Source organism: Acinetobacter sp. IK31 (genome assembly GCF_035615195.1).
Taxonomy (GTDB): Bacteria; Pseudomonadota; Gammaproteobacteria; order Pseudomonadales; family Moraxellaceae; genus Acinetobacter; species Acinetobacter calcoaceticus_C.
Map to the genome: position 1 here is coordinate 115,344 of NZ_JANBOB010000008.1, position 57,671 is coordinate 173,014.

Sequence of the window (57,671 nt, forward strand, 5' to 3'; positions counted from 1 at the left end):
AGCACACGTTTTGATGAATTTGCACCATTGCAAGGGCAAGTGCATGATGAATAAGCGGGTTGCTATTATTGGTGCAGGCCCAGCAGGTCTTATGGCTGCTGAAGTGTTAAGCCAATATGCTTATGAAATTGATGTATACGAGCAAAAGCCATCTGCTGCGCGTAAGTTTCTGATGGCTGGTAAAACAGGTTTAAACATATCGCATGCTGAACCTTTAGCACAGTTTATTGAGCGTTATGACCATGCTGAATGGTTGAGACCGTTGGTTGAAAAGTGGGATGCAGTCTGGATTCAAGACTGGATGAAAAGTCTTGGAATTGAATCTTACGTTGGCAGCTCTGGTCGTATTTTTCCTGTCGAAATGAAAGCAGCGCCTTTACTGCGTGCTTGGCTAAAACGCTTGGCAGAGCAGCAAGTTAAATTTTTTTATCGTCATCGTTGTATTGATTTACAAGGTACAGCAGTGACTTTGGAAAATCAGAATAATCAAAACACTGAAACTTTTACCCAGCAATACGATGCGGTAATATTGGCCTGTGGTGCTGTGTCGTGGTCACAATTGGGCAGTGATGGTGCTTGGCAGCAATGGATAGATCAATCTGATATTGAGCCCTTCCAGCCAAGTAATGCAGGCGTATTGCACGCTTGGTCTAGTTTTATGGAAAGCAGTTTTGGTGAACCTTTAAAGCGCGTCCACGCATGGGTCGATCCTAACCAGATTACACATGGTGATATTGTGATTACCCACTATGGTTTTGAAAGTGGTGTGATCTATAAACTGGGCCGTGCCTTACGAGCACAACAAAAACAAGGACAAAGCTTAAATCTATTTTTAGATTTATTACCCGATATTGAATTAAGCCAGCTTATAAAAAAATTACAGGCTGGAAAAAAGCAATCTTTGACGAATATCTGGCGAAAGGCAGGATTAGATACAGCTAAAATTAATCTCATTCGTGAAATAGTTGATAAAGCTTTATGGAATCAACCGGAAATAATGGCTGAGCAGATCAAGTCATTAAAAATAACCTTAGATGGTTTTAGACCCATTGAAGAAGCGATTAGCTGTGCTGGGGGTATTAAACAAGAGGCACTATCCGAAAGTTTAAATCTCAAACAGATGTCAGGTATATTTTGCTGCGGTGAAATGCTGGATTGGGATGCACCTACGGGCGGTTATTTACTTACGGCATGCTTTGCCACAGGGCGAGCTGCGGGAGAGGGTGTACATTCATTCTTGGAGCGATAAGCACTTCATTTTGCGCTTTGTTTGATATGTGAAAAGTGTTATTTTTGAGCGATCAATAATAATAGGAGTTGCGATCACATGTCTCAAGCATCACCAGTCTATCAGGGAAGCTGTTTATGCCAAGGTATTCGCTATGAAATTAAAGGCGATATCGGGGATATTATTCAGTGTCACTGCCAACGCTGCCGTAAAGCAAATGGCACTGCCTTTGCGACCAATGCTCCTGTCAAAAGTGAAGACTTTAAAATCATTCAAGGTGAAGACTTAGTCAAAAAATTTGCTGTGGAAGGTGTGTATCGTTGGTTCTGTAGTGAATGTGGTTCACCTTTGATTAGCTCTCGTGATGGACAGCCTGAACTTTATCGTTTAAGAATTGGTACTCTTGATACACTATTAGACCAAAAACCGACAATGCATATTTTTGCTGCTTCAAAAGCAGAGTGGGAATGTATTCAGGACGATTTACCTCAATACGCTGAACGCCCATGAGTTGAAAAGAGTATTTCAATCAACTTTTAGTTGTTTTAAGATACTGATCAAGGGGAGATGGCATTCCTCCCTAGAAAAACCGCCGTATTGGCTAATGATGCCTACGTGATCCTCATATATTTATATTATTGGGTGCGTAGGTTATTGCGTACTCGGCCATTTTGGGAGTACGCGATGTCAGCTTATCCTTCATGCTTTTTTGCTCTTTTAGCGCCTATCTAAAGGGGTAGTCCTATGTATTATTCTCTACTTTCAATTGCTTTAGGTTCTGTTCTAGGGGCATGGCTGCGTTGGTTTTTGGGCTTAAAACTCAACCCGATTTATCCGCAAATTCCACTTGGCACTGTCACTGTTAATTTAGTCGGTGGTTTTATTATTGGTTTTGCGATTGCCTATTTTTCTCAAAGTGATTTAAGTCCAAATTATAAGCTATTTGTGATTACTGGTTTTTGTGGTGCTTTAACCACTTTTTCTACATTCTCAATTGAGATTGTGACTTTATTGCAAAGTGGTAAGTTGGGCATGGCAATGCTGGGAATTTCCATTCATTTGATTGGATCGTTAATTTTTACGTGTTTGGGGTTGGCGACTTATTATTGGGTAGCAGGCAACTGAGTATTTGAATGTTTTAGGACAGAATATACAGCCTCTGTTTTATAATATTCTCCAACACCATTTGTATAGGCATACCTTACTTTTGAAAGATCAAAAGTAAGCAAAAATCTTTTGTTTCGCTGATGCTACATCCTTATAGCACAGCGAAACAGCGGCATCCTTGCCGCTTGTCACGATAGTAAATGACTAATTATTATTTAAATTTTAAAAAGAAAATTATCTGATTTATTCTTTGATTTGATACGCGTTAAAGTCATCAACAGCCTGACTGAAATCAGAGATATATTGTTTTTGCAAAATATTGGATAAGTGCAAACAGATAACAGGTTCTGTTGATGAAAATGGTTTTGCCTACTTTTCCCAAAAGAAAAGTAGGTCGAGCCGAAGGCTAATCTAGGTATAAAATCTAACTGAAAAGACTCTGTTGTGATAATCCTATGATTTGAGGCATTAGCTACTAAAGCTTATTATTTTTCAGCTAAAGCCTGACCTTCAAACCTCACACCATCCCAACCATTTTGCATAAACTGGCGAATATTTTGATGATCAGTCCCCTCTGGTGTAGCCAATACAGATGCATAGTGTTCTGCAAATAAACTCAAAGTTTGTGCTTGGTCTAAACCTTGTAACTTGGCAAAAGAGAAAACTTTTGCACTGCCTTGATTTTCAGTAGCAGCGTTATGCTGTGCGCCATTTTGAAAAGCTGTTGGAGTATGTTGGTAGCGGGCTTCAATATGAGCTAAAACGTCTGAAAATTTTGCTGTGCCTGCTTGTAATTGGGCAAGTAATTCTTGTGCCATTATCTTAAAACTTCCTATCAAATGAGGGTTTAAGCATAGCATCGAATAAAAGCTTTGGAAGCTTGCCGAATACAAAAAATGATGAGTTGTGGGCAAAATAAGAAGAGTTTTTACACAAATTGTGGATAAGTTCTCTTTTATACACAATATAAAAAGGTCGAAAAACGGACATAAAAAAGAAGCCTAAGTGGAGGAGATAGTCTTAGGCTTCCAATGATTTAAGTGTATTGGTCAAATCTTAACGTAAGATTAACTCTTACGATTAAAGCGAGCGAAGCGTTTATTAAAGGTTGCAACACGACCTTCATTGCTGGCTTGGCGTACTTCACCTGTGTAGAAAGGGTGTGATGCACTTGAAATATCAAGGGTGACATAAGGATAGACTTGTCCTTGATATTCTTTAGTTTGCTTCGTCTGAATCGTACTACCAATTACGAAGTACGCATCTGCATTAGTATCATGAAATAACACTTGTTGATAAGCAGGATGAATATCTTTACGCATGAGAGATCTCCTAATTATTTTTGAATATAGGAATGTTATAACATAACATTAGGTAAAGTCAATGCATCTAGTGAGGAGTGCATTGGGAAAAGTTATGGTGTAGGTGGAACGAGTTCTTCGAACAGATCTTTTAGATTGTCGTGTACTTTTAAGTGAATCAAATTCCAGTAATGGCCCGAAATTGTACGATTTACCATGAGCGTATCTGGAGATGGTTTAAAGACATCCCAATATTTTAATGATTTTTTCACGAGTACCATGCCATCATGATGTGATGAGTTTTCAGCAAAATCATAGGTTGTGGTTAAAGGACGTAATAAAATTTCAATCCAGAGCTTATATAAATCACTCGGGAACTTATCTTTTTCAACAATGGAATGTAAGGCTACAAGCTCTGTTTCAAGCAACTCAATATTTTCATGACGCGCTGCATTTACCAGATGTTTAAAGTTTTGCACAATTTCATTTGAAAGTGTTTTAACACTGCCATAGTCATAAATAATGACACTACCATCTTGGCGGAAAGCGAAATTACCAGGGTGTGGGTCACAGTGAAAACGTTTTAAAAAGAACATTTCCTGACCTAAAGCACGAATGAGACGACGTCCAATGGCATTTCGAGTTTCGATAGGCCAAGAGCTCGCAGTTTCAATACTTTCACCTTGTTCGAGGCTGAGTGTCAAAATACGTCTTGAAGAATAATCTTTATAGACTGTTGGAATAATAATTTTGTCGTCTAGTTGGCTATGGAATGTTTTAAAAACTTCAAGGTTTTGAGCTTCAATTTCATAGTTGAGTTCTGCTGAAAGGCTGTCTTGAATTTCTGCAAAAAGCTGATCTTGCAATTTTTTATCAATTTTAAGTACGCCCATTAAACGCAGTGCTAGACGTACTTGTTTTAAATCGCTTTCACAGGCTTCATCAACGCCAGGATATTGGACTTTAACTACGACTTGTTCCCCACTAAGAAGAACTGCTTTATGAACCTGCCCAATAGAAGCTGCGGCAAAAGGTTCACTATCAAAAGATTTAAACGCAACATTAAGTGGCTTTCCAAGTTCTTTTTCGACTTGTTGTTGAATAGCGGCAAAAGGAACTGCTGGGGCTTGGCGTTGTAGTTTTGAAATTGCTTTGGCTACTTCGGGCGGGAAAATGTCTTTATATTGTGAGGCAATTTGCCCAACTTTCATGACCGCGCCTTTCATTTCACCTAAGGTGTCGGCAATTTGCAAACCAATATCTTGAAATAGTTTGCTTTTTGCAGCCAGTTTCTGATCTTCGTCTGCATTAAAGTTTCGGATCGAATTAGAAACGGTTTTTGTTGCAATGCTCGCGGTCATCCCTGCAAGTTTCATAAAACGTTTGCCAGGTGAACTTGCATTCTTTGCCATATCTTCGATACCTCGTTAACTACAACATAATACTGCGTAGTTTTGATCATAGGTGACAAAGCTTAAAAAGCCTATACGAAATTGTTTATCTCATGTAAGAAAATTTTCGAAAAACAAAATGTTATTTTTATAGTAAAAAATATGAAAAGCTTTTGAATATTCATTTCATAAACAAAGCTTTAATAACTATAAGAGGTGTGTTTTTTTGATGCTAAGGTGAATGTCATGTTAGATAAGAATAGAGATAACAAAAGTTATGACAAGTTTAAATTCGGCCCATGGGCGTTCTCAAGCGGTTCCACTGTCTGTGTTTGAGCAATCGAAAGATGCACATATTATTCGTTCTGATGAAGAAGCCATTGAGCTTGCCAGACAACTTGCCCAAGAGTTTGCTCAAGAGGCATCTGCTCGGGATAAAGAGCGCCGTTTACCCTTAAATGAAATTCAACAATTCTCACAAAGTGGCTTGTGGGCGATTACGGTTCCTAAGCAGTTTGGGGGCGCGCAAGTTAAATATCGGACCTTGGCTGAGGTGATTAAAACAATTGCGAGTGTTGACCCATCTCTGGCCCAGCTTCCACAAAATCACTTGGCTTTTATTGAACATTTACGACTTGATGCAGCTCCAGAACAACAACAATTCTTCTTTAATTTAGTGTTAAAAGGCATTCGCTTTGGCAATGCTTTTTCTGAAAAAAATAGCAAAACGGTTGCAGATCTCACTACAACATTACGAAAGACCGAGCACGGTTATGAAATTAATGGCAAGAAATTCTTTGCAACGGGAGCATTACTTGCACATTGGATTCCAATTGTGGCTGTGAATGAAGAAGGGCAACCTTATGCTGCTTTAGTGCCACGTGAAACATCGGGAGTTAATATTATTAATGATTGGTCTGGTTTTGGGCAACGTACCACCGCGAGTGGCACAGTTGAGTTAACCCAAGTGCCAGTACGTGAAGAATATTTAGTTCCGATTTATAAAGCGTTTGAACGGCCAACACCAGCAGGTGCAATTTCTCAGTTTATTCAAGCTGCTGTCGATGCAGGTATTGCGCGTGGTGCAATTGAAGAAACAATTCACTATGTCAAAAATCATAGCCGCCCATGGGTCGACTCAGGTTTGGAAAAAGCGAGTGATGACCCTTACACGATTGCAAATATTGGTGATTTAAAAATAAAACTGCGTGCAGCAGAAGCGGTATTAGATTTGGCAGGAGATGCGATTGACCAAGCGATTGCCGACACGACAGAAGAGCATGTAAATCAGGCCACGCTTTTGGTTGCCGAAGCAAAAGTATTAACCACAGAAGTTGCCATTTTAGCTGCCAATAAGCTTTTTGAGTTATCAGGGACACGTTCCACTTTGTCTGAACTGAATCTGGATCGTCATTGGCGTAATGCTCGTACTCATACTTTGCATGATCCGGTACGTTGGAAATATCACCTTGTAGGGAACTACTATCTCAATGGTATTTATCCACCCCGTCATGCTTGGAGCTAAATTGAAGAAAATAGGATTAGGAGAATAACGATGACAATAATACAAATTGAAGCAGAAGAACTATCTCTAGGGGCCGACTATGAGAAAGTGGTAAGCAGATTTCGGCCGATTTTTGAAAAGATTGCCCAAGGTGCAATTCAACGTGAAAAAGAACGAATCTTACCTTTTGAACCCATTCAGTGGTTAAAAGAGGCGAAATTGGGTGCTGTACGAGTACCGGTTAAATATGGTGGAGATGGGGTGTCATTGCCACAGCTTTTCCAGCTTCTAGCTGAGCTTGCGCAAGCAGACTCAAATATCGTGCAAGCTTTGCGTGGACACTTCGCTTTTGTTGAAGACCGCTTAGTTGCCCATAAAGAGCATTCACAGGAAGTTTGGTTTCAGCGTTTTGTACAAGGTGATTTAGTCGGAAATGCATGGACAGAAGTTGGCAATGTACAAATTGGTGATGTGGTTACACGAGTCACTAAAGATGCTTCGGGTAACTTGGTGGTGAACGGCGAAAAGTATTATTCAACTGGAAGTATTTTTGCGGACTGGATCGACTTATTTGCTTATGATGAAGTGAATGATCGTCATGTGATTGCCGCTATTTACCGTCACGAAACGGGTGTGAGTGTTATTGATGATTGGGATGGTTTTGGGCAAAAAACCACGGGTAGCGGCGCCTTAAAAGTACATCAAGTTCATTTACCAGCTTCGCACCTCATTCCATTTGATCAACGTTTTAAATATCAGACCGCTTTTTATCAGGTCGTACACCTTGCAACCTTAACAGGAATTGCGCAGGCAGCCGTGGAGACGTTTAGTCAGGAAATTCGTGAACGGAAACGTATTTTTAGTCATGGTAATGGAGACTTAGTTCGCCACGACCCGCAAGTTTTACAGGTGGTGGGTAAAGCCTCTGCTCAAGCTTATGCGAGCCAAGCAATTACCGTAAAAACAGCAGAAGCACTACAAAAGGCTTATGAAAGTCACTTTAGTGAGTTAGAAGTGAAAGAGCATCAGTTTAATGTAGATGCTGAGCTTGAGTCCGCGCAAGGGCAGGTGGTGATTTCTAACTTGGTACTGGATTTAACCAGTCAGTTATTTAATGCTTTAGGCGCATCGGCAAGCAGTCAGGTTAAACAGCTAGATCGCTTCTGGCGTAATGCACGAACAGTATCTTCACACAATCCACTCATCTATAAAGAAAAAGTAATTGGAGATTGGGAGGTGAACCGTACAGATTTACCGTTTGTCTGGCAAATTGGAGCAAGCCCAAGAGCCAAATCTGCATAGTAAAAAAAAAGCCGATATTTCATCGGCTTTTTTATTAGGTTTGGCTTAAACGTTTGGTGTTTAAATAGAGCCTTGAAAGTAATAACACACAGGCAATGCTTAAACCAATAATCAAGCCTAGCCATACACCAGCTACGCCCCAATGAGTATAACGCGCTAAATAAAGTCCAATAGGGAAAGCAATCACCCAATATGCCATGAGTGTAATCCACATCGGTGCTTGAGTATCTTGCATACCTCTTAAACAACCTGCGGCACTTACTTGTAATGCATCCATCAATTGATATGCCATTGCAAACCAGAGTAAATACATCGCAACAGGAGCTACGGTTAAGTCTTGAGTATAAATCGAGATAATTTGTTCACGGCATAGAGCAATAAAAGTCATGGTTAATATGGCAAAAAATATTGCTGTGCTGAGACCAATCTTTTGTACCTGATACATTGCAGCCCAGTTCTTTTCACCATAATAAGTACCGACACGGATGGTTAAGGCAATGGCTAGCGAAAGCGGAATCATAAACAGCACAGAGGTAACGGAAATTGCGACTTGGTGTGCAGCAATAAACACTTCACCAAGTGGGCTAAGGACCAATGCACCTGTACTAAAAATACTAATCTCAAAGAACACAGCTAAACCGATTGGTAGACCAAGCTGTAAAATTCTTTTAACTAAAGCCATATTAATTTTATCAAATCGGCCAAAAATAGACGTGTTTCGATAAGCTGAGGCTTTATAAATATAGCCAGCTAAAGTAATCAGCATGAGCCACTGTAAAATGGATGTTGCAAAACCACAGCCCGCGCTACCTAATGCAGGTATTGGTCCTAATCCATGCATAAAAATCATGTTAAGCGGAATCAACACAACTAAAGCTAACATGCTAATAGCTGTGACAGGGCGTGGATGGCCTAAAGCCTCTGAATAGCCACGTAGCGCTGCGTACATGGTCACAGCTGGCATACCTAAGCCAATTGCATGCAAGAATAGGCTTGCTTTAGGTCGTAAGCTCTCTGGTACACCGAACACGTGTAAGAAAAAAGGCATAAGCTGCAAAATGAGCATTGCCAGTACACCTAAAATGACAGCAACCCACAATGACTGACGAACAACGACAGGAATCTGCTCTGTATTTCTTGCGCCTTTTGCTTCGGCTACCAAGGGTGTAGTTGCAATCATAATGCCGCTGAACAGGAGCATGATTGGAACCCATAAACCGACCCCTACAGCAATTGCTGCTAAGTCGGTTGCGGATAAATGGCCTGCCATAATGGTATCAATTAACCCAAAGCCTGCTTGAGCAAACTGGGTAATTAAAATCGGTAGCATTAAGTGGAAGAGTTGTTTTAATTCAGACCGAAAAGACGTGACATTCGACACAAAAGGTACTCTTTATCAATATACAAATGAAGCTACCGTTGCAAAGTGAGTAAAACACCGACAAAAATGATGATCCCACCAAGAAACCGTTGCCATGTAACAGGTGTCTTTTCTGTACCTAACCAGCCAAAGTGGTCAAGCAACATTGAAATAACGATTTGCCCAAAAACGACTAGCCCTGTAAAGGTTAAAAAACCAAGTTTAGGTGCAGTATAAATGCTCATGCTAATTGCATAAACCCCAAGAAATCCTCCAGTCCAAAGAAGCCAAGGAATATTGGATATTTCACTTAAAGTGGGTTTCTCGGCGCTTTGAAAGAAAACCATAATAGCCAAAACAATAGTTCCCACAAAAAATGATAAGAGCGCTGCTTGTAATGGCGAGTGTAATTGTTCTCTGAGCTGTGCATTAATAGCAGTTTGAAAAGCCATGGCAACACCAATTCCCATAGCTAGGGGTAAAAACAGGAAGAGTTGACTAGAGAATTTCATCATTTTTATCAGTATTTAAGTATGTTTAAAATTAGTCTAAAGCAATTAAGGTATGTTTTCATAAGCCCATTGATGCAGTCATGTTAAAATAGAAATATTGTGTAAATTGGGCTTGCTCCTTGGCTGTATTAAATCCTGCTTCTATTCCTTTATCTTTATATATCCACATGCCTTGGTGCGTGCGTAAATGTCCATATTGTGACTTTAACTCGCATGCCGTACCAGATGGAGCACTTTCGTCAGAACTCGAACAAACCTATTTAAAAGCGTTGGTCGCCGATTTTGAAACTCAATTAGAAATGGCACAGGGGCGATCAATTCACAGTGTATTTATTGGTGGTGGTACCCCTTCACTCATTTCTGCACAAGGTTACGTCTGGCTGTTTGAACAGCTTAAGTCGCTGCTCAAATTTGAAGATGGCTGTGAAATTACCTTAGAAGCCAACCCTGGAACAGTAGAGCATGACCCGTTTGCAGGATATTTAGAAGCTGGTATTAACCGCTTGTCTATTGGCGTACAGAGCTTTGATACCAATCATTTGCAAAAGCTGGGTCGTATTCATTCAGCAAATAATGCAATGGATGCGATTCAACAGGCAAAGCAAGCTGGCTTTAAGCGGGTGAACGTCGATTTAATGCATGGTTTGCCTGAGCAAACGCTAGAGCAGGCACTTTATGATTTAAAAGTTGCTGTAGAGAATGGGGCAACTCATATTAGTTGGTATCAACTTACTATTGAGCCTAATACGGTTTTCTTTCGTACCCAGCCCGTTTTGCCGCAAGATGAAATGCTAGAAGACATTCAAGAGCAGGGCGAGGCATATCTTAAGGCAAATGGTTTTATAAACTATGAAGTTTCGGCATGGCGTAAAGAGCTGCCTTCAACACACAACTTAAATTATTGGGAATTTGGCGATTATCTTGCGATTGGTGCAGGTGCACATGGCAAAGTTACACGACCAGATGGAGTGTACCGTTTCCAAAAAACTCGTTTGCCGAAAGACTATTTAGCCAAGGTTCCAGCTGAACATTTGCAAATGAAAAAGATTGAGGCAACAGAGTTACCTTTTGAATTTATGATGAATGCTTTGCGTTTAAATGATGGGGTAAAAGCTGAGTTATATGAACAGCGTACAGGCTTAAGCTTAGATAGCATAAATGACGTACTAACATCGCTGCGAGCTAGAAAACTATTGGTAGATGATATTTCTCGTTTAGCCTGTACAGAGCAGGGGCATATTTTCTTAAACTCAGTGCTTGAAGAATTTTTATAATGAAGCAAAGCAAAAGCCGCATCATAAGATGCGGCTTTTTTATTTTAGCGAGTCGTATAACCGCCGTTTGCAAAAATTGTTTGGCCGGTAATCCACCAACCATCTGTGACCAAGAAACGGATTAAAGGCTCAATATCTTCAATTTTGGTGAGCCCACCTAAAGCTGAAGCTGATTTATGGTAAGCCACCGCCTCGGCAGATTCCTGTCCATAAAAGAAAGGTGTATCCATAGGACCCGGTGCAACAGCAGTCACAGAAATCTGACGGTCTCCAAATTCTTTTGATGCAGCGCGAGTGTAATGCTCAACAGGCGCTTTTAAACCTTCATAGGTTGAATACAGCCCAGTGTAAGCTGCAAGAAGAGAAGTAACGATTGAACAGATTTTTCCGCCATCATTTAAATGACGACCAGCCGACTGAATAAAGAAATAGGCAATTTTTGAGTTGATATCACTCATGCTATCAAACTCTTGTTCGGTGGTTTCCAAGAAGGATTTTTTCAAAACCTTTCCAACCGTATTAATGGCAATATCAATTCCACCAAAATGCTGTTTGGTGTCTATAAAGAGTTTTTCTATATTATCAATATGGGTTAAGTCTGCCTGAATTAAAACGGCATCTGCACCTAATGCTTTTACATCTGCTAAGGTTTGTTCTGCATCGGCCTGAGTTTCCGAACTATTGTAGTGAATTGCGATTTTTGCACCTTGCTCTGCAAATTTACGGCTAATGAGTCCACCTAAGTTTTTTGCACCGCCTGTAATCAATACAACTTTATCTTTGAGAGTATGAGTTGTCATGATGATTGTTCCTATGATGACTTGTTCTAATGTGTTTTTAGTCTAGATTGGCGGTAATTTTTGATCAATTATGCTAGTTTGGTTTAACTATTCAGAAAACACGAACAATTAAATGGATCGGTTGCAGCAATTTTTTATTTTTACAGAAGTCGCTAAACGACAAAGTTTTAGTGAAGTGGCAAATCAGCTTGATTTACCTCGTTCGACAGTGACGAGTGCAATTCAGCAACTTGAAACGCACTATGGTGTTCGGCTATTTCATCGGACCACACGCAAAGTAAGTCTCACTCAAGATGGACAAAGAATACTACCTGAATGTCAAAATCTATTATTTGACTATGAACAGCTCGAACAACTCATACAGACACAAAAGCAGCATTACCGTGGCACGCTAAAAGTCTCTATGCCTAGCCGAATTGTGCATCAAGTCATTATTCCTGAACTTCCCGATTTTTATAGCCGCTATCCAGATATTCATTTACAACTGAATAGCTCTGATGACATCACTGACTTGATCGAGAAAGGGATTGACTGCGTTGTTCGGGTGGGGCAGTTAGATAATAGTAGTTTGATTGCGAAGTTCGTTGGCAACTTGATTATGGTGAACTGTGCAAGTCCCAATTATCTGGAACAGTACGGTATGCCTGAGCAATTAGAAGATCTATCTCAGCACAAACTCGTTAATTACGCAGGAGCCGTAGGGGAAAAACAAGGCGTATTTTTATATCAAGATGGAACAGTAATGATGGATAGTGCTTTGAGTGTAAATAATACAGAAGCTTATGTCGCAGCGGCTTGTGCTGGCTTAGGGATTATTCAACTTCCATACTATGATGTTCAGGATAAAATAGAGCAAGGAACTCTGATTGAAGTGCTAAGTGCACATACGCCTCAATCTTTGCCACTCAATATTTTATATCCGAACCGAAGTTATATTCCTAAACGTTTAGAAATCTTTATGAATTGGGTTAAAGACGTTTTATATAAGAAATGCATCGTCATCTTTTAGTCATGAAATTAAAATAAGATAACAATAAAAAAAGCCTCTCGCAGTGAGAGGCTTTTTAGAATTTGGTGGGTCGTCCGCGATTCGAACGCGGGACCAACGGATTAAAAGTCCGCTGCTCTACCAGCTGAGCTAACGACCCAAATAGGTTCAAAACAGATAAGTGGTGGGTCGTCCGCGATTCGAACGCGGGACCAACGGATTAAAAGTCCGCTGCTCTACCAGCTGAGCTAACGACCCTGAACAAACATTCAAACAATGTTTGAATGTGAAGTGCAAGATAACTAAAAGTTTTCTAACACCACCTTTGTTTTGATGTCGCGTATTTTAGCAAGTTATTCAACTAACACAAGAGGTAAATCAAAAACATTTGCATGATTGCCTATAAAAAGCACGATTTTCTCTTGTTTAGCTAAAAAATGAACTAAAAACGATATTTATATGCCTGAATGTTGTCAAAAATCTCAGTTGTGACATCACAATAGCTGTTCGCACCAGGTAATAAAGCGAGTAAACGTTCAGAAGTTTTGCCTGGATTAAACGAATCTTCCTTCAATTTATTCTTTTGATATTTAAAAGTACCTGTTGTTTCAACTTTAGCTTGCACACGTAAAAACACGGGTACTGCGTAAGCCGGTAGGCATTTTTTAAATATAGTGACCATTTCTGTTAAATCAGACTCATTTAATTCGGCACCATCAGCAAGTGTGATTGCTGCCATACCAGCACGACCATTGGTATTTGGAATTTCTACACCATAGACCACCGCTTCAGCGATCTTGTCATATTCACAAACCATGTTCTCAACTTCAGTCGTAGATACATTTTCGCCTTTCCAACGGAAAGTATCTCCTAAGCGGTCAACAAACTGGGCATGACGGAAACCAATATTACGAACAAGATCACCTGTGTTGAAATATGAGTCACCTTTTTTAAAGATATCTTTCATAATCACAGATTTATTCTTTTCTGGGTCTGTATAGCCGTCAAAAGGCGAACGACTGGTAATTTTACCAACTAGCAAACCGATTTCACCTGCTTTAACTTTTTTACACCAGCCATTTTTATCGCGTACAGGCTCATTCTTTTCTTTATCAAACTGAATGACCGCGTAGGGCATAGGAGAGAAGCCTACGGTGTTATTGAAATTGAAAATATTACTAAATCCGACATTGCCTTCACTTGATGCATAAAGCTCAAGAACTTCTTGAACACCAAAACGTTGTTTGAACTTATCCCAGATGTTTGGACGCATGCCATTGCCGATCATTTTGGTTACACGGTGAGCACGGTCAATTTCTGTAGTAGGAGCGTCCATTAAGTAGCGACAAAGCTCTCCTACATATCCAATTGCAGAGGCATTAAATTTCTGAACATCTTTCCAGAAAGCACTGGTTGAATATTTACGTCGAATTGCAAGGGTAGAACTTCCTGCAATCACTCCACACCAGCAAACGACGACACCCGTTGCATGATACAGCGGTAAAGTTACATACATCACATCATCTGGGCCAAGATTTAAAATGTGGCCATAGGTGCCATATGCGAGCGTCCAGCGACTGTGTTTGAAAATAACAGCCTTTGGTAAGCCAGTAGTGCCTGAGGTATAAATATAAAACAGGCCATCGCTCCCATGAACAGACTGGGTAGTCGATGGGTTAAATTTTGGAAATTGATCAATTTCTATTGCAAGATTGGCATAACCTTGAGGCGCTATTCCCGCATCTTGACGGGTAGCCTGATCTGCAAACCAATGGAAACGGTCTTTAGGAACATTGAGGTCCTGACGAATTTCATCAATTACCGCCCGAACTTCTTCACCTGCAATGACGGCAATTGGTTTGACCAGATTGATACTATGAGCGAGAACCTTACCTACTTGAGAGGTATTAACAAGCGCAATAGTTACCCCAATTTTAGCTAAGCCTACAATAGTAGCAATAAGTTCAGAACGGTTCTCAACCATTACGGCAATCACGTCACCTTTACGTGCGCCAAGAGAGAGATAGTAATGAGAAATCTGGTTAGCCCATTCGTTTAAAGCTTCATATGAGTAACTTTGATCTTCAAATAATAATGCAATACCTTGCGGATTTCGCTTAACAGCTTTTTCAAAAGCTACACCCAATCCCGTTGGGGTATTTGCTGTTCTTAAGTAAGCCTGTTTAAGACCATTCAGGATATGGGGTACCTTGGGGATGAAGCTAGGAAGTCTTGTTGCAACATCACCAAGCGTAATGATATCGGTCTGTGTTGTCTGGCTCATATCAATCCTATTTATTTTTCGATCAATCCAAAAAAGGTTGCGTTGGCAAAAGTACAGTATTTTTCATGGTTCACCATGCTTTTAAAACTTTTCTTCTAGTGCAATCAACCTAATTGGTTAAAAATAACAAAAAAAACCTAGTCATCGAAATGACTAGGTTTGTTTAAATTAGCTGCAATTGAGCAAATGATTTACTCAGCTACAGGATTTGCTTTCTTTGGTGGACGACCACGAGGACGACGAGGAGGACGATTTGGTTTGTCCAGATCAGCCTTAGAATCTTCTGATTCAACCTCTGCATTAGCTTCTACTGGTGCTACAGCTTGTTCAGTGGCTGCTTTGGCTTTTGCTCTCGGTTGTTTCACAGCTGGAGCTTCAACCACAGTTGTCGCTGGTGTTTCTTCTACGCTTGTTTCACTTTGCGCTACTTCAGTTACCTGATCAAGCTCAAGCGGTTGTTGTTTTGACTCAACAGGTGCTTGCGTTTCAGCAACAGGAGCAACAACAGTTTCTTCAACAACCGGAGCTACAGGAGCAGCTTCTTCTGGTGCAGAGTGTTGTTGTTTAACTTGCTCAAAAGCTTGTTCAGCAGCAAGTTTTGCTAAACGACGACGCTCACGTGGATCATTAGCAACACGTGGTGTCGACTCTTTTTGTGGCGTCAATGCAAGTACAGGCGCAGGCTCTGCTTCTTGTGATGGTTTGTTGCCTGGAAGCTCTGCATCACGAGTAACAGGCTTCTTGTCTTCAGCATCAGACGCGACTTCTGTTACTAGAGTACTTGCATACTGTTCTGCAAATTTTAGCAATGCACGATTAAACGTTGGAACTAAACCAAACTGTTCAATCAATACTGTGCAGTCTTCACCATAAACATGACGAATCAAGCTACCAATTGTGTATTGCACCAAAGTTGGAATTTGCGATGGGGCAATAGACGGTACCGCAGCTTTAGCACGTTTTGCGTTGCGTTGTTCACGGCGACGCATGCGAGGGTCATTACTCGCACGTTGAATTTGCGGTTGATTTTTGTTGTCTGCCGAAGGAGGAGTAGTTTCTTTTGCTTCAGCAGTTACTACCTCTTCTACAACAGCAACAGGTGCTGGAGCCGACTCTTGAACGACTTCAACAACAGGTGCTGTTTCAGTACGTTTTTTAACAGGCTGCTCAGGAGTTAAAGCGATAATTTCGCTTTGTGCCTGATCAACATTAATCACTAAGGCTGTATTCATGACTTCATGCTTTGGAGCATCAATCAGATTAACCTTAACTTGTTTCTCATCAACAACTACTGGTGCCGCCGGCGCATTTTGATTTTCATTCAATACGCTTGGATCGCGGTGGCGATTTGGACGGTTCGGACGTTGTTGATTATTACGGTCACGACGCGGCACGACATTTTCAGTTTGTTGTCCATCATTTTGTTGTTGTGGATGTGGCTGATCAGTGTGCGGACGTTTTTGTTGACGTTTTAACTCACGTTGTTCTTGACGTGATAACTGTACAACTTCTTCATGAACCTGTTGTGGTTGTTGCTGCTGTTGTGGCTCTTGAGTATGGTGATGTTGTTCACGTTGCTCTTTGTGCTTACGTTTTTTGTTGTTTGGACGTTGTTGTACTTTCTCGTCTTTTTCAACATTCTCACGAACTTCCTGTTTAGCAGGAGATTGCGAAATATAAGCATTGTTAGATGGCGCCGAAACAACTTCAGCAACTGCCGGTACTACAACTTGTCCAAACTGGCCACGGCTTACAGCGCCAGTATTCACCATTTGTTCAATTGTCGCAGCAGCATTTTGAGCCGAGCGAGATTGGTCAACAGTTTTAGCTTGTTTTTGAACAAAAAGATTCTCTAACCATGCACAAGGGCTTGCTGCTTTTTGAGTGCTTGGTTGAGCAGCAGAAGGTTGAGCTGATGATTGATTTACTTTCTTTTGAGCAGTGGCGTTGTTTGCAGCAGGAGCTGCATGAGCATGGCCATGATCTGCTTCTTCTAAATGCCATTCAGAAGATTCATAACCTAACTCTTTCTCGCTTGAACGAGTTGCTTCAGTACGCTCATAGCTAGATGGTGCAAAGCCATCTGGATTGTACTGAATTTCATAGTGAGGTGTTTCTAAGTGTGGGTGAGGTAAAATCGTCACACGAACACTAGAGGTTTGCTCTAAATAAACAAGGCTATGTCGTTTTTCATTGAGTAAGAACGCTGCAATTTCAACAGGAACTTCTACTTGTACTTCACCATGACGTTCACGAAGTGCAATTTCTTCGACTTTACGCATAATTGAAAGCGAAAGTGAACGTAAGTCACGGACCATACCTGTGCCATGACAGCGTGGGCAAACATATCCGGTTGCTTCTTCAAGTGATGGGCGTAAGCGTTGACGGCTCATTTCCATTAAACCAAAACGAGAGAGTTGGCCAAACTGGATGCGCGCACGGTCGCTTTGTGTTGCTTCACGAAGTTTTGCTTCAACCATGCGTTGGTTGCGTTCTTTAGTCATGTCAATAAAGTCGATCACAACTAAACCGCCAATGTCACGAAGACGAAGTTGGCGAGCAATTTCTTCTGCTGCTTCTAGGTTTGTATTTAGTGCAGTTTCTTCAACGTCATGTCCACGAGTCGATTTCGCAGAGTTAATATCGATTGAAACTAAAGCTTCAGTCTGATCAATTACGATTGAACCACCAGAAGGAAGTTTTACTTCACGCTCGTAAGCAGTTTGAATCTGGCTTTCAATACCAAAATGTGCAAACAATGGCTCATTTAAAGTATAAGTTTTAAGCTTGTCTAATTGACGAGGCATTACTGCTTTAACAAAGTTATAAGCTTCGTTATAGGCCTGTTCACTATCAATTAAAATTTCTGCAACGTCATCACGTAAGTAATCGCGAATAGCACGAGTTACTACACCAGCTTCTTGGTGAACAAGCATTGGAGACGGGCCAGAACTTGCTGTGCCTTGGATTTGTGTCCAAAGATCAAGCAAGTGCTGTAAATCTAGCTGTAACTCTTCTTGAGTACGGCCAATACCTGCGGTACGCACAATAACGCTCATGCCACGAGGTAAATTTAAAGAAGCTAAAATTTCTTTTAATTCTTCACGTACAGAACCTGAAATTTGACGGCTAATACCACCGCCTTTCGGGTTGTTTGGCATAAGAACCAAATAACGTCCTGCAAGTGAAATGAATGTAGAAAGGGCAGCGCCTTTATTACCACGTTCTTCTTTTTCAACCTGAACAAGTAATTCAGTACCTTCAGTGATGAGCTCACGAATGTTTGAAGTTTGTCGCGGGTCTGCCTGGAAATAGCTGTTCGCAATTTCACGCATAGACAAAAAGCCTTGACGGCCTGCGCCATATTCGACAAACACAGCTTCTAAAGAAGGTTCTACGCGGGTTACATGGCCTTTATAGATATTGGATTTTTTCTGTTCTCGGGTACGATTTTCTAAATCAAAATCGTAAAGACGATTACCAGTGATAAGTGCAACGCGGACTTCTTCTGCGTGAGTTGCATTAATCAACATACGTTTCATGGGTGTGACACCTAATAGTGACCCACACAAACATATCGCACAAACTTAAAGGTTCTGAACGAACATCGAACATGACGGATCATTTCCCAGATCTCAAAATATTTGTGGTCTGAGTCATCTGTTACCGGCTACATTTAGCCTGAACTTCGATTCTCGTCTGTGATGTAGGCAATACTGCTTCAACCTTTAAATCGGATTTCCTTAGTGCTTCACTGGCGGGTGAGCGGTACATTGGTTAATGACTTTCACTGTCATTGTGCGCGAAGTGACTTCTTTTTAGAAGTTTGATACGGAATGTTCATCGTATCGGTGCTTTCGGCAGTTCCAATGCATCAACGCTTTAGCCTGAAGGCAACATTAAGGAGCGATTTGTCTGATGTGTATCAGTTTACGTTCCATAACCAACTAGAGTTGGTAACATATTTTTTTGAACAAACTGAATTAAACGCAACAGTTTGTCATTTTGCCGATATAATAAGCCTTCGGCGTCGGCATAATTCTTTAGGACCTATCCGAGCTGATGGTGAAAGCATCATTTTGATTGAGGTTTCAATCAGGGAAATTCCCTATTAGATGTTCACTTACGGCGGTATCCGTGCGCTGACTATATCAAACCTTGCAGCATCTGCCTATGGGCTAAGCTTAGATTTCTTGTGAAAAAACTAAGCTAAACGGTCATTTATTAATCAAATTTAGCAAAATTTCAGGTTTAAATATTAGTATGAATTCTACACAGCAATGGCAAAGTGTCACTTGGTTTGAGGTGGATGAACATCAAGCAGGACAACGAATTGATAATTTCCTGTTCTCGCGCTTAAAAGGTGTACCTAAAAGTCGTATTTATCGTTTGATTCGTGAAAGTCAGGTTCGAGTAAATAAAAAACGTGTTAAAGCTGAGACTAAACTTGAGATTGGCGATCAGATTCGTGTTGCTCCAATTCGTTATGAACAAAAAGATGAAACAGCCGCTCCTGTCAGTGACAATGTAGCACAAAGCTTATTAAGCCGTATTGTTTATGAAGACGAAGGGCTATTAGTTGTCAATAAACCTTCAGGTATTGCTGTCCATGGTGGCAGTGGTATGGCATATGGTTTGATTGAGGCACTACGTGCAGCGACTGGCAAAAAATATTTAGAACTTATTCATCGTATTGACCGTGATACTTCAGGCCTGGTCATGATTAGTAAAAAACGAAGCACATTAAAACAACTACAAGATATGTTGCGTGAGCACAAAATTCGTAAAACCTATGCTGCGATTGTTAAAGGGCAGGTGAGCCTAGATAAACAACTAATTGATGCGCCTTTATTGCGATATGAGTTGGCAAATGGCGAGCGTCGTGTACGTGTGACTAAAGATGGTAAACCAAGTAAAACAGAATGGGTTGTAGCAGAGCGCTTTAAAAATGCAACATTAATCCATGCGTCACCTTTGTCAGGTCGTACTCATCAGATCCGTGTGCATGGTTTAAGCATTGGTCACCCGTTGATTGGTGATGATAAATATGGGCACACTACTGTGTACACTGGCCCTGAAGCCCGCCGTCTATGCTTACATGCGATGCGTTTAGATATTCCGGGTTATCCATCGATTGAAGCGCCGTTACCAGAAGATATGACCCAGTTATTAAAGGCTTTGAGAGTGGCAAAATGAGTCTAAAAACCGAATTAGTTATTTTTGACTGGGATGGGACTTTATATAACTCTGTTGGACAGATTGTTGCTAGCTTACAACATGCTGCAGAACAACATGAATTGCCTTTAACCAATGAAGCAGCAAAAAGCATTATTGGTTTAGGCTTGCCCGAAGTTATGCAAACCTTATTCCCAGAAGCACCTGAGTTACATGATTCAATTTTAAAAGCATATGGCGATCACTATATTGCCAATTCTACAAATGACGCATGGTTCGATGGTGTTGCTGAGCTCTTACATGACTTAAAGGCTCAAGGTTTAAAACTTGCAGTTGCAACGGGTAAAAACCGTCGTGGATTAGATCGCGTAATCGCAAAAACACAGAGTACTCATCTTTTTGATGTGACTCGAGCAGCCAATGAAACTCGATCGAAACCCGATCCACTCATGTTGCAAGAAATCTTAACAGTCACTGGAGTGAGTGTTGAGCGTGCGGTAATGATTGGTGATAGTAGCTATGACCTTGAGATGGCCCAACGGTTAGACATGCCACGAATTGGTGTCGGTTATGGCGTTCATTCGGTTGAAGTGCTACAACAATTCAAGCCTTTAACAATTGCCAAAGATGTTCAAGAGCTTCATCGCTTCCTAAACGGTTATGCTCAGTTACCTGCTATAGATTTAGTATAATTTAAAGCGGTACGAGGGGGATATCATTCCCCCTTATTTGAATTTAAAAAACAATAAGAAGAGAAAAATGAGCCGTTCTATTCGTCTATTAAATCTTTTACAACAACTTCGTGAAGCGCGTTATCCAATCACAGCACAGGTTCTCGCTGAGCGTATGGGAATTAGTGCGCGAAGTATCTATCGGGACATTGATAGTTTACGTGAGCAGGGCGTAGAAATTGAGGCATCGGCAGGTATAGGTTTTCAGCTTAAAGAAGATATTGTATTGCCACCAATGTCGCTTAATGAAAATGAAGTCGAAGCTATTTTCTTGGCCTTGTATTGGTTAAAGAGTGTGCCAGATCAATCATTACAATCGGCATCTACATCAGTATTAGCTAAATTGAATTCTGTTTTGCCTGAACATCGGCAATATTTATTACAGCAAACGACCTTAAGAGCGTTTAATACATGGCTACCAGTAGATGAAAATCGAGTCGAACAAGTGCGTTTAGCCATTCGGCAGCAAGTCAAAATTTCGATGCATTATCATGATGAGCAGCAACGAAGTAGTGTTCGAACTTTGTGGCCTTTTGCCTTGGGATATTTTAATGACAAAATTGTGTTGGCTGCATGGTGTGAACTCAGGCAGGATTTTCGACATTTTCGACTCGATCGTATTCAACAGCTGAGTTTAAGCCAAGAATTATACCCATCATTTAAGCAACAACTATTTCAGCAGTGGTGGGCGCAAGAATCGCAGACTACTGACAAAAACTGACAAAGAGGTTTTGTAGACTAGGACCCACGATAAACAAGGAGCTATAAAAATGAGCCTTAAACTTTATACTAACAAAGAGTCACGTGGTGTTGTGGTCGACTGGCTTTTAGTCGAATTAGGTGTTGAGTGTGAACGTATTGAAGTTGCATACAAGACCGAAATGAAATCACCAGAATATTTAAAAATTAACCCTTTTGGAAAAGTGCCAGTATTGGTGGATGGCGATGTCGTGATTTATGAGCTAGGCGCGATCTGTGCGTATTTAGCCGATAAATTTTTCGACAAGGGGTTGGCTCCGGCATTAGATGATCCTAAACGTGGTTTGTATTATCGCTGGTTATTTGTGATGGCAGGTCCATGGGAAGCTGCCGGTGTTGATAAAGCCCTCGGAATAGAGGTATCTCCTGAGCAAAAAATATTTGTGGGTTATGGTGACTATAACGATGCTTACCAAGCTTTAGTGCAGGGGCTTAGTGAAGCTAACCCATATGTATGTGGTGAACAGTTTACGGCTGCCGATGTCAGTGTTGGAGCAATGCTATTATGGCAGTTGAAAATGGGGGCGATTGAATCACATCCAGCCATTACGCGTTATGTTGAAACCATTAAGCAACGCGAAAGTTTGCAAGCGTTAGGTGCGGTGTTCTCCAGCTAAGCTTTAGGTAAAAAGTTATCCCTTTGGATGACTTTTTGTTTTTATAAATAAGAAGTTAGTTGGTCAGAAAGCCTGCAGCAACGTTAATACAAATTGCTAAAATTGTAGTGTTAAAACCAAATGACAATACGGCGTGAAATAAGTTTAAAAGCCGCATATGCTTATTGGTAATTGAAACGTCAGCAGTTTGAGCCGAAGTTCCAATAATATAACTAAAATATAAAAAGTCCGGATAGATCGGATGTTCTGTTCCAGGGAAATCTAAACCACCATTTTTTTCATTTCTAGATAAAGCCATATAAAAATCATGAGCATAATGCAGAGCAAAAACGGTATGCATAAATAGCCATGCCGAAACAATTGTTAATAATGCTAAGGCAACATGTCCTAGTTTTGCAGAACTATCGGAAGGAAGTTGTGATAGTTGAATTAGAATAGCAACCATACACATGGTTAAGGCCAGTAACACAATCAGCATGATGACCCATTTACTTTCATCTTGCTTTTTTGCTTGTTGTTGCATTTGTGAGTGATCGGCACTTTTCATGAGCTGCCAAACATGAAGTAAATATATGCTCACGGAAGTATTCCAACTTACTAATAAAATGGTTGACCATTTCCATGAGGTTAGCCAAGTCAAAATAGCTGCTGTGATAAATCCTACAAATAAAGCAATAAAGAAATGAGGGCGGTTTCGTACACTACGTCCAAGATGTTGAAATAATGCAACCATTTTCCTAATCTCCTTTTACTAGATATTAAATATATTGTTTTTTATTAAATGGTGAAAATAATATCCAGTTTTATATAGATTTTATTCCAATATTTTTAATTATATTTGCTTTTACCGATTAGGTAAAATAGAACAAAAGCGCGGACTAAACTGTTTATAAAAAGTATAAAATAAATAAAAAAATATTATTTACTTATACCTTTTATAAAGGTGTTCTTATTAATCATAGGCTTAAAAAATAAAATATAGCTTTCTTAATTAGGTGTGGGTTAAGTTTTTATCCAGATGGAATACTTTAGTGAGCTGGTCAATAAACTTTTGAACGCCTAAAGACTGTGAATTTTTGCGGTAATTGACAAATAAATCGAGAGTCGGTAATTCAACATCCAGTGGACGAACTACCGTATTTTTAATCCCTAAAGGTGCAACGTAAGCTGGTAAAATAGTACAGCCTAACCCTGAGCCCAGAGAGTTAATATTAAACAACATGCTGTCCGCTTTTTGAACAATATTAAGGTCAATATTGTGAGTTTTGGCAAAGTCTAAAATAGTGTTATGTAATGTTTGTGACTGCTCGGCAGCAGGAATAATAAAGTCAACGCCTTGTAAGGCATGGACAGGAATTCGGTCATATTGAGTAAGTGGATGATTTTTAGGAAGTAAAAAAATTAAGGGTTCAGTCAAAACAAATTGGCTTTGGATGTCATCACTAAGTATATTTTCTCGGGTAAAGGTAATGTCCAACTCACCTTTTTTTAAAGCTTTAAGTTGTTCTGTATTGTTTAGGTTAGATAATTCAATGATGAGGTCGGGGTGTTGTAAGCGCAAATTAGGAAGAACGTAAGGGAAAATTTTCATTTCTGCAATGGGGACAAAACCGATACGTAATAGTTGCTGTTTAGCCTTAGAAACCTGTCGTGCTAGAGCAACTGCTTTTTCAGCTTGAATAAGTGTTAAGCGGGCATGTTCTAAAAACACTACGCCTTCTTCGGTTAATTCAACTTTACGTTTTGTACGGTTTAAAAGTCGTACACCTACGTCTTCTTCTAAATCTTTAATTTGTTGGCTAAGGGAGGGCTGTGCGGTAAAAAGTTTCAGAGCAGCTTTACTAAAATTTAATTCTTCAGCAACGGTAATGAAATATCGGAGGTGGCGTAGTTCCATAAGACTAATCCAAAAAATGTCTTACTATGATTTGTGTGAAGTATAAAGCATAAAAGGATATAGCGTGAAGGTGCTTTAGGTATTTATAAAATAAATGGAATTTTAATTTTCATTAAATATTTAATATATAAATATAAGTTCTAGTAATTCATAAAATATATTAATTATGAGAGGTTAAGTACATTATTTTTAATTAATCAAAGAAATATTTAAATGTTTTAAATATTAATATGGGTGATTCTCATATTATGCAAAAATAAAGAAGAGTAAATTAAGATTATAAAATATAAATTCTGTCAGAATGAATTAACTTTAAATGTTACTAAATATTTTGTTTTATAGTCTGTCAAAGCATGTGAAGGGGGGAAAGTAAGGCCTATCAAGGCAAAAACGACTAAATCTCTGATAATTTCATGTGACTAATTATTGTTATGTTATACAAGTGCTCTTATTAAGAATGGTAATTATCGACGCATAAACCCAACACATCCATGTATTTTTTATGGCAATCTAATTCAACTTATGTTGGCTGTGACCACAATAAAAGGGATATTTATATGATAAATAAGTGCAAGTGCCATAGCTTAATTTGTTTTAATTGTTAAGATAGAAACCTGAACACATCCATTCTGCAGATGCTAAAACATAGAAAAGCCCATGAAAGACAAGCCGACATTAACATATCAATTGCCGACTCAGTCCTGTTGGACGCATACATGGATAAAACCTCCTTTTTATCATCCCGAGTCAGGGCATGAATCTGATACACGTTTTTATAACCAACAACCTAAATTGCCCGCTCGTGGCTCAAAAGAGTTATTGCGTTGGTTAGCCACTCGTGAGTCTTTTACATGGAAAGTCGATATTCAAAATGAATATGATACGCGTGTAAACACTGCTGTGGCATTACCTCAAAATCGACCTCAGGCAGATTTAGATGATTGGCAAGTTTGGTTTGTTGGGCATGCAACAGTATTGATTCAGATCGGACCTTATAACTTTATTACCGATCCGGTATGGTGTGATTATGCAAGCCCTTCACAGGGGCGTGGACCTCGTCGTGTGTGTCCTGCAGGTTTTGCGTTAGAACAATTACCGGTTATTCATGGTGTTCTACTCAGCCATAATCACTATGATCATATGGATTTGGCTACGCTTGAGTGGTTACATAAAAAATTCGCAATGCCGATTTACACGGGACTCGGAAATGGCTTTTATTTACCCAAAGAGTTTCATGTAATTGAGATGGATTGGTGGCAAGAAATTCCTTATCACGAATTAAGAATAATCTATACACCTGCACAGCATGGCTCTGGGCGTGGTCTACGCGACCAGAATAAAGCACTGTGGGGAGGCTTTTCTGTTGTGGCTAAAACTGGTCATTGTTTCTTTGCAGGGGACACCGGTTATGCGGGGCATTTTAAACAAATCCATGCACGTTATGGCGCGCCACGTGTTGCTTTACTTCCAATCGGCGCTTATGAACCTCGCAAGTTAATGAGTTATGTTCACATGAACCCTCAAGATGCTGTGCATGCACATTTAGATTTGCAAGCTCATCGTTCTGTTGCAATTCATTATCGAACTTTCCAGTTGACCGACGAAGACAGAGAAGATCCTGAACATGCTTTAATGCAAGCAATTAAAGCGTCATCGAAACTTGCGAGTCCTTTTTATTGCATTCGCGAAGGGCATAAATTGACCGTGTAAAAGTACATCATTTTATATTTAAGTAAAAAAGCCAGTTCAATTTGAACTGGCTTTTATTATTTTGGCTTAAATTATGCTAAGTCAAAACGGTCAAGATTCATGACTTTAGTCCATGCCGCTACGAAGTCTTGAACAAATTTTTCTTTACCATCTGCCTGAGCATAAACTTCTATCAGTGCACGCAAGATTGAGTTTGAACCGAAGACTAAATCATTACGTGTTGCAGTAAATTTTACTGTGCCTGTTTTACGGTCTTTGCCTTCAAATACTTCACCTGATGAATCAACAGGTGCCCATACCGTAGACATGTCGAGTAAGTTCGTAAAGAAGTCTGTGCTGAGTACGCTGACCTGATGAGTGAATACGCCGTGTTGCGAACCATCCCAGTTGGTATCTAGTACACGTAAACCACCAATCAATGCAGTTAACTCTGGTGCAGTTAAAGTCAGTTGTTGTGCTTTATCAATTAACAATGCTTCAGTTGCTGCATTGATTCCTTCTTTTTTCCAATTTCTAAAACCATCGGCAAGGCCGAGGAGTAATTGGAAAGATTCGACATCAGTTTGACTTTGTAACGCATCAACACGACCAGAGGCAAATGGAATGCTAATGTTGAAACCTGCCGCCTGAGCAGCTTGCTCTACACCAAGGTTACCTGCTAGCACAATTAAATCAGCCAATGACAGTTGAGTTGATGCTTTGATCTCTTCAATTTTAGTTAAAGTCTCAACCGCTTTTTGGTTCACTTCCCAATCACGTTGCGGTGATAAAGCAATACGGGCGCCGTTTGCACCACCACGCTTGTCCCCACCACGGAAAGTTGACGCTGAAGCCCAACCCAAAGAAACCAACTCGCCAGCAGATAGTCCCAATGCAACAATTTTTGCTTTTGCATCAGCAATGCTGGCAGAAGATGGGGTAGTGCTAGCAGCAGGTAATGGATCTTGCCAAATTAAATCTTCAGCAGGAACTTCTGGACCTAAATAACGTGCTTTTGGCCCCATATCACGGTGAGTTAATTTAAACCATGCACGGGCAAAAGCATTGGCGAAAGCTTGTGGGTCGTTATGGAAGCGACGAGAGATCTTTTCAAACTCAGGATCAAAACGTAAGGTCAAATCTGTAGTGAGCATCGTTGGCTTACGTTTAATTGATGGGTCAAAAGGATCGGGGATGATCGCTTCAGCATCTGCTGCTACCCATTGAATTGCACCAGCAGGTGAACGTTCTTGTACCCACTCGTATTTGAATAGGTTTTCAAAGAAGTAATTGCTCCATTGTGTTGGAGTCTGAGACCAAATTACTTCTAAACCTGAAGTGATGGCGTCTTTACCAACACCTGTACCAAAGCTATTTGACCAGCCAAAGCCCATTTGTTCAATTGGCGCGCCTTCCGGATCAGCCTGCACATGGTCCGCAGAGCCAGCACCATGGGTTTTACCTAAAGTATGACCGCCTGCAATCAATGCAACAATTTCTTCGTCATCCATTGCCATGTTGCCGAAAGTCGCACGAATAAATGGTGCCGCTGATTTTGGGTCACCACTGGCTTGTGGGCCTTCAGGGTTCACATAAATTAGCCCCATTTCGGTTGCAGCGAGGTTGCTGCCTTCCAAGGCTTCAGAGTTTCGATGAGCTAACCATTCTTTTTCATCGCCCCAGTTTACATCGTTGTCTGGTTCCCAGACATCTTCACGACCTGCACCAAAACCAAAGGTACGGAAACCAGAAGACTCAAGCGCAATGTTACCGGCAAGAATAAATAAATCTGCCCACGATATTTTTTGACCGTATTTTTGTTTAACTGGCCATAGCAAACGGCGTGCTTTATCTAAGCTCGCATTGTCAGGCCAACTATTTAATGGTGCAAAACGTTGTTGACCGCGACCAGCACCACCGCGGCCATCGCCCATACGATATGTACCGGCAGCATGCCATGCTAATCGAATAAATAAGCCTGTGTAATTTCCCCAATCGGCTGGCCACCAATCTTGAGAATCGGTTAATACATTTTTGATATCCGCTTTGAGGGCATAGTAGTCGAGTTTGTTAAATTCTTTACGGTAATCAAAATCTTTACCGAGTGGATTAGAACGTTCTGAATGCTGATTGAGTAAGTCAACGCGTAATTGTTTTGGCCACCAATGTAAACTAGGCGTTCCACCACCGACTGTTACTTGTGGTTTTGAGGTATGACCTGAAAAAGGACATTTTGATTCGTCTGACATGGTTATATTCTCTCTGGGTAATAATTATTGAGCTCTTGATAAAGTAGTAGGGCTCATTTTCCTGGACTTCTGGGTTAAAAACTCATGTTTATCAAATAAAAAAATGAGTAAACAAATGGTGAGAGAAACCGTTTAAAAAATTCTTTTCACTAAGATGTTGGCCCATCATTTTTATTCAATAATGCATCAGATTCCTTTAATTGTTATTCCTCCAATTTACTGGATGAAGGTTAAAAAACAAAAGGAAAAATAAGCTGAAGGTTGTAAATAATGATGCATAGAATTACCTCTTCAATTGCTGGAACAACGTAAGATCTTTTAATAACGCTCTTTAAACATAGTAAAAGTAGAGTCCTTATTTTTCAAATGGATTAAATTGTCAATATTGATTTAAAAAACCGATTGAGGTTTTGTTTGAAAAAGTAGGGTGCAAGTGAGAGTGAAAAGAAAGTTTTTATATTTGACTATAATTTTAGAAGCTATTGAAAAAAAGAAAGGAGAGCATTGCTCTCCTTTCTTTTTTATATATTAAACATTTACGATTCGATTTGATTTGACCATATCTGCTAAACCGTGAGTTTTAAAATAGTACTCAAGCCAGCTTTTTACAATGAGAGGATTATTCATTTTCATTACATCCTCAAGTAATTTTTGTGCGTCTGTCATTGGCACATGACAAATTGCTTTTCGTACTCGCAAAATGTTACTCGAACTCATTGAAAGGGTGTTGAAACCCATCGCCATGAGCAAAATGGCAGATAATGGATCACCTGCCATTTCACCACAAATACTGACCGGTTTTTTGTATTCATGGCATTCTTTAACCAGACGGCTTAATGCACGAAGTATTGACGGATGAAAGTGTGAATAAACGTTTGCTACATGTGGATTATTGCGGTCAACTGCAAGTAAGTATTGTGTTAAATCGTTTGAACCAACCGAAAAGAAATCGACGAGTTCAGCAAACTCATCAATTTGTAGCAGTACGCTTGGCACCTCAACCATAATTCCGATTTTTGGCTTGTTAATTTTAACTTGTTCTTCTTCTTGCACTGCAATCCAGTCACGCTCAAGTAAATAAAGTACTTCTTCGACTTCACTTACTGTAGTGACCATTGGCAATAAAATATGCAAATTATTTAAACCAATACTTGCTTTGAGCATTGCACGAATTTGTGACGAAAAAATCTCGGGATGATCGAGTGTGAAACGAATACCACGCCATCCTAATGCCGAATTTTCTTCTTCAATACTAAAATAAGGAAGATCTTTATCGGCACCAATATCCAGAGTTCGCATCACCACAGGTTTATTGGCAAAATGACTCAATTGTTGACGATAGATTGCGCGTTGTTCTTCTTCACCCGGGAAACGTTCCCGTAGCATAAATGGAATTTCACTTCGATATAGACCAACGCCTTGAGCTCCGCGTTGTACACCGCGAACCACATCAATCATAAGGCCTGTGTTTACATAAAGTGGAACAGATACACCATCTGGAGTAATCGCTTCTCTTGTCTCGTATTGTTTGAGATCTTTTGCGATCTGCTCATCTTCTTTTTGAATTTCTTTATAGCGTTGGCGTAAACGGCGTGGAGGATTGACAAAAATACGACCTTGATAGGCATCCACAATCATTTCTGCATCATCAAGCGTGTTAACTGGTAGTTCAGTTACGCCAACCACAGTTGGAATTCCTAGTGCCCGAGCCACAATCACCATATGTGAATTGGCTGCACCTTCGGATGTAACAATGGCAGCAATATTATCAACTGGTAGTTCAACTAACGCAGCCGTACTGATTTCTTCACCAATTAAAATACTGTCTGGGCTAAGCTCGCGGTGGCTAGAATCTTCTTTCTGCAAAGACGCTAAAATACGGCGGCCTAAATCTTTAAGATCAGAAACTCGCTCACGTAAGTAGTCATCTTCCATTTGTGAAAATAAAGCAGTGTGCTTTTCAATCACACGGCGAACAGCCCCTTGGGCCCAATGTCCATCGCGAATAAGTTCTTTAATTTCGGCTGGTAATGCATTTTCATCAAGCATTCTTAAGAAAACGCTGAATAGGGCGCGTTCTTCTGCCATTAATGAATCATGCATTTTTTCATCTAAAGAACGAATCTCTAAGCGAACTGATGAAATGGCTTGATCTAAAATTCGAAGCTCATCACTAATATCTTCAGCTTCACGGTCAGGTACTGAACCTAAGTCGGCAGGAGGATATAAAATAATAGCTCGACCTAAAGCGACGCCACCTGCACCTGAAACACCCTGAAAGGTTTTATAGGCTGGGCCATTGCTTGGTTTGCGAAAAACATCAATATTGCCGACCGCATGGGCATGCGCAATAACACCTGAAAGTTGTGCACACAGCGTGACTAAAAACGACTCGGCGGCTTCGCTAAAATCTTGAGGAAGTTTGTTTTGTACAACTAAAACGCCCATAACCTTACGGCGATACATGACAGGTACGCCAAGGAATGAGTTGTAAATTTCTTCACCTGTTTCTGGTAAATACAAGAAACGCTCATGTTTTGGTGCATTGTCAAGGTTAACAATTTCTTCGCGTTGCCCTACCAGACCGACCAAGCCTTCGCCTAATTGTAGGGAAACATGGCCTACTGACTCTGGATTCAAGCCTTTTGAGGCCATTAATACATAGCGCTGATTTCGTTCATCGAGTAAATAAATAGAACAAACATCCACTTTCATGGCCTCAGCAACCTGATTGACCATAATGTCTAGTGATTCATGCAAACTGACGGACGCATTTACTTCTTGGACAATGCGCCGTAGAGTGTCGAGTTGCATGTTTGACATGGATGTATACTCCAGTATTTTTTAGACTATGAATGTATTTATAACAGCACTTTTAATAAAAATCATTTGCTAGATAAATGATTTTTAGGGTAATTGTTGCATCGGCAACTGTGTACACAACTCCACCATGGCTTTACGATAAACGTCACGCTTGAAGTTCACCACTTGTCCAAGAGGATACCAATAGCTGACCCACTGCCATTCATCGAATTCGGGCGGGTCGGAGAGGTTTAACTGAATATTTTTTGCAGACGCATTTAATTTCAGTAAAAACCATTTTTGTTTCTGTCCGATACATACGGGGTCAGAGTCTGACCGAATGTAACGATGTGGCAAACGATAACGCAACCAACCTTTGGTTTGCGCAATAATCTGGACATGTTCGGGCAATAAGCCGATTTCTTCTCTCAGTTCTCGAAAAAGTGCCTGTTCAGGGGTTTCTCCAAACTGAATGCCTCCTTGTGGAAATTGCCAAGCATTGTGACCAATGCGCTTTGCCCATAAAACCTGTCCATCATCGTTTGCCAAAATGATCCCGACGTTCGGTCGGAAACCTTCTGAATCGATCATTTGGCTACCTAAATATTGTCTATATCGTTGACTTTAATCGCGGGGACAAACACTTTTTTATGTCCAGCTCGAAAAGATCAAAGTAAAATGTTTAAATTGCTACGATCTTAACGAATTTCTATCGACTAGCGGAGATAGATTTACATTTTTTTTCTTAAATTTCAGTTTAAACGAGAATTTTCATGAAACTGGCGTTGTTTGATTTAGACCACACCTTGTTAAATACCGATTCAGACCATTCTTGGGGTGAATTTTTAGTCAATGAAGGTTTGGTTGATCCGGTTCATCATCGTCAGATGAATGATAAATTTTATGAAGATTACAAAGCAGGGCAACTTGACCCCTATGCTTATAATGAATTTGTCTTTGGATTTTTAACAAAGCACGACAATAATTACTTAACTGAACTTCACCAGTTGTTCATGCAAAAAGTGATTCGCCCACAAATGCGTCCAAAAGGTTTTGATGCCATCAAAAAACATCAGGACTTAGGACATACGATTGTCGGGATTACTGCAACAAGTGATTTTATTACTGCGCCGATTTTTCGTGAATTTGGTATTACTGAAATTTTGGCAACCAATGCTGAAGTCGCTGATGGGAAGTATACAGGTAAAGTTGCTGGTTTAGCGTGTTATCAAAAGGGCAAACTTGCACGTCTAGATGGGTGGTTGGAAGGTCGTAGCGTGTCTGAGTCTTGGGCTTATTCAGATTCAATCAACGATCGCTTTTTGCTTGAATATGCAACTCACGCGATTGCGGTAAACCCTGATGATCGTCTTGAAAAACTGGCTCAGGAAAATAATTGGGACATTCAGGACTGGTCGCTTAGCTCATCATAATTTGAACCATTATAAATCTAATAGGATGCCAGTTCAAAGTTGGTGGTATCCTTTAGTTAAATTAAAACTACGAGAAGAAAAACGATAATGGCTAAAAGCAACCGTATTAAAATTAAAAGAGGCAATGGTTTTTTTCATGAGCTCATAGATCAGCTACTCACTGTTCTTTTGGGTGAGCTGTTAATTTATATTATTATTTTATTTTTTATGAGCGCCTTTGGCGCAATTATATTTGCTGCTATCTGTTTTAGTTGGGGCGTACTGTTTTTACTGCTACCTTTTGCTGTTCTGATTTATATCCTTTTTAAAAAATATAGTCATTAATTAGTAGTTATTCCTGCATCATTTTAATCAGTTCTTGCATAGCTCTAGATTGAGTACGTGCAGGATGCCATACCATGCCTAACTGACGATTCATTTCTACATCTAAATCAAGCTGCTGCATATCTTGATTCAGTAAAGTTTTTGGCAAAACTGACCAACCTAAACCAATAGACACCAGCATACGAATAGACTCAAGCGGGTTATTGCTCATGGTGATTTTAGGTTTAAGCCCTTGTTTTTCAAACTCGGCTAAAGTGATTTGAGCAGTGTAAGTTTGTGCGGCGGGTAACAAGCTTGGGTATTCAATGAGGTCTTGTAAGGTCAGATTCGTTTTTTGTGCCAGTGGATGAAAAGGGGCAGCAACAAAAACTAAAGGGTCATTCCAGATGGTAATGTAGTTAAGGCGATCATCACCTGAAGGGGGAAGTGTTAAAAATGCTAATTCTAAATCACCAGCGAGTACTTTTTCGTGCGCTTGCTCTGAGTCAACAAAATGCACATCTAAAGTCACTTGCGGAAATTGTTGAACAAAGTGTTTAAGGGGCGCGGGTAAATGATGCAAGCCAATGTGATGACTCGTTCCAATTTTTAAACGACCTTGTATCTGAGTTTGTTCATGGCTGAGAGTGTGATGGATATCGCCAAGCTCATTTAGCCAGTTTTTAACTTTGGGTAATAGTGAATGAGCAGCATGAGTTGCTTGAACCCCACGGCCTGCCGACTCAAATAGTTTTACACCAAAATATTCTTCTAAACTGTGAATCCGTTTGGTTACAGCCGGTTGAGTAATGAATAGTTGATCTGCTGCCACAGAGATAGACCCTGTTTCCATAACTTTTACAAAAGCTTCAAAGGCTGCAAGATTCATAATACAACTCAACTTGGAATAGAAAAATCGAGGGGCTAAAGTTGCCAAGCCAAAATCGTATCATGCTTGCAGCGAAACGAGTTAGAAAGTTGTGAATTACCGCACTAATCTTAGCCTAAGCTGTTGTTTCTTCCTTTGCTAAAGCTGAAATGCGACGATCTTTAGCAGCCCATACTTTTTCATGAAAGAAAAACGCAAATGCTTGTACGGTTGGTTCGAGCATACTTAATGTTAAAGCCATCCATAGGTTACCTGTGACTAGATAAGCAACTAGCATTGCTACACTAATATGCATAATGTAATAGCTGAATGTTTTCTTTAAAGTACGTTGATTATTGATAACAAATTTTTGGATTTTAGCCATGATCATTCTCTTTAGCCACTTTTGATATTTTTAGTATAGAGTTTAGAGTATAAGATTAAAAATTGATTATGCAAATGATAATCATTAACAAAAACGATTTATTAAATTTGATGTGTATGGAAGGGATTATGATTCATTCTAAAAAGTTTTCTAATTTATAAAAATGATAAATTAGATTTATGTAAAACTCTGGCTATAATCGAAGAAAGATTAGAATTACCCAGTCCAATGGAGCAAGACGACATGGCAGGCAAAACTTTATATGACAAATTGTGGGATGACCACGTTGTTTCACAGCGTGATGATGGCTCATGTTTACTTTATATTGACCGTCATTTATTGCATGAAGTGACTAGTCCACAAGCATTTGAAGGTTTGCAACTTGCGGGTCGTCAACCATGGCGTTTAAGTGCAAACGTTGCTACACCAGACCATAACGTTCCAACATCTAAAAAGGAACGTGAGCAAGGCATCGCGGGTATTGAAGATGAGACGTCTCGTATTCAGGTTCAAACCTTAGATGACAATTGTAAAGCCTTTAATATTGTTGAATTTAATATTAACGATATCCGTCAGGGGATTGTGCATGTCGTTGGACCTGAACAGGGCTTAACTTTACCCGGCATGACCGTGGTGTGTGGTGATTCACATACAGCAACACACGGTGCTTTTGGTTGCTTGGCACATGGTATTGGAACATCTGAAGTTGAACATGTTTTAGCCACACAATGTTTGATTCAGAAAAAATCTAAAAATATGTTAATCCGTGTAGATGGCGTGCTAGGCAAAGGTGTAACACCAAAAGATGTGGTGTTGGCAATTATTGCTAAAATTGGTACCGCAGGTGGTACGGGTTACGCGATTGAATTTGGTGGTCAGGTGTTCCGTGATATGTCGATTGAAGGGCGTATGACGGTATGTAACATGGCGATTGAAGCAGGTGCTCGTGTAGGCATGGTTGCTGTCGATGACAAAACCGTTGAATACGTGAAAGGCCGTAGCTATGCACCAAAAGGCGAGCAATGGGAACAAGCAGTTGCTTACTGGGACACTTTGCATTCAGATGAAGATGCTGTTTTTGATGCAGTCGTTGAATTAAATGGTGCAGAGATCGAACCACAAGTGTCTTGGGGAACTTCACCTGAGATGGTTATTCCGGTCACTGAAGCTGTACCAACCTTAGAACAAGCAAAAGATGATGTTCAACGCAATGACTGGACACGTGCTTATCAATATATGGGCTTAAATGCAGGTCAAGCATTAGCTGATATTCAACTTGACCGTGTCTTTATTGGTTCTTGCACTAACTCTCGTATTGAAGATATCCGTGCTGCGGCTGAGGTAGTTAAAGGCCGTAAAGTGGCGTCTAGCATTAAGCAAGCCATGATTGTTCCGGGTTCAGGTTTAGTTAAGCAACAGGCAGAAAAAGAAGGCTTGGATAAAATCTTCTTAGAAGCTGGTTTTGAATGGCGTGAACCAGGTTGTTCAATGTGTTTAGCAATGAATGCAGATAAATTACAACCAGGTGAACACTGTGCATCGACGTCTAACCGTAACTTTGAAGGTCGTCAAGGCAATGGTGGTCGCACTCACTTGGTGAGCCCAGCAATGGCGGCAGCGGCTGCAATCGCAGGTCACTTTGTTGATGTTCGTTCATTTTAATTCGGTCTGGAGCAAACCATGAAAGCTTATACAGTTGAACAAGGTATCGTTGCACCATTAGATCGTGCCAATGTTGATACAGATTTAATTATTCCAAAACAGTTTTTGAAATCAATCAAACGTACCGGTTTTGGCGATAACTTATTTGATGAGCTTCGTTATTTAGATGAAGGTTATCCGGGACAAGATAATTCAGTACGTCCAAAAAATCCGGATTTTGTTTTGAACCAGCCACGTTATCAAGGAGCAAATGTTTTAATTGCTCGTACTAACTTTGGTTGCGGTTCAAGTCGTGAGCATGCGCCTTGGGCATTAAATGAATATGGTTTTCGTACTGTTATTGCGCCAAGCTTTGCTGATATTTTCTTTAATAACTGCTTTAAAAATGGCATGTTACCTGTCATTTTGTCAGAAGAAATTGTTGATCAGTTATTTAAAGAATGTGCTGCCAATGAAGGATATCAATTAACAATTGATTTAGCAGCTCAGGAAGTGCGTACTCCAGCAGGTGAAGCTTTTAAATTTGAAGTTGACCCATTTCGCAAGCATTGCTTGTTAAATGGCTTGGATGATATTGGTTTAACGCTTCAAAATGCGGATGCAATTCGCGCTTATGAAGAAAAAACTAAACAGGTTCGTCCTTGGGTATTCCAAGAGTTAAATTAACCTTTTGGTACATTTTAAACATAGCCATGGCGTAGCGTTCAAACTCTTGCTAACATGCTAAAGCATAAAAACACCTTAAAATTATGCACTAGATGAGGATTGGGCTTGAACAATGAAGAGGAACGTTACTCATAGCTTTTTGTTGAGCCTGTGCGCAATAACACTCAGTGCTTGTCAGAGCACATACAATGTAGTGGATACTGTCCGTATTAAGCAGGCTGAACAAGAAAATTTGGGGCAGAATGCAGCAATATATTGTTCGGGCGCGAAGAGTTGTGAATTTGAACGACTCAATGATATTACTGTAGTGGATGCACAAACACGACGAATTAGTAATCAGGCAATTCATCAAGGAATTGTACGGTTGCACGGTTCAGTGCTTAGCCAAACCAACAGTTTATATTTATCTGTGCCTGCGAAACAATATGAAGTGGTGATCCGTTTCTATCCGATTTCTCCAGATCGGGCCGAAACAATCCATGTGATTCACCAGTTTAATGCCAACCATCGCTATACATTTAAAATGTACCGAGACAAAACTAACCGTTCGGGTAGTTTGCTGAATGTTTCTGTGCCAGATCCATTATGTGTCGATTTAGAGCAAGATGAGCGTGTGATTCGCCGTTTTTGTCGACCATTTGATGTAACAACAGGGCTAGGCGAGTTCCTTGAACAGAAAAAACTAACACCGCGGTAGTCATAACACTGCTTGTTTTTTGGAAAATGGAAAAAGTTCATGTCTAAACAGATTTTAATTTTAGCTGGTGATGGTATTGGTCCTGAAATTGTTGGGGCAGCAGAAAAAGTATTAAATACAGTAAATGAAAAATTTAATTTATCATTGACTTGGGAACATGGCCTATTGGGCGGTGCTGCAATTGATGCACATGGCGAACCGTATCCAGCTGTAACGAGTGAACAGGCAAAAAAAGCTGATGCAATTTTACTGGGTGCAGTAGGCGGACCAAAATGGGATGCGATCGAGCGTTCTATTCGTCCTGAACGTGGTCTTTTAAAAATTCGTAGTGAACTCAACTTGTTTGCTAACTTACGCCCAGCGATTTTATATCCGCAATTAGCAGATGCTTCTAGCTTAAAACCTGAAATTGTTGCTGGTTTAGATATTCTGATTGTTCGTGAGCTTACTGGCGGTATCTATTTTGGCCAGCCACGTGGTATCCGTGAACTCGAAAACGGCGAAAAACAAGGCTATAACACTGACGTTTATTCTGAAAGTGAAATTAAGCGCATTGCAAAAGTTGCTTTTGAACTTGCAGGATTACGTGGTGGTAAAGTCTGTTCAGTCGATAAAGCGAACGTTTTAGAAGTAACAGAACTTTGGAAGCAAACCGTTACTGATTTGCAGCAAGCGAGTTATTCAAACATTCAGCTTTCTCATATGTATGTCGACAATGCTGCAATGCAGCTTGTACGTGCACCAAAACAGTTTGACGTGATCGTAACTGGTAACTTGTTTGGCGATATCTTATCTGATGAAGCGGCAATGCTTACAGGCTCAATCGGCATGTTGCCATCAGCTTCTTTAGATGAAAATGGCAAAGGCATGTATGAACCTTGTCATGGTTCTGCACCTGACATTGCAGGTCAAAATGTGGCGAATCCATTAGCAACTATTCTTTCGGTTGCAATGATGCTTCGCTATACATTCCGTGAAGAAGCTGCCGCAAAAGCAATTGAAGATGCGGTAGGTCAAGTACTTGATCAAGGCTTGCGTACAGCAGATATTATGTCTGAAGGTATGACAAAAGTGGGTACAGCCGAGATGGGTGAGGCAGTTGTCGCTGCTCTTGCTTAAAAGTTTCTTATAAAAAAACGCAGCTCAACGCTGCGTTTTTTTATGCCTATGTTTTAGCAAGCTTTACCTTCATATTGAATAGACTGTGCAATATTATTCTTAAGCTGAAAAATAACTTTGCAGTTGAAATTCACATCGTAAGAATTACCACCAAGATTACCTGACTGTATAGCGACCGAATTACCTCTCATATCGACATTACTCACCATAGGAATTGGGATATTTATCGGTCGTAGAATGGTATAAATCAGCTGATCTTGCGTTTTTTGTGGTGTTTTTAATACCTGAAAACCAAGACTTCTTAGATTTAGATCTTGTTGAATGGTTGCGGCAGGTTTACCGAGAAACCCTTTTAAATATTCTTGTAAATTTACAGATTGGTGTGGATGGCTAGTGCAACCGTTCACATTCATCATGATTAAACAAAGTAGGCCAATTTGATATCGGGTATCTATATTCATTTTTATCTCAATAAAAAAATTATATTTGTTATTAAAGAACAATAGGTTGGATTTGAATACTTGTAAAGTAAAAAAGGAAGATTATGATAAATGAAAGGTGAACTTATCTTTAGACTTATCCTTATATTCAAACCGTTCTAATAATAATTTCATAGAAAACTTAAGGAAGAAAAGTATGAGAAAAATTGCTTTTGCATTTTTATGCAGTTTAGGAATGACTGTCGTCTACGCTGATAACTGTGATAGTGCCCGTAATACTTATGATGATATTTATTGTACAAATAAAATTTATGCGAGTGCAGATGCAGACCTGAATAAGAATTATCAAGCATTGCGAGTAAAGTTAAATACCGCGCAAAAAAATATTCTTAAGAAATCTCAGCTCGCATGGATACGTCAACGTGATGCTGAGTGTACAGATTCAAATAGGAATAGCGTAGACGTGCAATGTCGTTTACAGACAACGCAGGAAAGAAACCATTGGCTGCAAGAAAGGTTGCGTGAATGCCAAACGGTAGGATGTAAAACCAGTCGCTTAAGTGAATAAATGACGCAATAAAAAAGCCACATTATGAAGTGGCTTTTTTGCATTCACTAATTAGCGAGCACGGTACGTAATACGACCTTTAGTCAAGTCATATGGTGTCATTTCGACTTTTACACTGTCGCCAGTAAGAATACGAATATAGTGTTTACGCATTTTACCAGAAATGTGTGCAATAACTTCGTGACCGTTTTCAAGACGTACACGGAACATCGTATTAGGAAGCGTTTCGGTGACAACGCCTTCGAACTCAATGAGTTCCTCTTTATTGGCCATAGCCTACCTGATGATCAAATTGGGAAGGCGCAAATTATAGTCAATTTATTTAAAAAAAACAAGATAGACATACTTCTACTCAAGCATCTGGTTAAAGTATGACTAATAAAAAAAGATGTAATTTTTTTCACAAAAGAAGTGTAATTCTGTTGTCAGTTCGGTCAATCAACGCTAATCTAAAATCATAGTTATTAGGGACTGTTAATTGCGTAAAAGTCAACGGCCCTAAATATCAATGAAGTATCTACATGGAAGGGCACTGCGTGGGTCAGCTAACAGATGCATCAGTTGTATTACGCTTTGGCTATCAAGCGATTCGTCGTGCGGGATTGCCAACAGAAGAAATATTAACCAAAGCGGGAGTTGCTTTAAATCAGGTTGATACAAATGCACGTACACCGTTAAGTGCACAGTACGCCTTTTGGACTGCTGCTCAGGAAGTCAGTAAAGATCCAGATATCGGTCTGCATTTAGGCGAGCATTTGCCTTTGTATCGTGGTCAGGTCATTGAACATCTATTTATTAGTAGTGATACCTTTGGTGAAGGCCTAAAGCGGGCTTTGGCTTATCAGCGCCTCATTAGTGATGCATTCGATGCGAAACTGGTGATTGAAGAAGGGCGCTGTTATTTAACCAATGGCGAACAGACCGGTGCTGATAATCTTGTTAATCGACATTTCTCTGAATGTGCAATTTCGGGCATCCTTAGATTTTTTAAGTTTATTACCGAAGGTCAATTTCACCCGATTTTTATCGATTTTAACTTCAACGAAGGCGCAGCCGCGGATGAGTATTTCCGCGTATATGGTTGTCCGGTCAGTTTAGGTCAAAAAGAAACGCGTTTATATTTTGATCCAGCTATTCTAGATTTTCAGCTTTGGCAAGCAGAGCCTGAGTTATTGCAATTGCATGAGCAGCTTGCGATTGAAAAACTACAAGAATTAGCGCGTTATGATTTGGTGGGTGAAGTTCGTAGAGCAATTGGTTCAACGCTGGAAAGCGGAGAAACAACTTTAGAGACAGTTGCAGCTCAGTTAAATATTACACCGCGCCGCTTACGTACTCAGCTAAGCGAAGCCAATACCAGTTTTCAGCAAATACTTTCTGACTATCGTTGCCGTTTGGCTAAAAAGCTTTTGGCCAATACCAGTGAGAGTGTTGAACGTATTGTATATTTAACGGGCTTCTCTGAACCAAGTACGTTCTATCGGGCATTCAAACGCTGGACAAATGAGACACCAGTTGAATACCGGAAACGTAAACAGCATCGCTAGATAAGTATAAGTCGAGCAGGCTAAGCTTACTCAGGTAAGTTTAGCCAATGTGGGCCAAGTGGTGGCTGTGGCAAATCAAATTGCTCAGGATAGTTACACTGAATAAAATAAAGACCATCTGGTGGCGCAGTGACTCCTGCCGCCTTACGATCTTGTGCAGCAAACATTGCATCGATATGGTCAACTTCATACATGCCTTGACCAATTTCGAGTAAACATCCAACAATATTGCGAACCATATGGTGTAAAAAGCCATCTGCTTGAATGTCTAGAACCAAATAGCGCCCATATTCAAATAAACGGCAATGTTTTACATGTCGAACAGGCTGATTTGACTGGCAGGCTGCTGCGCGGAAGCTTTCAAAGTTATGAGTCCCTTCAAATTTGCTAGCTGCTTCAATCATCTTTTTCACATCTAACTGTTGATAAATGTGAGTAACCTGTTTATGTAATAGTGCAGGCCGATGAGGCGTGTTATATATAATATAGCGGTAACGTCGAGCAGTCGCTTTAAAGCGGGCATGAAAACTTTCATCCATCAGTTTAATCCACTGAATGGAGATATCTTTAGGTAGCTGGCTGTTTGCTCCTCTTAACCATCCCGTTTCTGGACGAATGGCATTCGTATCGAAGTGTGCCACCATATTTGTCGCATGTACGCCTGCATCGGTACGACCAGCACCATGAAGTGCTATAGGTTCATTTGCGACTTTGCTAAGCACACGTTCAATGGTTTCTTGTACGCTGGCAACGCCTGGCTGTTGTGTTTGCCAACCTCGATATTGAACTCCGCTAAATTCAATACCGACTGCATAACGTTGCATAGCTTTACCTCTATTTAATGCAAGTTTTCGTTCCAATGGCTGAGCCACTGTTCTGGGGTTGAGTATTTTAAATAGATTTGAAGTGCTTTTGCATAGAGATCTGCATGACTATGTGCATCACTAATGACAATTTTTGCAGTTTTGGTCCACTCACTAATCGCATAGCGTTGATCAATACCACCAAAGGTAACCTGAGTGGTAAGAACTGGAACGCAGCCATGTGTATAGAGCTCATCTAATGTTGCTAGTAACTCTTGATTAACGGCTATGTTTCCAGTACCAAAACCCTGTAATACTAAAAATTGAGGTGGGGCTGGCAGTAAGTTTCGTAATTGCTGAACAAGTTGAGTAGTCGCGATAGGTTGCATCATCCAATTCAAAATTTGAAAAGATGCTGCACGCTCGATTTGCGTATCTTGCACAATCAGCCTATTTTGCTGAGGTGTAAATTCAGACTCAGCTTTAAGGCCGGAAAAAGCGTCAAGTTCAGTCGTATGTGTCTTTAACACAGTTTGTGCATGAAATACTTGATGATGAAAAGCAAGGTAAGTACCCACTGGTAAGCTAATCGCCTGCTCTAATGCAAGATATAAATTATCAATTGCATCAGTAAACTCACGGGTATTATCTCCTTGAATGTTAAGAAGAGGATATTGACTGCCAGTAATAACCACATGACAACTCTGTCCTAAAAAACGAGCTAGAGTCGCAGAAGCATAACTGAGTGTATCTGTACCATGAATAACGACGAAGTGCTGATAGCCTTCGAGTTGGAGCTGTTGTATACGTTGAATAAGACGTAGCCAATCAGGCGCTGTACAAGCGCTGCTATCTACAATATTGGGTGCAGCAAAACAGTCAACCGTTAAGTGAGGCGGTATAACTTTCTCAAGTTGAGGCAAAAACTGGTCATAAGGCATAGGCGCTAAAGGTTCACCTACACAACCAAAAGTACCACCCATATAAAATAAGGCTATTTTTTTCATCTTTTTCAGGCATAAAAGCAGTCATCTTTGACTGCTTATGGTAAAACGATCAGCTTTAAGAAGCTATGCGATTTAGTAGATTTTTCGCACGTTGTTGTTGCTCTGTGTTGAATTTTTGCTCATTACTTGCCAACAAAGCATGAGCGGCTGGGTAAGCACCTAACTTGATGTACTGCTCTGCAAGTTGTAAGTCGAGTTCATTTTCATCTAACTGTTTTAATTCTGGAAAAGCTTGGACAAGTGGGTCGTTGTTTTCAAGACTAAGTTCTGATTCATTTAAATTCGGTTGGTTATCTTCAGACTCTATAGGGTTTAACGAAAACTCAAGGGTTTCAATTGATAACGGCTGAGTTTGAATATTTTCTTCTAAGACGGTTTCTTGAGAGATATTGCTTTGTGAAGCAGTGTCTTTATCTATTGAAAAATCACTAAAATCAAGATCAATGTCTGGCGTAGCGGTTGTATCAATTTTGATTGTTTCAACAGACAATTCAGAGGTAGTCTCAAAAGACTTTTCTGCTTTATTTGGGATAGACTCTAAATCAAATGAAAACTCTAAAGTATTTAAGTCATTTGTTTCACTGTCTGTTTCAGTGCTAATTTTATCTTCAGGTTTAGCAGAACCGATTTCTGTTGTTTTTTGCTCAAATGAGAAATTAAATTCTAGAGGTTCAACTTCAACAGCAGGTTCTTGTTTTACAGGTGTATAGTCTTTCTGCAAGTCATCGAAAGAAGCTTCAGAAGAACTTGTTGTTAATTGGTCAAACTGAGCTGTTGTGTCAGGTGTATTTTTTGGTTCTTTGTATGTTTGAGCTTGAGGGAAATCGATGGCATCAGATTGTCTTGAAGACTCATATTCTTTTTGTCTAGTTTCTGCTTGAGCCACTATTTTATTTAATGTCAAGCTACGAATATGACTAATCAATTGCGTTATGGCAAATTCATCTTTCTGTGCAATATGAACTTCAAGCAATAATAAATAAAGCTCATGTTGAGTATTATCTTTTTTTAACGCCTGATTCACTTGAGCTTCAGCGGCTGAATATTGCTTTTCTTGAATGAGCTGTTGGATTTTTTGACGTACAGCTTCTGGAACAGGACTGCTCTGTGGAATAGCTAGAAGTGTTTCTTCTACCTCATGTGCTTTACTTTTTTCACGGGAGTTTTTACTCGATTTAGAGTTTGCTTTTTTATTGGTTTTTTTATTTAGCGTTTTAGGGGAGGTGGCCTCTTGTTTCTGGCTATTCTCGCGTTTTTTTAAAATAACAGCGACCACGAGTAATATGATGAACGGAATCACATATAGCATTACTTTCCCCTTAAAAAATAAATATTTGCAATATAAAGCGAGCTAACTCTGGTTTTAACTTAATGTTTTTGCTTATGAGTTTGCTGCTGTGCTTGTAACTGCTGTTGTAACTCTGCCAAACGTGCATTCAAAAGTTGAATACGCTGGTCTTTTAAACGTAAAGTTTGATTCAGTTTGGTTACATTCCTTTGTAATGTAACGTTTTTTTCTCTTTTTGTCATAACTTTTACTGCTAACTCAGTATTGTTTTGACTTTGTTGTGTGTTCTTTTTAGCACTTCCATGGGTAGAATTTTGGCTGTTTTCAGCCACGATACTCATTTCTGCTTGTTGCAAACGGTATTTAGCTTGGCCAGAAGGTGATTTTGCAGTACGCGTTATTTCTGTTTTTGATTTATTTTGCTGAGTTTTAGTGGCAGGAGTGTGGGAGAGTTTTAGAGCGATTCCCTGACGTAAACGGTTTACATCACCTTGGATAAAAGCATGCTGGTTTTGTTTTTGAATATCGTGCATGACTTTCGCAACTGGCTGTTTGGTTTTCGCTGCAATACGATTAGCAATGCTCCATAAAGACTCATTGTGTTGTACTACATATTTACCTGAAGTTATTGGTCCTCTAGACGAACTTAGGGTTTGTTTCTTTGCAGAATTTTGACTGAGCTTTTTGGATGAAACAGACTTCTTTTGTACTGCTAAATTTTTAACCGACGTTTTTGGTGAATTATTTGCATCTGACTTAGTGAGAGCTTTGGTTTTCGCCTGATCAGGAGTAGGACTTATTGCAATTTGTTGAGCTGCCTGAGCCGAAGATTTTTCGCTAAGTGAGGGAGTTGAATTCGTATTTATCGCGGGGGCAGTCCCAGCGTTGATATTAAGACTTTGTTCACTATTTGAGTTTATTGTAGTTGGGGGCGAAGTTAATGAAGCATATTGGGTACTTTCTGGCAGATTTAAAGCAATATCCTTTTCATTCAGGACAAGCTGAGGTGATAAAGTACTTTCGTTATTTTCGGTCTTTTTTATAGAAGAGGGCTTAATTACAGTTTTGATATGCTGCAAACGAGTTGCAGAGCCTTCACTGATTTTTACAACAATATTGAGTTCAGGATCAATAACAGGGCGGGATGAGGTAATAACAATAACCCCAGAACCTTGACCATTTTGGCGTGTATAAAAATTAAGATTTCCCGGCGGCTGATGAGTTACGTCCAAAGCACTTAAATCTTCGGGGGTTGCTAAACTGACTTGCAAAGTGGAATTGGGATCAGCTTGCTGGAAGTTCATTTCTGCATATAACAAATCGCCGGGCGCGGACTGAATTTGTATAGGGTCTAATGTAATCGCATAAATAGAAGGCGAAGACATAATGGTGAAAATGGCAATTTTTAATTTGTTATAAACAGTCATCTCAATCCATGACCTAATAAGTCGTAAAGTCGTTCAAAATTATACAATAATGAAATGTAAATAAATTGTAAATTTTTCACAAACCAGTTACGAAAAAGCCGATCTAATGTGATCGGCTTTTTGTTTTGACTGAATAATTCAGACCAAATTATGAGTTCTTATATTCTACTAAGATACGTAACATGCGACGTAAAGGTTCAGCAGCGCCCCAAAGTAATTGGTCACCTACTGTGAATGCGCCTAAATATTCTTTACCCATATTAAGTTTACGCAAACGGCCAACAGGTACAGTTAAAGTACCAGTTACAGCAACAGGTGTAAGGTCAGTCATAGACGCTTCACGAGTGTTTGGTACAACTTTCGCCCATTGGTTTGAAGTACGAATCATATCTTCGATTTCATCAAGTGGGACATCTTTTTTCAACTTGATCGTCAATGCTTGAGAGTGACAACGCATCGCGCCAATACGGACACAGTGACCATCAATTGGAACAATTTGTGAATTACCCAAGATCTTGTTGGTTTCAACCTGACCTTTCCACTCTTCTTTTGACTGACCGCTTTCAAGTTGCTTATCAATGTAAGGAATCAACGAACCAGCTAATGGCACGCCAAAGTTAGCAGATGGGAAACCTTCACCACGTTGTAACTCAGCAACTTGACGATCAATATCCAAAATTGCAGATTTAGGATCATCTAACAATGTTTTGGTATTGTTATATAAGTAGCCCATACCAGTAATAAGCTCACGCATGTTTTGTGCGCCAGCGCCTGATGCTGCCTGATAAGTCATAGCAGTCATCCACTCCACCAAATTATTTTGGAAAAGTGAACCTACACCCATCAACATAAGTGATACTGTACAGTTACCGCCAACGAAAGTTTTGGTGCCGTTAACTAAGCCGTCTTTGATAACGTTAAGGTTTACTGGGTCAAGAACGATGATTGCATCATCTGACATACGTAAAGTAGAGGCTGCATCAATCCAGTAGCCATTCCAACCAGTTGCTTTTAACTGTGGGAAAACTTCAGACGTATAGTCACCACCTTGACAGGTAATAATGACATCCATTTGCTTCAGACTATTAATGTCTGTAGCTTCCATAAGTGCTGGGGCAGTCTTACCACCAAATGAAGGAGCTTCACCACCTGCATTACTGGTAGAGAAATAAAATGGCTCAATATGAGCAAAATCATTCTCTTCAACCATACGTTGCATAAGGACGGAACCGACCATCCCGCGCCAACCGACCAGACCTACTTTCATGTCATTTTGCCTCGGTGCGTTAAAATTGTTAGGGGGAGTTGAGTGTATCAAAAGTGTCCACAACTGCAAGCGTTACAGAAAGAAAACACCATGTTTATTGAGTAGAATATCTTGTTTATGTTACATACAAAATTGATAAAGATGACAAAAAATTTAAAAATCAAATCATCTTAAAAGAGAAAATTCAATGATTTATATCGAAGTTTTAGCTGGTCTGGTGATTTGGTTAAGTTTCTGGTCACTTATTCCTCGTGATGAGTGGTGGTTTCGAGGCGCCGATTTCCCCCGTTTGCAGATTTTATTTGTTGGACTATTAGCCTTTGTGGGCATGCTGTTTTGGCCTACCGAATGGAATCTATGGCGTGAAATATTGCTTGCTGTGCTCATCGCTGCCATCGCCTATCAGCTTAAAATGGTTTTGCCTTATACCTTGCTCTGGAAAAAACAGGTTAAACAGGTGAAATCATCCCAGTTAGATCCGCAAAAGCAAATTTCATTAATTGTATCGAATGTTCTAACCCCTAATGATAAATATCATTTACTTCTTGAACAGGTTCAGACATTACAGCCTGATTTACTGCTTACACTGGAAAGTGATAAGACGTGGGAAAATGCTTTAAAAGAAATTGAAGAAGATTATCCTTATCGCGTTCCAGTGCCTTTAGATAATCTATACGGAATGCATTTATATAGCCGTTTACCTTTATCTAATACTGAAGTTAAATTTATTTTGAGTGATGAAATTCCTTCGATTCACACCACTGTAACGCTGCGTTCAGGAATGTCAGTCCAGTTATATTGTTTGCACCCAAAGCCACCGAGTCCAACTGAGGCGAAAGATTCGACTTTACGAGATGCCGAACTTTTAATTGTTGGGGATCAGATTAAAGACTTAGATGAAAGCTGCATTGTTATGGGGGATTTAAATGATGTAGCGTGGTCACGTACTACCCGTTTATTTCAACGTATTAGCGGATTACTTGACCCACGGGTTGGCCGACATTTCATTAATACTTTTCATGCAGATTATCCATTACTGCGTTGGTCTTTAGACCATATTTTTCATAGTACAGACTTTGGTTTAGTTAAAATGCAACGATTGCCACATATTGGATCTGATCATTTTCCTGTGTATGTCGTTTTGCAGACCGGTCGGATATTTGAACAAGTTCAAGAAGAATTGGAACAAACTCAAACCGATGAAGAAGAGGCTCAAACCGCTATACAAGAAGGAATTGCAAAGGCTGAAAAAGAAGAGAAAATAGTGACTGATGAAATCGCACAGCCTTATAAAGAGAAAAGTATATGAAAATGAAATGTAAGCAATATCGTACAAAGATTTGAGTCTAGGGCGAATAGGCAGATGGTTATAAAAAACGTATTCTACATTCATCGGCACACGGAAACGGGAATGGACGATCCCACGTAAGGATACATTAAGCTGATATGGAATAGCATCACGGATCAGATGTTGGAACGGAAACGATAAAAATAACGATTAACCTGAAAGCACAACCTCATTTACCCGAGTTTTGCAGGACGCAGAACTCGGGTTATGCTTTTTTAAATATCAAGAAAATAAACAGCTATGTATTTATCAAACTTTCAAGAGTTCAAAATTTATATTGTTAATTTAACTGATTTAGCGCGTGATGCCTTACATATCTATGCCGGCTTAGCTGTATTTTTTATAGTTGCCTTTTTTCATCATCGTCAATTGAAATCGTCTTGGGCAATATGGGCAACTATTATTATTGCTATTGGTGCAGAGTTGTTTGATGCCCGTGATGATCTGATAAATTACGGTTATTGGCGAGTTGGCGCAAGTGTACACGATATTATCAATACGGTTTTTTGGCCCTTCATAATTTGGCTTATGGTTAGATTTAAAATATTTAAAGGGTAGGTTGTAGCTTTTATAGCTGAGACGGAAAGAGATTCATTCTATATTTTTCGGCATAAGTTAACTGCATTTACCTGAGCCTTTCATAAAGTGAATTCTAGACATTGTTTATTGAATAGATAGTCACAAGTTATTGTAATTTTTGTTCTTTTTAAGAAATATTTAATTTTTAAAACTTTTTAACTACGCATATCAATAGTAAGTTTTTCTAATACTTTGGCTGTTTTTTTAGGAAGAGATACAATTTTTATTCTGTTTAAGTAATTGTTTTTTTAGTTTTTTTATCTATCAGCATGGTATTTGTTTTATTTAGATATAAATTGGGGTTGTTTAATTGGCAAATCTCAATAGAATGTGCCGATCGTTGACATGTTGGATCGTCAACAGGCATTGTTGTTTATCTCGCCGGAGCGGCGAGCTGTGATTTGTTTGTGCATTTAAGTTTCTGTTTGGAAATTACTGTACATATTGAGGTTTCACTCTTAGCTAGTGGTCTTCTCCCTCTCATATTTGATACTTTGCGGTGCATAAGGATTGTCTTATGAAGAATTTTAAATTTAGCCTTGCTTGGCAAATTTTAATTGCTTTAATCCTAGGGATAGTTGTCGGGGCTGTTTTACATAACCAGCCTGAAATCAAAGATAGTATTGTGAATAATTTTCTTGCTCCATTGGGTAAGATTTTTATTAGCTTGATTAAAATGATTGTTATTCCAATCGTTTTCTCAACCTTAATTTTAGGTATTGCCGGTGTTGGCAGTACGAAAAGTTTAGGACGACTTGGTTTTAAAACCATTCTCTATTTTGAAATTATTACGACTATTGCTATTTTGGTTGGCTTGGTTGCAGCAAATATTTTCCACCCAGGCTCAGGCATTGATATGTCTCAGTTGGTGCAGTCAGATATTTCTCAATACAAGCATACAACTGAAGAAGTTCAGTCTCAGTCACATGGTCTTATTCAAACAATATTATCGCTTATCCCAACGAACATTATTAGTTCAATGGCGCATGGCGAAATGTTACCTGTGATTTTCTTTGCTGTGTTATTTGGTGTGGGGTTATCTTCATTACCAGTAACCACTAAAGACCCATTGTTGAATGTGTTTCATGCAGTTTCAGAAACAATGTTCCGCGTAACGCATATCATCATGAAGTATGCACCTGTGGGTGTATTCGGCCTGATAGCAGTAACCGTTGCAAACTTTGGTTTCGCTTCACTTATTCCTTTGGGCAAGTTAGTCGTATTGGTATATAGTGCGATTTTGTTCTTTGCTTTAGTGGTACTTGGTTTAACTGCAAAAATGTTCGGAATTAATATCTTTATCTTACTTAAGATTTTAAAAGATGAATTGATTTTGGCATTTTCAACTGCAAGTTCAGAAACAGTTTTACCGCGTATTATGCAAAAGATGGAAGCTTATGGCGCGCCTAAAGCAATTTCTAGTTTTGTTATTCCAACAGGTTATTCATTTAACCTTGATGGTTCTACGCTTTACCAAAGTATCGCAGCAATCTTTATTGCACAGCTTTACGGTATCGAAATGTCAATTAGCCAACAAGTCATTTTAGTTGTAACTTTAATGATTACCTCTAAAGGTATTGCGGGTGTTCCTGGTGTATCATTTGTTGTGTTACTTGCCACATTAGGTAGTGTTGGTATTCCTGTAGAAGGCTTGGCATTTATTGCAGGTGTTGACCGTATCATGGATATGGCACGTACAGCGTTGAACGTTGTAGGTAATGCACTTGCAGTACTTGTAATTAGTAAGTGGGAAAAACAATACGACTCTGAAAAAGCAGCAGCTTATGAAGCATCGTTTAAATAAACCAGACTTTTTCTAGTTGTAATAAAAACCCGCGTAGATCGCGGGTTTTTTTATGGGGTTATTTCAGTACCGCCTCATATAGGGCCAGTGTCTGATCACACATGTTTTTCAAGCTAAACATGGTAACGGGGTCAACGGCTTGAGGCTGCTCAATATGTGTTTTCACTGTTTCCAGTAAAGCTGTTTCATTTTCTACTTCAACAAGACCTTGTGGATAAACATTAGATAAAATCTCGGCAACACCTCCACGGTTCCATCCAATGACCGGTGTACCTACTGAAAGCGCTTCCAAAGCCGTTCTACCAAATGTTTCAGCTTGATTAGATAGTGATAAGACAATATCGCTAAATGCTAGCCATTCACGGATATCTGAGCGGTGTCCTACAAAGGTAATTTTATCTGCTAGACCTTTGCTTTGAATATTGCTTTGCAGCTCAGTTAAATAAGCTTGTTTTTTTGTATCAGCACCCCCTACTACTACAGCATGTAGTTGAGGATATTGCATACCTAATTTTTGCATAAGGTCAATCAGACTTTCATGGCCTTTTAAACGTGTAATACGGCCGGGTAAGCAAAGTAAAAACTTATTTTCGAGTTCGGGAAATTCTTTAAAAACCTGATTAAACCATTGTGCTGAAGGTTGATAGTTATGCGGGAAAGCAGTGGGATCAATTCCACGATAAATCCGAACAATATCTTGGGGAGGGCAGTTTTTATAATGATCAGTGATGTATTTAACGACGCTGTCAGAAACAGCAATGACTTTCTCAGCCTGAGTCATAATTGCACTATAACGATTGACTGAATAAAAGCCATGCACCGTGCTAATGAGGTGAGGGCGTTTATTTGCAGGTATTTTTCTTAAAGCAAAATGAGTAAGCCAAGCAGGCACACGAGAACGGACATGAACAATGTCAGGTTGGTGTTGCTCGATTAATTGACGTAAAGGTCGAATCTGCCACAAGCTTGATAAAGATTTTTTATGAATAGGTAGAGTGAGGTGTGTAGAACCTTCAGCTTCAAGTTGAGAGACTAAGCGCCCGCCATTGGACACCACTAATGATTGATGTCCTTGCGCAATAAGTGCGCGTGCAATTTCAAGTGTGCCGCGTTCTACGCCACCGCTATTGAGTTCTGGGAGAAGTTGCATCACTTTCATTATTTTTGCCTTTAGGTTGTAGCAAAGCGGAGTCTTGCAGTTTATTCATTCAATATTTGGAGTTTACTCCTTACTTTTGTTTTGGCAAAAGTAACAAAACCATTTGTTGGACTAACGACACATCCGTGATGTCGTAGTCCAACGGGCGACATCCTTGTCGCCTTCGCACGATAGTACATGCTGGTGTTTATTTAGATGTTTATTACTACCGTGCGGCCGTTACTGAGGATTATTAATAGATTTCTTCATATCCTTCAGGACGTGTTTTAAAGCGACGGTGGAACCACATATATTGAGTTGGTGCGATCCGAAGTTGATTTTCGATAATTTTATTGACGCGTGTTGCATCATCAACTTCATCTTCACTTGGCATATTATCGACCAGAGGTTCAATCAGAACATGATATTTCGGGTTCTTAATGTCTCCATGGCGGTAGAAATATAAAGGTACAGCAACTGCTTTTGAGATTTTTAATAAGCGGCGGTGTGCAGTTACAGTTGCTGCTGGAACACCAAAGAAAGGTGCCATCACGCCTTGTTTGAGCCCAAAGTCTTGATCTGGGCTATACCAAATTGCATCGCCATCTTTAAGGTGACGAATTAAACCACGCATATCGTCATGATCGATTTGTGCTTTATAAATTGTGCCACGGCAACGATAAATCAGCATGTCGAGTAAGGGGTTGTTTTGAGGGCGATAGACAACATCAGGTTCAAAATATTGAGCACAAAGATAGCCGCCTGCATCAAGAAGCGTGCTATGAGTCCCCAGTAATAAAACACCTTTGCCTTGAGCTTGAGCATTTGTAATATGTTCTAAACCTTCAATCGTGACTCGGTTTTTGAACCAATCTGGTTTATACCAAGCATTTAATGTTTCAAACACGCCTAGCATCATATCGACAAAAACTTGTTGAGCTTGTTGCTGAACTTTATCGGCAGACCATTCAGGAAAGCAGACTTCTAAATTACGAATAGTTGTTTTACGGCGTGATTTTAAATATTTCCAAGCCAGATTCGCTACACCATGCGCCAGACGCCATTGTATGGCCCACGGTAAAATAGCCAAAAGCATTAAAAAAACAATAGCAATCCAAACACCCCAATATTTAGGCAATAAAAAGGACCATTGAAACTCACCGGGCGTATAAGACTGCTTTTGGCTCATAACGATAAAAAGATTTCAAAAAGTTAAAACTGGCAAAAGTGTATCACGAACTGAATTTATCGTCGTAATACACTGTTCAATTGAGTGTTAAGAGAGGATGAAATAAGAAGGCTGGGTTATCGGCGATTTTCTAAAAGAATTTTAACAGCGAGTCCAGCCAATACAGTTCCCATGAGCCAGCGTTGTATATTTGCCCAAAGAGGCTTTTGTTGTAGAAAAAGTGCAATACTACCCGCAGAAAGTACAATAAGAGCATTTACTGAAACGCTTACAAAAATTTGAATTGTACCGAGTTGAATTGATTGCCATAAAATACTGCCTTGTTGTGGATGAATAAACTGTGGCAGTAAAGATAAATACATAATGGCAATTTTAGGATTAAGCAAGTTGGTCGAAAAACCCATTAAAAAAAGTTTAGCTGGGGAATCTACTGATAAATCTTTTACATTAAAAATAGGGGCGGCATTTGGTCGTAGTGCTTTCCATGCAAGCCAAAGTAAATAAATTGCACCAGCAATCCGAATGGTGTCATAAGCGTAGGGAACAGCGACAATTAACGCCGTAATACCAAAAGATGCGCAAAGCATATAAAAGATAAAGCCTACAGCTACCCCACCTAAAGAGATAAATCCAGCGGTTTTCCCTTGGCAAATCGAACGAGAAATAAGGTAAATCATATTGGGACCAGGAGTGAGTACCATCGCCAAACAAATTAGTCCAAATGCCAAAATTTGAGAAAGCTCTAGCATGCGAAAACACTCCAATATTATTATGTTGTTAGGTATAACATAATTATTTTTAGAAGTCTTATATTCAAGCACAAGGCTATTTTTAAAATACTGAAAATAGCGAAGATATAATCGATTATCATTATGTGATGTATAAGCTTTGATTTTAAAAAAGCTTATATTCTTAATATAAAAAAAGAGCCCCCTTAATTTAAGGAGGCTCTTTTTTACGTTCTTTTTAGCAAAGTAAAGCTGATTAGTTTCCTTTGCTCATTTGTTCAAGCACGTCCCAGCGTTCCAATTTTTCAAGTAATAACTCGTCAATTTCTGTAAGACGCTGGCTTGCTTTTGTTGCTGCATCAGCATTACTCACAAACCATGAACCATCAGCTAATTTATTTGAGAGTTCAGCTTGTTCAGTTTCCAGCTTTTCAATTTCGGCAGGGAGTTGTTCAAGTTCACGCTGATCTTTATAACTAAGTTTGACTTTTTTAACACTGTTCTGAGCTGCGGCTTTTTCAGCTTCAGCTTTTGCCTGAGCTTTTTTTACATCAGATTTCTGATCTACAACTTTATCATCTGGACGCTGTTGTAAATAGTCTTGATAGCCACCGATGTACTCTGCAATGTTACCTTTACCATCAAATACCCACGTCGACGTTACTACGTTGTCCATAAAGGCACGGTCATGGCTAATGAGAAGCAAGGTTCCTTTGTATTCAGCTAACATTTCTTCGAGAAGCTCGAGTGTAACCATGTCTAAATCATTGGTTGGCTCATCCATTACAATCAGATTCGACGGTTTGAGCAATAATTTAGCCAGTAAGATACGATTTCGTTCACCACCAGAAAGTGCTTTTACTGGAGTACGGGCACGTTCAGGTGAAAATAGGAAGTCTTGAAGGTAGCTGTAGATATGACGGCGGTTACCATTCACATCAACAAAATCAGAGCCTTCTGAAACGTTGGCCATGACTGTTTTTTCAAGGTCTAAGGCATTACGCAATTGGTCAAAATAAGCAACTTCCAACTGGGTGCCTGTTTTAACTGAACCACCATGTTCGATTGTACCTAAAATGGCTTTAATTAATGTCGTTTTACCAACACCGTTATCACCGACTAAACCAATACGGTCACCACGCATGACAAGAGCAGAAAAATCTTTGATCAGTAGATTGTCACCATAAGATACGCTTAAGTTTTCGATATCAAAGACTAATTTACCCGAACGATTGGCGTCTTGAGTCGCCATACTCACTTTGCCTTGTTGTGAGCGACGTGCTTTTGATTCGTCACGTAAAGCTTTTAAAGCACGAACGCGGCCTTCATTACGGGTACGACGAGCCTTAATACCTTGACGAATCCAAGCCTCTTCTTCTGCTAATTTTTTATCAAATAAAGCATTCTGTTTTTCTTCTGCTTCCATTTGCTGAGCTTTAAGCTCTAAATAACGTGAATAGTTGCCTTCATACGTGCGTAAAACGCCACGATCGAGTTCAACAATTCGAGTTGCAATACTATCTACAAAAGAACGGTCATGTGAAATAAACAGAAGCGTTAAATTATTTTGATCGAGTAAGAATTTTTCTAGCCATTCAATACTTTCAACATCTAAATGGTTCGTCGGTTCGTCGAGCAGTAATACGTCTGGTTGTGTCAAAAGAGCGCGCGCTAATAAAACACGGCGTTTACGTCCACCAGATAAGTCTGCTAAGTCTGCATTTGGATCAAGCCCCATTTTACTTAAAAGAGCATTTACCTTGTTCTCTAGTGCCCAGCCGTCTAACTGGTCTAGTTTATGCTGAAGGTTACCCATACGGTCACAGGCTTCCATATCTCCTAGCATACAAGCGTCGGTCGCTTCATGATAAGCCCTGAGTACTTCTGCCGCTTCTCCGGCACCATCTGCCACAATGTCGGCTACTTTGCCTGAGTCCATTGGAACGTCTTGGGCTAACATTGAGACAGTTAAACCATTTTGAATGGAAACTTCACCAGAATCTGGTAATAGGCTTCCCTCGATGAGTTTAAGTAAAGTAGACTTACCTTCACCATTACGCCCAATTAAACAGACTCGTTCGCCACGTTCTAGATTAAAGTTCGCGCCATCGAGCAAGGCAGGTCCGCCAAAAGCAAGTTGGACATCCCTTAGGGTAATATAGGCCATAATGTTTTCCAGAATCTCAAATGAGGATTTAAATGACTAAACCACCATATCATGATGATCAAGCGTCATTGTCCGCACCCATTGAAGATTTGCAAGTGCGAATTACATTTTTGGATGATTTAGTTGAAGAATTAAATCAACAACTCGCTATTCAGACTCAAGAAATAGCTGATTTAAAAAAACAAATGCAATTTCTTTATCAACGGGTGGAATCTTCAGATTTATCCGAAGGTATTGCTCCTTTTGATCCATCAACCAATAAACCGCCCCATTATTAATAAAATGGCAAGTTCAATACTTGCCATTTTATTAGAGTTTAGTCGTAAGTTGAGCTTAAAAGCCATGTAATACGATCTTCCCTTTTGTTGTGCCACTTTCAATTTGCTGGTGAGCTAACTTTAAGTTTTGTGCATTAATCGGGGTTAAAGTTTGCGTAACTGTGGTTTTGATTTTACCTGCGTCAACAAGCTCTGCAACCTCATTGAGTAATTCACTTTGTTTAGCCATGTCTTGGGTTTGATACATAGAACGAGTAAACATAAACTCCCAGTGAACTGATACGGACTTAGATTTAAAAGGTTTAATGTCTAACTGTGCCGGATCATCAATCAGTCCAAAATGGCCTTGTGGTGCAATCAACTCGACGATGTCTGATAAATGTTGATCTGTTTGCGTGGTTGAAAAAACATATAAAGGTGCATTTAAACCAAGTTGCTTTATTTGAGGTGCTAAAGGTTGAAGATGATCTAACACATAATCAGCACCGAGTTGCTTAACCCATTCTTGTGTTTCTGATCGTGAAGCCGTTGTAATAATCGTTAGATTAGTCAATTGTTTAAGAAGTTGAATCGTAATTGAACCAACTCCGCCAGCACCACCAATGACTAAAATTGAAGTATTTTCTGGGACAACCTTTGGGACCTGTAATCGATCAAATAACATTTCCCACGCCGTAATTGCGGTTAAAGGGAGAGCTGCCGCTTCGGTAGGTTCTAAAGAATTCGGTTTATGACCAACGATGCGTTCATCAACCAACTGTAATTCACTATTACTGCCTTGGCGATTTAATGCACCTGCATACCAAACTAAATCACCAACTTTAAATTGAGAAACTTGATCTCCAATTGCTTCAACCACTCCTGCTGCATCCCAGCCAAGAACTTTCCATTGATTATTCTCCGCATTGACATTCTTACGAATTTTAGTGTCGACTGGATTAACTGAAATTGCTTGTATGCGAACCAGTAGATCATGACCTTCTGCAACAGGTGTATCTAGTTCGACGTCAATAAGTACCTCTGGCGATGTAATAGAACCTGCTTTTTGATATGCCACAGCTTTCATAATTATGATTCCTCTTGTTGAGAGTTTGATCATAACGTAAGCTTAAATTTGGTGACTACAGACAAATAACGCTCATAGTGTCAAAAAGGATACTGTAAAATGGCAAAAGCACGGCATTCTAGTTTTGATTGCTCTCCGGGTTGTTCTGTTGAGGCAGCCATTAGTTTGATTGATGGAAAGTGGAAATGCGTCATTCTTTGGCATTTGTTTAATGAAGGCACTTTACGATTCAATGAAATTCGAAAGCGCGTTCCGAGCATTACCCAAAGAATGTTAACTAATCAGCTACGTGAGTTAGAACAAGACGGGATTATTCATCGAGAAGTTTATCCTCAGGTTCCGCCTAAGGTTGAGTATTCTTTAACTGATTTAGGGCAGGGTTTGGAGCAGATCCTTCTTGCTTTAAAAACATGGGGAGATGCCCATCTTGATCAGTTTGGTAAATTGACACTTGTTGATCGCAATCAGAATCCTTAAATATATCTGAGTAAACTCACACAATTTGCACTGTGAAATGCCGATATTTTAGGTGTTGCTATCTTATTGGGTATTATTTTTATCATGTAACTTGCGTTTTCTGGTCAGCTTATGCAACTCTAATAAAAGAGATTAATAGGTTTTGCTATGGACAATATGGGAATTTGGGTTACCGTTATCATTGTTCTTTTCGTACTAGGCTCCATTTTTGGTTTAAGAGTGAGCCCTCGTGAAAAGGCACTTGGTATTATGCGTGACAAAGCTCGCAAAATAGGGCTACATCCACGCGTAATTGTTGCACCTGAATGGACACATGTTCCAATGGCGACTGAAAAACGTGCCAGCATGGTTGCTTATTATAGTGTATTGATTCCCGATGCCCGTTTATCTTTAATGCGTGCTCGCGTTATAGACGGCAAGTTAAAAGTAATTCAGGGTGATGAGAAA

The 57,671-nt window shown here is 39.7% G+C and carries 54 protein-coding genes, 2 tRNA genes, 1 pseudogene and 1 riboswitch (2 of these 58 cut by a window edge); of the genes and pseudogenes, 28 read left to right on the forward strand and 29 right to left on the reverse strand.

Features of this window, described 5'->3' with window-relative positions; translation table 11 throughout:
* From MSG66_RS05290 to MSG66_RS18695, 5 genes and pseudogenes are all read left to right on the forward strand, one after another.
* Positions 1-54, forward strand: the 3' end of a protein-coding gene (locus tag MSG66_RS05290; RefSeq protein WP_324652763.1) for an SAM-dependent methyltransferase. It extends 585 nt beyond the left edge of the window; 54 of the gene's 639 nt are visible here — the last part of the coding sequence; its start codon lies beyond the left edge, outside the window; its stop codon occupies positions 52-54.
* Positions 44-1,249, forward strand: a complete 1,206-nt coding sequence (locus MSG66_RS05295; RefSeq protein ID WP_324652765.1) for a TIGR03862 family flavoprotein — start codon at positions 44-46, stop codon at positions 1,247-1,249. Before MSG66_RS05290 ends, MSG66_RS05295 begins: the two co-directional genes overlap by 11 nt.
* Before the next feature lie 78 nt (positions 1,250-1,327).
* Positions 1,328-1,738, forward strand: a complete 411-nt coding sequence (locus MSG66_RS05300) for a GFA family protein (RefSeq protein ID WP_324652767.1) — start codon at positions 1,328-1,330, stop codon at positions 1,736-1,738.
* Positions 1,739-1,782: 44 nt separating this feature from the next.
* A riboswitch (Fluoride riboswitch) is annotated at positions 1,783-1,849 on the forward strand.
* Between the two features lie 123 nt (positions 1,850-1,972).
* On the forward strand, positions 1,973-2,353 hold the full coding sequence (gene crcB, locus MSG66_RS05305) for a fluoride efflux transporter CrcB (RefSeq protein WP_005301974.1): 381 nt from the start codon (positions 1,973-1,975) through the stop codon (positions 2,351-2,353).
* Positions 2,354-2,566: 213 nt separating this feature from the next.
* A pseudogene (locus tag MSG66_RS18695) lies at positions 2,567-2,662 on the forward strand (hypothetical protein); the annotation flags it as partial.
* 158 nt (positions 2,663-2,820) lie between these two features.
* Here the strand turns inward: MSG66_RS18695 and MSG66_RS05315 are convergent.
* From MSG66_RS05315 to MSG66_RS05325, 3 genes are all read right to left on the reverse strand, one after another.
* A complete protein-coding gene (locus MSG66_RS05315) occupies positions 2,821-3,153 on the reverse strand; it encodes a HopJ type III effector protein (RefSeq protein WP_324652769.1) in 333 nt (110 codons plus the stop codon).
* Between the two features lie 249 nt (positions 3,154-3,402).
* Positions 3,403-3,657 (reverse strand): type B 50S ribosomal protein L31, encoded by a 255-nt coding sequence (locus tag MSG66_RS05320; protein ID WP_042894627.1) that lies wholly within the window; start codon positions 3,655-3,657, stop codon positions 3,403-3,405.
* Between the two features lie 92 nt (positions 3,658-3,749).
* Positions 3,750-5,048 carry an AarF/ABC1/UbiB kinase family protein gene (locus MSG66_RS05325; protein WP_324652772.1) on the reverse strand — a complete coding sequence of 433 codons (1,299 nt, stop codon included), beginning with the start codon at positions 5,046-5,048 and terminating at the stop codon, positions 3,750-3,752.
* Between the two features lie 256 nt (positions 5,049-5,304).
* Between MSG66_RS05325 and MSG66_RS05330 the strand changes: the two genes are divergently transcribed.
* Together MSG66_RS05330 and MSG66_RS05335 are read left to right on the forward strand one after the other, a co-directional pair.
* Entirely contained in the window at positions 5,305-6,552 is a 1,248-nt protein-coding gene (locus MSG66_RS05330) for an SfnB family sulfur acquisition oxidoreductase (protein WP_324652774.1), read from the forward strand.
* A gap of 30 nt (positions 6,553-6,582) precedes the next feature.
* On the forward strand, positions 6,583-7,833 hold the full coding sequence (locus MSG66_RS05335; RefSeq protein WP_324652776.1) for an acyl-CoA dehydrogenase family protein: 1,251 nt from the start codon (positions 6,583-6,585) through the stop codon (positions 7,831-7,833).
* A gap of 34 nt (positions 7,834-7,867) precedes the next feature.
* Here the strand turns inward: MSG66_RS05335 and abeM are convergent, their stop codons facing one another.
* On the reverse strand, positions 7,868-9,214 hold the full coding sequence (gene abeM / locus MSG66_RS05340; protein ID WP_324652778.1) for a multidrug efflux MATE transporter AbeM: 1,347 nt from the start codon (positions 9,212-9,214) through the stop codon (positions 7,868-7,870).
* A 32-nt stretch (positions 9,215-9,246) separates the two neighbouring features.
* Positions 9,247-9,708, reverse strand: a complete 462-nt coding sequence (locus MSG66_RS05345) for a DMT family transporter (RefSeq protein ID WP_042894640.1) — start codon at positions 9,706-9,708, stop codon at positions 9,247-9,249.
* A gap of 116 nt (positions 9,709-9,824) precedes the next feature.
* On the opposite strand from MSG66_RS05345, the gene hemW reads away from it, so the two are divergent.
* Positions 9,825-10,979: a radical SAM family heme chaperone HemW gene (gene hemW, locus MSG66_RS05350; protein ID WP_324652781.1), complete on the forward strand. Its 1,155-nt coding sequence runs from the start codon at positions 9,825-9,827 to the stop codon at positions 10,977-10,979.
* Positions 10,980-11,023: 44 nt separating this feature from the next.
* On the opposite strand, the gene MSG66_RS05355 is transcribed toward hemW, so the two are convergent.
* Entirely contained in the window at positions 11,024-11,779 is a 756-nt protein-coding gene (locus MSG66_RS05355) for an SDR family oxidoreductase (RefSeq protein ID WP_133975583.1), read from the reverse strand.
* A 112-nt stretch (positions 11,780-11,891) separates the two neighbouring features.
* On the opposite strand from MSG66_RS05355, the gene MSG66_RS05360 reads away from it, so the two are divergent.
* A complete protein-coding gene (locus tag MSG66_RS05360) occupies positions 11,892-12,788 on the forward strand; it encodes a LysR family transcriptional regulator (protein ID WP_324652784.1) in 897 nt (298 codons plus the stop codon).
* A gap of 63 nt (positions 12,789-12,851) precedes the next feature.
* Here the strand turns inward: MSG66_RS05360 and MSG66_RS05365 are convergent.
* The 4 genes from MSG66_RS05365 to MSG66_RS05380 all read right to left on the reverse strand — a co-directional run bounded on the left by MSG66_RS05365 (position 12,852) and on the right by MSG66_RS05380 (position 18,593).
* Positions 12,852-12,927 (reverse strand) — tRNA-Lys (locus tag MSG66_RS05365).
* 22 nt (positions 12,928-12,949) lie between these two features.
* Positions 12,950-13,025 (reverse strand) — tRNA-Lys (locus MSG66_RS05370).
* 184 nt (positions 13,026-13,209) lie between these two features.
* Positions 13,210-15,051 (reverse strand): long-chain-acyl-CoA synthetase, encoded by a 1,842-nt coding sequence (locus MSG66_RS05375; RefSeq protein ID WP_133975581.1) that lies wholly within the window; start codon positions 15,049-15,051, stop codon positions 13,210-13,212.
* A gap of 191 nt (positions 15,052-15,242) precedes the next feature.
* A complete protein-coding gene (locus MSG66_RS05380) occupies positions 15,243-18,593 on the reverse strand; it encodes an Rne/Rng family ribonuclease (RefSeq protein WP_324652787.1) in 3,351 nt (1,116 codons plus the stop codon).
* Between the two features lie 721 nt (positions 18,594-19,314).
* On the opposite strand from MSG66_RS05380, the gene MSG66_RS05385 reads away from it, so the two are divergent.
* From MSG66_RS05385 to MSG66_RS05400, 4 genes are all read left to right on the forward strand, one after another.
* Entirely contained in the window at positions 19,315-20,247 is a 933-nt protein-coding gene (locus MSG66_RS05385; RefSeq protein WP_075431255.1) for an RluA family pseudouridine synthase, read from the forward strand.
* Complete coding sequence (locus MSG66_RS05390; RefSeq protein WP_324652789.1) at positions 20,244-20,918, forward strand: HAD-IA family hydrolase; 675 nt, start codon at positions 20,244-20,246, stop codon at positions 20,916-20,918. Before MSG66_RS05385 ends, MSG66_RS05390 begins: the two co-directional genes overlap by 4 nt.
* Before the next feature lie 67 nt (positions 20,919-20,985).
* The gene (locus MSG66_RS05395) at positions 20,986-21,678 is read left to right on the forward strand and encodes a YafY family protein (protein WP_324652791.1); all 693 of its coding nucleotides are present in this window, start codon (positions 20,986-20,988) and stop codon (positions 21,676-21,678) included.
* 49 nt (positions 21,679-21,727) lie between these two features.
* Positions 21,728-22,333 carry a glutathione S-transferase family protein gene (locus tag MSG66_RS05400; RefSeq protein WP_324652793.1) on the forward strand — a complete coding sequence of 202 codons (606 nt, stop codon included), beginning with the start codon at positions 21,728-21,730 and terminating at the stop codon, positions 22,331-22,333.
* A 55-nt stretch (positions 22,334-22,388) separates the two neighbouring features.
* Here MSG66_RS05400 and MSG66_RS05405 read toward each other — a convergent pair whose 3' ends face one another.
* Together MSG66_RS05405 and hcaR are read right to left on the reverse strand one after the other, a co-directional pair.
* Positions 22,389-23,066 (reverse strand): DUF1345 domain-containing protein, encoded by a 678-nt coding sequence (locus MSG66_RS05405; RefSeq protein ID WP_202742559.1) that lies wholly within the window; start codon positions 23,064-23,066, stop codon positions 22,389-22,391.
* 258 nt (positions 23,067-23,324) lie between these two features.
* Positions 23,325-24,230: a DNA-binding transcriptional regulator HcaR gene (gene hcaR, locus MSG66_RS05410; RefSeq protein WP_042894661.1), complete on the reverse strand. Its 906-nt coding sequence runs from the start codon at positions 24,228-24,230 to the stop codon at positions 23,325-23,327.
* Positions 24,231-24,887: 657 nt separating this feature from the next.
* Here hcaR and MSG66_RS05415 point away from each other — a divergent pair.
* On the forward strand, positions 24,888-25,940 hold the full coding sequence (locus MSG66_RS05415; protein WP_133975569.1) for an MBL fold metallo-hydrolase: 1,053 nt from the start codon (positions 24,888-24,890) through the stop codon (positions 25,938-25,940).
* Positions 25,941-26,011: 71 nt separating this feature from the next.
* Here the strand turns inward: MSG66_RS05415 and katG are convergent, their stop codons facing one another.
* The 3 genes from katG to MSG66_RS05430 form a co-directional block, all read right to left on the reverse strand.
* Positions 26,012-28,168 (reverse strand): catalase/peroxidase HPI, encoded by a 2,157-nt coding sequence (gene katG, locus MSG66_RS05420; protein WP_324652796.1) that lies wholly within the window; start codon positions 28,166-28,168, stop codon positions 26,012-26,014.
* 528 nt (positions 28,169-28,696) lie between these two features.
* Positions 28,697-30,991, reverse strand: coding sequence for a phosphoenolpyruvate--protein phosphotransferase (ptsP, locus tag MSG66_RS05425; RefSeq protein ID WP_042894667.1), 2,295 nt, complete (start codon positions 30,989-30,991; stop codon positions 28,697-28,699).
* A gap of 84 nt (positions 30,992-31,075) precedes the next feature.
* Entirely contained in the window at positions 31,076-31,561 is a 486-nt protein-coding gene (locus MSG66_RS05430) for an RNA pyrophosphohydrolase (RefSeq protein WP_042894669.1), read from the reverse strand.
* Positions 31,562-31,743: 182 nt separating this feature from the next.
* Between MSG66_RS05430 and MSG66_RS05435 the strand changes: the two genes are divergently transcribed.
* Together MSG66_RS05435 and MSG66_RS05440 are read left to right on the forward strand one after the other, a co-directional pair.
* Positions 31,744-32,403: an HAD family hydrolase gene (locus MSG66_RS05435; RefSeq protein ID WP_252610514.1), complete on the forward strand. Its 660-nt coding sequence runs from the start codon at positions 31,744-31,746 to the stop codon at positions 32,401-32,403.
* Positions 32,404-32,490: 87 nt separating this feature from the next.
* Positions 32,491-32,727, forward strand: a complete 237-nt coding sequence (locus tag MSG66_RS05440) for a hypothetical protein (protein ID WP_324652800.1) — start codon at positions 32,491-32,493, stop codon at positions 32,725-32,727.
* A gap of 7 nt (positions 32,728-32,734) precedes the next feature.
* Here MSG66_RS05440 and MSG66_RS05445 read toward each other — a convergent pair whose 3' ends face one another.
* Both MSG66_RS05445 and MSG66_RS05450 read right to left on the reverse strand, forming a co-directional pair.
* Entirely contained in the window at positions 32,735-33,595 is an 861-nt protein-coding gene (locus MSG66_RS05445; RefSeq protein ID WP_324652802.1) for a LysR family transcriptional regulator, read from the reverse strand.
* A gap of 115 nt (positions 33,596-33,710) precedes the next feature.
* Positions 33,711-33,965, reverse strand: a complete 255-nt coding sequence (locus tag MSG66_RS05450; RefSeq protein WP_171459075.1) for a DUF2061 domain-containing protein — start codon at positions 33,963-33,965, stop codon at positions 33,711-33,713.
* Positions 33,966-34,202: 237 nt separating this feature from the next.
* Between MSG66_RS05450 and leuC the strand changes: the two genes are divergently transcribed.
* The 4 genes from leuC (at position 34,203) to leuB (ending at position 38,103) form a co-directional block, all read left to right on the forward strand.
* Positions 34,203-35,621, forward strand: a complete 1,419-nt coding sequence (gene leuC, locus MSG66_RS05455; protein ID WP_262473262.1) for a 3-isopropylmalate dehydratase large subunit — start codon at positions 34,203-34,205, stop codon at positions 35,619-35,621.
* Positions 35,622-35,639: 18 nt separating this feature from the next.
* Complete coding sequence (gene leuD, locus MSG66_RS05460; protein WP_262473260.1) at positions 35,640-36,287, forward strand: 3-isopropylmalate dehydratase small subunit; 648 nt, start codon at positions 35,640-35,642, stop codon at positions 36,285-36,287.
* 112 nt (positions 36,288-36,399) lie between these two features.
* Positions 36,400-36,984 (forward strand): hypothetical protein, encoded by a 585-nt coding sequence (locus MSG66_RS05465; RefSeq protein ID WP_133975550.1) that lies wholly within the window; start codon positions 36,400-36,402, stop codon positions 36,982-36,984.
* Between the two features lie 39 nt (positions 36,985-37,023).
* Positions 37,024-38,103: a 3-isopropylmalate dehydrogenase gene (leuB, locus tag MSG66_RS05470; RefSeq protein WP_004640985.1), complete on the forward strand. Its 1,080-nt coding sequence runs from the start codon at positions 37,024-37,026 to the stop codon at positions 38,101-38,103.
* 53 nt (positions 38,104-38,156) lie between these two features.
* Here the strand turns inward: leuB and MSG66_RS05475 are convergent, their stop codons facing one another.
* Positions 38,157-38,564 carry a hypothetical protein gene (locus MSG66_RS05475; RefSeq protein WP_133975548.1) on the reverse strand — a complete coding sequence of 136 codons (408 nt, stop codon included), beginning with the start codon at positions 38,562-38,564 and terminating at the stop codon, positions 38,157-38,159.
* Positions 38,565-38,739: 175 nt separating this feature from the next.
* On the opposite strand from MSG66_RS05475, the gene MSG66_RS05480 reads away from it, so the two are divergent.
* Positions 38,740-39,111: a lysozyme inhibitor LprI family protein gene (locus tag MSG66_RS05480; RefSeq protein ID WP_004640989.1), complete on the forward strand. Its 372-nt coding sequence runs from the start codon at positions 38,740-38,742 to the stop codon at positions 39,109-39,111.
* 51 nt (positions 39,112-39,162) lie between these two features.
* Here the strand turns inward: MSG66_RS05480 and infA are convergent, their stop codons facing one another.
* Entirely contained in the window at positions 39,163-39,384 is a 222-nt protein-coding gene (gene infA, locus MSG66_RS05485) for a translation initiation factor IF-1 (protein ID WP_001284370.1), read from the reverse strand.
* A gap of 263 nt (positions 39,385-39,647) precedes the next feature.
* Between infA and MSG66_RS05490 the strand changes: the two genes are divergently transcribed.
* On the forward strand, positions 39,648-40,658 hold the full coding sequence (locus MSG66_RS05490) for an AraC family transcriptional regulator (RefSeq protein WP_324652955.1): 1,011 nt from the start codon (positions 39,648-39,650) through the stop codon (positions 40,656-40,658).
* A gap of 26 nt (positions 40,659-40,684) precedes the next feature.
* Here the strand turns inward: MSG66_RS05490 and truA are convergent, their stop codons facing one another.
* The 5 genes from truA to asd all read right to left on the reverse strand — a co-directional run bounded on the left by truA (position 40,685) and on the right by asd (position 46,450).
* Positions 40,685-41,482 (reverse strand): tRNA pseudouridine(38-40) synthase TruA, encoded by a 798-nt coding sequence (gene truA / locus MSG66_RS05495; protein ID WP_324652807.1) that lies wholly within the window; start codon positions 41,480-41,482, stop codon positions 40,685-40,687.
* Positions 41,483-41,496: 14 nt separating this feature from the next.
* A complete protein-coding gene (locus MSG66_RS05500; RefSeq protein ID WP_133975544.1) occupies positions 41,497-42,468 on the reverse strand; it encodes an asparaginase in 972 nt (323 codons plus the stop codon).
* A gap of 55 nt (positions 42,469-42,523) precedes the next feature.
* Entirely contained in the window at positions 42,524-43,777 is a 1,254-nt protein-coding gene (locus MSG66_RS05505; RefSeq protein WP_262473251.1) for a hypothetical protein, read from the reverse strand.
* A gap of 59 nt (positions 43,778-43,836) precedes the next feature.
* Positions 43,837-45,183 carry a FimV family protein gene (locus tag MSG66_RS05510; RefSeq protein ID WP_262473249.1) on the reverse strand — a complete coding sequence of 449 codons (1,347 nt, stop codon included), beginning with the start codon at positions 45,181-45,183 and terminating at the stop codon, positions 43,837-43,839.
* Positions 45,184-45,331: 148 nt separating this feature from the next.
* On the reverse strand, positions 45,332-46,450 hold the full coding sequence (gene asd / locus MSG66_RS05515) for an aspartate-semialdehyde dehydrogenase (protein WP_042894691.1): 1,119 nt from the start codon (positions 46,448-46,450) through the stop codon (positions 45,332-45,334).
* Positions 46,451-46,637: 187 nt separating this feature from the next.
* Here asd and MSG66_RS05520 point away from each other — a divergent pair, with 187 nt between their 5' ends.
* The 3 genes from MSG66_RS05520 (at position 46,638) to gltP (ending at position 50,181) form a co-directional block, all read left to right on the forward strand.
* Entirely contained in the window at positions 46,638-47,759 is a 1,122-nt protein-coding gene (locus tag MSG66_RS05520; protein WP_324652812.1) for an endonuclease/exonuclease/phosphatase family protein, read from the forward strand.
* A gap of 279 nt (positions 47,760-48,038) precedes the next feature.
* On the forward strand, positions 48,039-48,356 hold the full coding sequence (locus MSG66_RS05525) for a hypothetical protein (protein ID WP_133975535.1): 318 nt from the start codon (positions 48,039-48,041) through the stop codon (positions 48,354-48,356).
* 538 nt (positions 48,357-48,894) lie between these two features.
* Positions 48,895-50,181 (forward strand): glutamate/aspartate:proton symporter GltP, encoded by a 1,287-nt coding sequence (gene gltP, locus MSG66_RS05530; RefSeq protein WP_324652815.1) that lies wholly within the window; start codon positions 48,895-48,897, stop codon positions 50,179-50,181.
* A 58-nt stretch (positions 50,182-50,239) separates the two neighbouring features.
* Here the strand turns inward: gltP and MSG66_RS05535 are convergent, their stop codons facing one another.
* From MSG66_RS05535 to MSG66_RS05550, 4 genes are all read right to left on the reverse strand, one after another.
* Complete coding sequence (locus tag MSG66_RS05535) at positions 50,240-51,340, reverse strand: glycosyltransferase family 4 protein (protein ID WP_324652817.1); 1,101 nt, start codon at positions 51,338-51,340, stop codon at positions 50,240-50,242.
* Between the two features lie 232 nt (positions 51,341-51,572).
* Positions 51,573-52,508: a lauroyl acyltransferase gene (locus MSG66_RS05540; protein WP_324652819.1), complete on the reverse strand. Its 936-nt coding sequence runs from the start codon at positions 52,506-52,508 to the stop codon at positions 51,573-51,575.
* A gap of 116 nt (positions 52,509-52,624) precedes the next feature.
* Positions 52,625-53,257, reverse strand: a complete 633-nt coding sequence (locus MSG66_RS05545; protein WP_324652821.1) for a LysE family translocator — start codon at positions 53,255-53,257, stop codon at positions 52,625-52,627.
* A 235-nt stretch (positions 53,258-53,492) separates the two neighbouring features.
* Positions 53,493-55,403, reverse strand: a complete 1,911-nt coding sequence (locus MSG66_RS05550; protein WP_324652823.1) for an ATP-binding cassette domain-containing protein — start codon at positions 55,401-55,403, stop codon at positions 53,493-53,495.
* A 32-nt stretch (positions 55,404-55,435) separates the two neighbouring features.
* Between MSG66_RS05550 and MSG66_RS05555 the strand changes: the two genes are divergently transcribed.
* Positions 55,436-55,681 (forward strand): SlyX family protein, encoded by a 246-nt coding sequence (locus MSG66_RS05555; protein ID WP_133975525.1) that lies wholly within the window; start codon positions 55,436-55,438, stop codon positions 55,679-55,681.
* A 55-nt stretch (positions 55,682-55,736) separates the two neighbouring features.
* Here MSG66_RS05555 and MSG66_RS05560 read toward each other — a convergent pair whose 3' ends face one another.
* Positions 55,737-56,747 (reverse strand): zinc-binding alcohol dehydrogenase family protein, encoded by a 1,011-nt coding sequence (locus tag MSG66_RS05560; RefSeq protein WP_262473241.1) that lies wholly within the window; start codon positions 56,745-56,747, stop codon positions 55,737-55,739.
* Positions 56,748-56,846: 99 nt separating this feature from the next.
* Here MSG66_RS05560 and MSG66_RS05565 point away from each other — a divergent pair, with 99 nt between their 5' ends.
* Together MSG66_RS05565 and MSG66_RS05570 are read left to right on the forward strand one after the other, a co-directional pair.
* Positions 56,847-57,224 carry a winged helix-turn-helix transcriptional regulator gene (locus MSG66_RS05565; protein WP_042894700.1) on the forward strand — a complete coding sequence of 126 codons (378 nt, stop codon included), beginning with the start codon at positions 56,847-56,849 and terminating at the stop codon, positions 57,222-57,224.
* A gap of 147 nt (positions 57,225-57,371) precedes the next feature.
* Positions 57,372-57,671, forward strand: the 5' portion of a protein-coding gene (locus MSG66_RS05570) for a hypothetical protein (RefSeq protein ID WP_042894701.1). It continues 150 nt past the right edge of the window; the window shows 300 of its 450 coding nt (coding positions 1-300); the start codon lies at positions 57,372-57,374; its stop codon lies beyond the right edge, outside the window.

What these genes read in the sequence shown, in the direction of transcription:
- MSG66_RS05295 (WP_324652765.1), top strand. Translation starts at nt 44, where the DNA reads ATGATGAATAAGCGGGTTGCTATTATTGGTGCAGGCCCAGCAGGTCTT.
- MSG66_RS05300 (WP_324652767.1), top strand. Translation starts at nt 1,328, where the DNA reads ATGTCTCAAGCATCACCAGTCTATCAGGGAAGCTGTTTATGCCAAGGT.
- crcB (WP_005301974.1), top strand. Translation starts at nt 1,973, where the DNA reads ATGTATTATTCTCTACTTTCAATTGCTTTAGGTTCTGTTCTAGGGGCA.
- MSG66_RS05315 (WP_324652769.1), bottom strand. Translation starts at nt 3,153, where the DNA reads ATGGCACAAGAATTACTTGCCCAATTACAAGCAGGCACAGCAAAATTT.
- MSG66_RS05320 (WP_042894627.1), bottom strand. Translation starts at nt 3,657, where the DNA reads ATGCGTAAAGATATTCATCCTGCTTATCAACAAGTGTTATTTCATGAT.
- MSG66_RS05325 (WP_324652772.1), bottom strand. Translation starts at nt 5,048, where the DNA reads ATGGCAAAGAATGCAAGTTCACCTGGCAAACGTTTTATGAAACTTGCA.
- MSG66_RS05330 (WP_324652774.1), top strand. Translation starts at nt 5,305, where the DNA reads ATGACAAGTTTAAATTCGGCCCATGGGCGTTCTCAAGCGGTTCCACTG.
- MSG66_RS05335 (WP_324652776.1), top strand. Translation starts at nt 6,583, where the DNA reads ATGACAATAATACAAATTGAAGCAGAAGAACTATCTCTAGGGGCCGAC.
- MSG66_RS05345 (WP_042894640.1), bottom strand. Translation starts at nt 9,708, where the DNA reads ATGATGAAATTCTCTAGTCAACTCTTCCTGTTTTTACCCCTAGCTATG.
- MSG66_RS05355 (WP_133975583.1), bottom strand. Translation starts at nt 11,779, where the DNA reads ATGACAACTCATACTCTCAAAGATAAAGTTGTATTGATTACAGGCGGT.
- MSG66_RS05360 (WP_324652784.1), top strand. Translation starts at nt 11,892, where the DNA reads ATGGATCGGTTGCAGCAATTTTTTATTTTTACAGAAGTCGCTAAACGA.
- MSG66_RS05375 (WP_133975581.1), bottom strand. Translation starts at nt 15,051, where the DNA reads ATGAGCCAGACAACACAGACCGATATCATTACGCTTGGTGATGTTGCA.
- MSG66_RS05380 (WP_324652787.1), bottom strand. Translation starts at nt 18,593, where the DNA reads ATGAAACGTATGTTGATTAATGCAACTCACGCAGAAGAAGTCCGCGTT.
- MSG66_RS05385 (WP_075431255.1), top strand. Translation starts at nt 19,315, where the DNA reads ATGAATTCTACACAGCAATGGCAAAGTGTCACTTGGTTTGAGGTGGAT.
- MSG66_RS05390 (WP_324652789.1), top strand. Translation starts at nt 20,244, where the DNA reads ATGAGTCTAAAAACCGAATTAGTTATTTTTGACTGGGATGGGACTTTA.
- MSG66_RS05395 (WP_324652791.1), top strand. Translation starts at nt 20,986, where the DNA reads ATGAGCCGTTCTATTCGTCTATTAAATCTTTTACAACAACTTCGTGAA.
- MSG66_RS05400 (WP_324652793.1), top strand. Translation starts at nt 21,728, where the DNA reads ATGAGCCTTAAACTTTATACTAACAAAGAGTCACGTGGTGTTGTGGTC.
- MSG66_RS05405 (WP_202742559.1), bottom strand. Translation starts at nt 23,066, where the DNA reads ATGGTTGCATTATTTCAACATCTTGGACGTAGTGTACGAAACCGCCCT.
- hcaR (WP_042894661.1), bottom strand. Translation starts at nt 24,230, where the DNA reads ATGGAACTACGCCACCTCCGATATTTCATTACCGTTGCTGAAGAATTA.
- MSG66_RS05415 (WP_133975569.1), top strand. Translation starts at nt 24,888, where the DNA reads ATGAAAGACAAGCCGACATTAACATATCAATTGCCGACTCAGTCCTGT.
- katG (WP_324652796.1), bottom strand. Translation starts at nt 28,168, where the DNA reads ATGTCAGACGAATCAAAATGTCCTTTTTCAGGTCATACCTCAAAACCA.
- ptsP (WP_042894667.1), bottom strand. Translation starts at nt 30,991, where the DNA reads ATGTCAAACATGCAACTCGACACTCTACGGCGCATTGTCCAAGAAGTA.
- MSG66_RS05430 (WP_042894669.1), bottom strand. Translation starts at nt 31,561, where the DNA reads ATGATCGATTCAGAAGGTTTCCGACCGAACGTCGGGATCATTTTGGCA.
- MSG66_RS05435 (WP_252610514.1), top strand. Translation starts at nt 31,744, where the DNA reads ATGAAACTGGCGTTGTTTGATTTAGACCACACCTTGTTAAATACCGAT.
- MSG66_RS05440 (WP_324652800.1), top strand. Translation starts at nt 32,491, where the DNA reads ATGGCTAAAAGCAACCGTATTAAAATTAAAAGAGGCAATGGTTTTTTT.
- MSG66_RS05445 (WP_324652802.1), bottom strand. Translation starts at nt 33,595, where the DNA reads ATGAATCTTGCAGCCTTTGAAGCTTTTGTAAAAGTTATGGAAACAGGG.
- MSG66_RS05450 (WP_171459075.1), bottom strand. Translation starts at nt 33,965, where the DNA reads ATGATCATGGCTAAAATCCAAAAATTTGTTATCAATAATCAACGTACT.
- leuC (WP_262473262.1), top strand. Translation starts at nt 34,203, where the DNA reads ATGGCAGGCAAAACTTTATATGACAAATTGTGGGATGACCACGTTGTT.
- leuD (WP_262473260.1), top strand. Translation starts at nt 35,640, where the DNA reads ATGAAAGCTTATACAGTTGAACAAGGTATCGTTGCACCATTAGATCGT.
- MSG66_RS05465 (WP_133975550.1), top strand. Translation starts at nt 36,400, where the DNA reads ATGAAGAGGAACGTTACTCATAGCTTTTTGTTGAGCCTGTGCGCAATA.
- leuB (WP_004640985.1), top strand. Translation starts at nt 37,024, where the DNA reads ATGTCTAAACAGATTTTAATTTTAGCTGGTGATGGTATTGGTCCTGAA.
- MSG66_RS05475 (WP_133975548.1), bottom strand. Translation starts at nt 38,564, where the DNA reads ATGAATATAGATACCCGATATCAAATTGGCCTACTTTGTTTAATCATG.
- MSG66_RS05480 (WP_004640989.1), top strand. Translation starts at nt 38,740, where the DNA reads ATGAGAAAAATTGCTTTTGCATTTTTATGCAGTTTAGGAATGACTGTC.
- infA (WP_001284370.1), bottom strand. Translation starts at nt 39,384, where the DNA reads ATGGCCAATAAAGAGGAACTCATTGAGTTCGAAGGCGTTGTCACCGAA.
- truA (WP_324652807.1), bottom strand. Translation starts at nt 41,482, where the DNA reads ATGCAACGTTATGCAGTCGGTATTGAATTTAGCGGAGTTCAATATCGA.
- MSG66_RS05500 (WP_133975544.1), bottom strand. Translation starts at nt 42,468, where the DNA reads ATGAAAAAAATAGCCTTATTTTATATGGGTGGTACTTTTGGTTGTGTA.
- MSG66_RS05505 (WP_262473251.1), bottom strand. Translation starts at nt 43,777, where the DNA reads ATGCTATATGTGATTCCGTTCATCATATTACTCGTGGTCGCTGTTATT.
- MSG66_RS05510 (WP_262473249.1), bottom strand. Translation starts at nt 45,183, where the DNA reads ATGACTGTTTATAACAAATTAAAAATTGCCATTTTCACCATTATGTCT.
- asd (WP_042894691.1), bottom strand. Translation starts at nt 46,450, where the DNA reads ATGAAAGTAGGTCTGGTCGGTTGGCGCGGGATGGTCGGTTCCGTCCTT.
- MSG66_RS05520 (WP_324652812.1), top strand. Translation starts at nt 46,638, where the DNA reads ATGATTTATATCGAAGTTTTAGCTGGTCTGGTGATTTGGTTAAGTTTC.
- MSG66_RS05525 (WP_133975535.1), top strand. Translation starts at nt 48,039, where the DNA reads ATGTATTTATCAAACTTTCAAGAGTTCAAAATTTATATTGTTAATTTA.
- gltP (WP_324652815.1), top strand. Translation starts at nt 48,895, where the DNA reads ATGAAGAATTTTAAATTTAGCCTTGCTTGGCAAATTTTAATTGCTTTA.
- MSG66_RS05535 (WP_324652817.1), bottom strand. Translation starts at nt 51,340, where the DNA reads ATGAAAGTGATGCAACTTCTCCCAGAACTCAATAGCGGTGGCGTAGAA.
- MSG66_RS05540 (WP_324652819.1), bottom strand. Translation starts at nt 52,508, where the DNA reads ATGAGCCAAAAGCAGTCTTATACGCCCGGTGAGTTTCAATGGTCCTTT.
- MSG66_RS05545 (WP_324652821.1), bottom strand. Translation starts at nt 53,257, where the DNA reads ATGCTAGAGCTTTCTCAAATTTTGGCATTTGGACTAATTTGTTTGGCG.
- MSG66_RS05550 (WP_324652823.1), bottom strand. Translation starts at nt 55,403, where the DNA reads ATGGCCTATATTACCCTAAGGGATGTCCAACTTGCTTTTGGCGGACCT.
- MSG66_RS05555 (WP_133975525.1), top strand. Translation starts at nt 55,436, where the DNA reads ATGACTAAACCACCATATCATGATGATCAAGCGTCATTGTCCGCACCC.
- MSG66_RS05560 (WP_262473241.1), bottom strand. Translation starts at nt 56,747, where the DNA reads ATGAAAGCTGTGGCATATCAAAAAGCAGGTTCTATTACATCGCCAGAG.
- MSG66_RS05565 (WP_042894700.1), top strand. Translation starts at nt 56,847, where the DNA reads ATGGCAAAAGCACGGCATTCTAGTTTTGATTGCTCTCCGGGTTGTTCT.